Below are 57,671 nucleotides of genomic sequence, written 5' to 3'. Positions count from 1 at the left end.
GACACCGGAGTGTGCGGCGGGCCGACGCGCATCAATGGGCCGCCGAGGACCGGGCGGAAGAAGTAGGGGACGTCCATCACGTCGAGTTGAGCGCCCTCGTCCGGGCCGAAGACTGCGTCGTGCTCGGCATCGGGTCGCGCGGCGATGCCCGGTCCCGTCCCGGTGAGCCGGTCGGCGAGCACCTCGGTGTACTGCGCTGTCGGTCTGAGCAGGACGCGGACGTGACGGTCCTGTCCGGCGCGTGCCAGGAAGCCACGGATCGCGTCGTGGTGGCGGCACATGAGGGTCCAGGCGTCGAACATGCCCCGGAGGAAGACGGAGAGGTAGGGCCCGTATCCGGTGCGGCCCTGAGTGTCGGCGACCACCGCGCGGGTCTGCGGGCGCACGCAGGGCCGCGTCCGCCTGACCAGTCGCAGGCCACCGCCGGCGGTCTCGGTGAAGTGAGCGACGGGACCGTCCACGGCGCACCAGCGGGCCTGGTCCTCCAGCCCCGGGTGATGATGGTCCCCGGCTTCGGCATCGGCGATCAGCCCGGTGTCGTAGAGACGTTGCAGCGGCGCGAGGAAGATTTCAAGGTCGACGGGGTAGTACAGGGGGTCCTGCTGCCCGGGCCTGGTCCCGGAAAGGACATTGCTCTCACCCAGGTCGACGATGCCGAACCGGAAGGCCGCGGCCGCGAGAGACCCTGCTCGATGCCAGAAGCGCTCCGCCTGTCGGCGGTCCAGCCTGGTCCCGGTGAGCCGCCTTCCGGAGGCAGAGCGGATCGTCCCCCACTGCGACGGCGGCTCGATCCACTCCTGCCAGGTGTACTCCAGCCGATCGGGACCCGTGCCCGCCGTACCGCGCACGACGGGGAGGACGACCGGTCCTGTCACAGGCGGCAGAGAGTTGAGGAAGGCGAAGACAGATTCGTCGGGCGCGAGGAAGAGTAGTTCGCCACCTGGCGGGCGGGGTTTGTAGGCGACCGTGCCACCGCCGCGCATACTCACGCGCAGGATCCTGCGGCGCCCGTTGTGTGTCTCCCCGTCCTGGGCCTCGATGGCCGTCACGGGTGTTCGCAGGGAGGGCCGGCCGAACCAGGGGTCGGTGACATCCCGGGCGAGACGTTGCAGGAACTGGTCGAGGAAAGCCGTCCAGCGGACGTGCTGCTCGTCGGCCGCATAGGGGACGCCCGCGGCACAGGCGGTGAAGGCCTCGGTCACGAGCGGACCGAAGAGGCCGCCGTCGGTCACGTCGAGCAGACCGGGGGCGAGCAGGTCGCCGTACCGCTCCGTGGCCCGGTGACACCAGGTGTCGAGGGCGTCGAGAAGGCCGGTGAGCGGGGCGAACCGGGGCGAGGAGAAGGCCGCCGCCAGGACGGCCGCATCGCTGTCCCCCGTCAAGAAGCGCTCGTGCGCGAGTAGACCGTCGTCGGTGGGTCGCATCACTACGGGGAACAACCGGCCGGCGTTGCCTGCCCGTACGGCCTCCACCACCCTTGCGGCGGCGACCGAGTCATGCGGACGCCTGTGCTCCGAACCGGATGGCGGTGTCGTGTCCCACAGCACCTCATTCATGGCGGTGTGCCTCCCGTGCGCGGTGCCGCCCGGCATGTCGCCGAGCGGCACCGCGTGTTCTTCAGTGGGGCGTGGCGGCTGTGGTCAGGGTCAGACGCAGTACCAGCCGATACACGTGTTGGCCGCGGCGCCGGTGCGGTCCGGGATCTGCTGCTCCAGTTCGCCGATGACGAGGTCGAGGTCGTCCTCGGCGGACGACCGGCTCTCGGGGCGAACCTGAGTGTCGTGAGCAGGTGCGTGAGTCACGGTGATTCCTCCTGGGTTGACGAGTTCCACATGAGTCGTGCATCGGATGCACGTTTGAGTTCGGCCCGTTGAGGCCGAGGAGAGAACGAGCTCGTTTTTTGGGGGCAGCGCTCTCACAGGAAGACGGCGCTGGTATCGGCGGCACACAGTGTTGTGGTCGCGAGTGTGCCGCGTTCCACCGCAACGGCCGTGATCGCACAGGCTGCTGCCCCGTTTCGCATGGCCATCACGCCATTACCTCCGTCGCGTGCCACAGCGGTTGGTCGATCCGCTGTCCACGACATGTTTCGCGTGCAGGAGACCCGCCGCCATCGTTTCGATCCTCGTCGAATTCACGAGTCGCCTTTCGGCCGCCCGTCCACCGCCTCTGCGGCATGGAAGGCACCTCTGTGACCTGGTCCGATTGGCCGGAGGGAACTGCGACAGCGGAATATTTCCTGCGCGGTCGTCGACTCGAAAGCGCTTCCTCCGTGGAGCGAGGAAACGGCCACGTCACCGGGTCACTGTCGGTGCCGGGTCCACGACCTCGCGACCGGGGTCCTGCGGTCAGCCGGCGTCAAGGATCCGCAGGCCGAGCGGGGTAACCGAATGGACAACGCTCTTTCCCGTGCGACAGCTGCTGACCAGACCGCTCTCGCGCAGGACCGCGATCTGGTACGAGATGCTGGACTGTGCGACACCCACGGCGTGAGCGAGGTCCGAGGATGTGCGACCGTCCCGGCGGGCGACGGCGGACAGGATGGCCGCACGCGTGCGGCCGAGCAAACGAGCGGCCCCTGTCCCCCATGCCTGGGCCAGGTCCCAGGGCTGTTTGGCCACCGGATAGACGAGAGTGGGCGGGAGTTCCGGGTCGGCCGGGGCCGTCGGGCGCCGCCAGCAGAAGAAGGAGGGGACGAGGAGAAGCCCCCGACCGTTCAGTGACACGTCACGGTCGACCGGGTAGTCCACTTCGAGGACCGGGTCCCGCCACCGTGCGAGGGGAGCCAGACCGTCGAGGAGTTTCTGGACTCCGCCGTCGACCAACGCCCTGGTGCGTGCCTCGACATCGGCTCCCACCACAGCTCGCATGCGTGGCCAGTGTGGCCGTAACGTCGTCTCGAAGTAGGTTCCCAGTGCCCCGGCGACCGCGGAAGGGTCTGTGTCGTCCGGGCGTGGTGTCGTGCCCGGTCTGCCGATCGTGCGCTGAGCCGCGTCCAGTCTGGTCAGCTGCTGTATTACCTCGCGGCGTGAAGTCATGCTGATGGCGTCCAGCGCCGCCGGGAGTCCGTCGGTGGCGGTGGGGGTCAGGAAGTCGGGGATGTAGCCGACGCTGGGCACCAACCCCCGTAGCGGGGACAGAGCCGCGCGCAGTCTCTCGTCACTGTGCAACAGATGGCGCGTCGAACTGCGCCACGCGCCGAATGCCGTCTGCCCCTCGTCGGTCTTCAGTCGGCACAAGCTGCAGATCACTTCCCATGTGGGGTCAGGATCGCGCAGGAGCCGGACCTTCTTCAGGTCCTCGGCGGTGAAATGCAACCGGAGCAAGGGTGCCTCTTTCCCGATGGGTCGGCGGGTTGCCAGCCTCCGGCTCGACGGGTGTCGTCGAGCGCTTGGTCGTGTGCCGATGGCGTGGCTGTGGGCTCCTGATCGCGCACGGCGCTATGCGCGGTGCAGGCCATCGGGCGTACGGCTGGCGGGACGCTCCGGGCTCATGCCCGTGCCGCATCGGAAGCGGACTTCTCCACCACATCGGACATGTGGGGTACGACGCATGGAACATCCCCCTGATTTATCGCAGTTGGTCGGACTGCGAAGCGGTGCCGATCTCGCCCTGCCATGGTGTCCCGCGACAGGCCGACCACGCCAGAGAAGCAGCTTGGAGGATAAATCGATGATTCGATAACCTCATCTCTATGGTTGCCGGGGACAGCCGCCGAGGACGCCTGCGTGAGCCGAGTGTTCATCAACTGCGCCTGCTGCTGGTGACAGCGGAGGAACTGCACTTCGGACGGGCTGCCGCCCGCATGTTCATCTCACAGCCCGCGCTCAGTCAGCAGATCCGGGCGCTGGAGGAGCGGCTGGGGGTCTCGTTGATCGAACGCGGAGGCGGGGGTGTACGACTGACGCCCGCGGGGAGTGCGGTTGCCGAGGAGTCCAGGGCCGTCGTCGAGGGGCTGGATCGGCTGCTGCAGGTGGCCGACTCGCATGCCGGGGCGATGACCGGACGGCTGCGGGTCGGGTCGCTCGGCGCCGAGGCCGCCATGCCGCACGCCAGCATGGTCCTCGCCGATCTGCGTGAGCACCACCCCCAGCTTGAGGTCGAGGTCCGCACCCTCGGCTTCATCCAGCAGTTCGACTCTCTGACCGGCGGAGAGGTCGACGCGGCCTTCCTGCGCGGTCCGCTGCCCTCGGGCTTCCAGAGCCTTCAACTGGCCACGGAATCCCGCGTGGTGTGCCTGGCGGGCGACGACCCCCTGGCCGGCGAGGAGACGCTGACGCTGGCACAGCTCGAGGACCGCATGGTCGTCGACATGCCACGGGAAGTGCCCCGTACTTGGTGGGACCACCTCACCGTCAACCCCCGGCCCGACGGAACCGCGGTCCGCTTCGGACCCGTGGTCCGGGACACCGAGGCCATGGTCCTGGCGGTCCTGCAGAAACGGGCCATCACTTTCCTTCCGGCTTCGGCACGCCGCCTCTATCCGCGCCCGGGCCTCGTCTACGTGGATGTCCCCGAACTCGGTGAGTCGGTCTCCTTCCTCGTGTGGCTCCCGGCCAACCGTGACCTGCCCGCCGTGCGTGCCCTGCGGGCAGCGGCTCTCTCTACGCGGCAACAGCGTGAGCAACCCCGGGCTGAGCACTGACCCACGCTGCGCCGATGCCCCGCCAGGTGGCGAGCCCGCCCACCGGCGGGTGGGGGCTCCCGGTCAGCCGAACAGGCGCCGCTGGATCTCCCGCCGGTAGTCCTCCAGCGTCCGGTCGAGATGTACGGCCGTCGCCTCGGCGGCCTCGTCGGGTCGGCCGTCGCGAATGGCGCGGTAGTCGCCTCGTGCTCCTCCACTGCGGCCGCGGTGCCCTCACCGAAGGCGTCGTGTATGCCGATCGCGCCTGCAGCGGCTGCGTCACCGGACCGTCTCCGTCGACCAGGGCCCGGAACCGGCGCGGAGCAGCAGACCCTGCGCGCAGGAATCCGCTCCATGGGCCTCGACGACTTCCTGAGCTGTCGCATCCCCGGAACAGAGGTCCACCTCGGCATGTCCCGGAAGCTGTTCGCCGCCTGCGAGCGCCTCTACGAGGAAGACCTCGCCATCGCCCTGCGCACCCCGGGACTACGCGCCGAGGACCAGCCCCCAGCTGACCAGGAACTCAGCGACGAAGCCCAGGAAGAACAGCGCCTCGCACAGCGGCGCATCTTCCGCGAACAGCAGGAGGAAGCCCGCCCACGGCTACGGCCCCTGCTCCGCGACGCCTACGAGCGGGGTGAGGCGAGCAACTGGAGTGACCTGCTGCGCCGTTCCCAGGAACCGGAACTCGACCGGGAGGGCGACGAGGATCTCCTCGAATCGGCGACGCCCGAAACGTACCTGGCCGTCAGCCGCTACGACCTGCCCCCCCCCCCCGCGACCCTGGTCCCGCACCCGGGGCCGCGCAGGCGAGCGCCTTCAGCGCGGCCCGCAGCGTCTCCCCAGCCAGCTCCAGCCTGTTCAGATGGCGTACCGCCGCCAGCACGATGCCTTGCGGAGGATCAGGTTGCCGTGAGGGCGAAGTCGGTGGTGATGGCCCGCTCCAGGACGTGCGGCCGGCCGCGGAAGTCGCGGGTCTCCTTGGGCGCCGATGCCTGCACCGCCGGCCCGCGACCGTTCGGCCGGCGTGCTCTGCGGCACCAGTTCCACCTCAGTTCGCCGGAGAGGTGCTCACGGGCGAACTCCTTGTTGTCGCCGACGTAGCTGCCCGTCACGTGGGCGATGTGGCCGGCGGCAAGCAGGACGCCCAGGCCGCGGTCGTCCATGCCGCAGTTGTTCGACACGACCTTGAGGCCGGTGGTGCCCTGCTCGTGAGGGGCGCCAATCACGGTTTCGGGGATGCCGCTGAGGCCGAAGCCGCCGACGGCCAGTGACGCGCCGTCGGAAATGTCGGCGACCGGCTCTTCAGCGGACGCGTCACCTTGTTGTTCATGAGAACGGGTCCCTTTCAGCCCTCGCTTTTCCCCGGCGCCGCGGCCGAACTCATGGTGTCCGCGATGGACTTGACACCGCCGTGTGCAGTGAGGCCGCCGTCGACCGGGATCTCGGCGCCCGTGATGAACGAGGACTCGTCGGACAGAAGGAAGACGACGAGCGGGGCGACCTCATCGACCGTTCCGGTGCGGCCGAGCGGGGTCTCTCGGATGTTCGCCTCTCGGAAGACGGGCGCCGCGGAGGCGGTCATCTCGGTCTCGATGAAACCGGGGTGGATCGTGTTGACGCGGATGCCGCGCGGGCCGAGCTCCATGGCGGCCGTCTTCGACAGTCCACGCAGCGCCCATTTGCTGGTCGTGTAGGCGACCGGGTAGTGACTGGTGAGGGCGGCGGTGGAGCCCACGTTGACGATGGACGCCCCGGGCGGCATCAGTGGTGCGAGATGCTGGATGCCCAGCAGCGGGCCGGTGACGTTGACGGCGTGGACGCGGGCGAAGTCGTCGGGGGTGACGTCGCCGAGGCGAGCCCGCCAGGTGATGCCCGCGTTGTTGACCAGGCCGTGCACCCTCCCGTACGTCGCGCGCAGTTCGGCGGCGAGCTCCGCCCACTGCTTGTCGTCGGTGACGTCGAGGAGGCGGCAGCTGGGGGCCTCCGACACGTCGGTGGCGATGACGTGGGCGCCCTCGCGCGTCAGGGCCTCGGCCTCGGCGGCGCCCTGGCCGCGCGCGGCGCCGGTGACGACGACGACCTTGCCGAGCAGTCGCTCGGGGCGCGGGCCGGTCACGGCCGCTCCCGGGTGCGGCGACGGGCCGTCGGCAGCGGCACCGGGTCACTGCCGGCGATCACGGTGTTGGAGACGGTGCCGATGCCGTCCACCGTGAGCGTGACCGTGTCGCCGGGCTTCAGCGGAGGCGGTGACTGCTCGCCCCGCACGCCCCACAGTTCGGCGAGGCAACCGCCGTTGCCGCAGGTGCCCGAGCCGAGTACGTCGCCGGGGCGGACGACGGTGCCACGGGAGGCGTAGGCCGCCATCTCCTCGAAGGTCCAGCTCATGTTGGACAGCAGGTCCTTGCCGACGACCTCGCCGTTGACGGCAGCGGTGAGCCCGAGGCGCAGGAACCCGTCGGCGTCCCGGTACGGCTCCAGTTCGTCGGCGGTCACCAGGTACGGGCCGAGGGTCGTGGCGGTGTCCTTGCCCTTGCACGGGCCGAGGCGGACCTGCATCTCCCGGGACTGGAGGTCGCGCGCGGACCAGTCGTTGAAGATCGTGTAACCGATGATGTGGTCGCGCGCCTGCTGGGCGGTGAGATCCCGGCCTTCCCGGCCGATGACGGCGGCGACTTCCAGTTCGAAGTCGAGCACGCTGCTGCCGGGCGGCACGGGGACGTCGTCGTGGGCGCCGATCAGCGCGTAGGGGTTGGTGAAGTAGAAGGTCGGCGCGTCGTACCAGGCGTCGGGCATGCCGCCCGTCCCGTCCACGGACCGCCGTACGCCCTCGACATGCTCCTCGAAGGTGACGAAGTCCCGAATGGTGGGCGGCTCGAGCGGCGGCAGCAGCCGCACCTCCGAGACATGGGGGCCCGGCGGGGCGTCGAGCGTGGTGGCGCCGGTGTTCAGCAGCGCGCCGAGTCCGTCACTGGAGCGGATGAGTTCCGTGAGTGAAGGGGCCGCGGGGACGGGGTGGAGGGTGCCGTTCTCCTCCACGACGGCGACCTGACGGTGGTCTCGGTGTTCATAGGTGGCGAAACGCATGGACGGCTCCGGGCTCCGGCTGTCGGGGAGGAGGGTGGACCGGGGACGCGGCTGGCGGTCAGGGGTTGACAGGGCCGCCGTGTCCCCGGGTTCGGGGTTTGGGCCGGCCGGGGTCAGACCGGCGGGGCGACGAATACGCCGCGGTCGACGTCGTTGAAGGACTCCTTCGCGACCAGCTCGTTCATGGGGTTGGCGGTGCCCCACTGGTCGGTGACCTCGGGCTGGGAGAAGTCGTAGACGTGCGGGTGCCAGGTGTCCTCGTCCAACAGCTCCAACTCCGTCGTGTACTCGACGGTGTTGCCGTGCGGGTCGAGGAAGTAGGTGAAGGTGTTGTCACCCGCCACATGCCGGCCGGGGCCCCAGACCTTCTGGACACCGGCCCGCATCACCCGGCCGGAACCGCGCATGTACTCGTCCAGGCCGCGCATCTCGAAGGAGACGTGGTGCAGGGAGGTGTGCGGGCCCTTGGCGATGGCCATGGAGTGGTGCTGGTTGCTGATCCGCATGAAGTGCATGACGTCGCCGACGTACGGCGAGCTGAGCGTGTCGGAGTGGCGGAAGCCGAGGTGACGTTCGTACCACTCACGGGTCCGGTCGAGGTCCGGCGAGTTCAGCACGACGTGCGACAGCTTGACCGGGATGGACTCCTTCTCCTCGATCCTGCGGTGCTGCCGTACGTCCACGTCGGCCAGGACCTCGATGGTGCGGCCGTCGATGTCGAAGAAGCGGAAGCCGTAACCGCCGCCGGGGGTGTCGGCCTTGCCCGGCTGGGAGATCAACTGAACGCCGCCCGCAAGCAGTTGCTCGGCGAGGGTGTCCACGTCCGCGGCGGAGCCGGCGCCGTAGGAGACCAGGTCGAGGCGCTTCTCCTCGGCCTTGCGCAGCCGTACGACGTACTGTTCGGGGCTGCCCTCGGCGGCGAGGAAGGAGATGCCGGAGTCCTCGGCGACCTTGGTCAGGCCCCAGACGCCGGAGTAGAAGTCGAGTTGCTTGTCGTAGTCGGGCACGGCGAGGTCGACATGCCGCAGATGCGTCAGCGGATATGCGCTCATGGTGGGGGTCCTTCTCTGTGGGTTCAGGTCAGGCCGAGCAGGGCCGCCGCGTTCCCGCCGCGGACGGCGTGGAAGTCGGCGTCGGGAAGGCGTGCGGCGCGCAGTGCGCCGACGGGGTCCTCGGTGCCCATGTCGAAGGGGAAGTCGGAGCCGAGCAGTACGCGGTCCGCGCCGGTCGCGCCGATCAGTGCCCGCAGGACGTGCGGGTCGTGGACCAGGGAGTCGAAGTACAGGCGCTTGAGGTAGCTGCTGGGCAGGTGGGCGCAGTCCGCGCCCGCATCGGAGCGGGCGGACCAGGCGTGGTCGGAGCGGCCGATGTGGGTGGGCAGATAGCCGCCGCCGTGCGCGGCGATCAGCTTCAACTCCGGGTGCCGGTCCAGGACCCCCGAGAAGATCAGGTGCGAGAGCGCGACGGAGTTCTCGGCGGGCTGACCGACCGTGTTGGACAGGTACCACCGGTCCAGACGCTCGTCGAGCGTGCAGCCGAAGGGGTGCAGGAAGAGGATCGCGCCGGTCGCCGCGGCCCGGGCCCAGAAGGGCTCGTACGCCGGGTCGGACAGCTCCCGTCCCGGGGCGTGGCTGGAGATCTCGACGCCCAGCAGCCCCTGTTCCAGGGCCTGGTCGAGGGCGCGCACCGCCTGCTGCGGGTGCTGGAGAGGGACCAGGCCGAGCCCGCGCAGCCGGTCGGGTGCCTCGGCGCAGTGTGCGGCCGTGGCCTCGGCGGCGAGCCGGCAGACTTTCTCGGCCGTCTCCTCGTCCGTCCAGTAGTGGTAGTGCGACGGCGAGGGGCTGATCAGCTGCACGTCCACACCCTGCGCGTCCATCGCGGCCAGCCGCAGGCGCACGTCGGTGGCCCTGGGCAGAACGGCGCGCACCATGGGGCCGCTGACCGCGAGGGACGCGGGGCCGTTACGGCGGGCATCCAGGTCCCTGGCCTCGACCAGTCCGGAGAGGCCGGCCACGAGGGCCTCGACCTCGGGGATCAGGATGTGTGCGTGTACGTCGACGGTCGGGGTCGGGCGCGTGTCGGCGTTCGAGGAGGAGCGGCGGCCGGGTTGGGGACCTGCCCCGGCGGCGCGCATCGGAGGACGGCCCGTCACGGCAGCTCCTTGAGCGTGGTCATCGTGGCGTCGATCAGGCCGGGAACGTCACCCTGGACCCCGTCGAGCTGCCACTGCCCGATCAGCACGGAGGCTTCGACGACCGTCCGGACCCGGTCGATCCGCCGCTCGTAGTAGCGCGTGAACAGCTCCGTGTCCCAGGTGGACCCGCCGGCCAACAGCCGGCTCAGCACCGAGGCGTCCTCCAAGGCCATCGCCGCGCCCTGGGCGATCGTGGGCGGGCAGCAGTGGGCGGCGTCGCCGACGAGTACGACCCTGCCTCGGTGCCAGGCCCCCTCCACCAGCATCCGGTCGAAGCAGGTGTAGTTCACCTGGGCCGGATCGGTGATCGAGTCACGGATCTCGTCCCAGGGACCGCCGTATCCTTCGGCGAGGCGGCGCATCTCCTGCGCGTACGACTCGGGCGGGATGGCGGCGCGGTCGCGGCTGGCCTCGACCAGATAGGCGTAGACCGTGTCCTGGCTGGTGGGCGTGTAGCCGGCGATGTAGCAGGGTCCGCCGTGGGAGAGGGCGCTGCGTTCCACGCCGGCCGGGCGGGGCGCCGGGACCCGCCAGATCGACATGCCGGTCGGTTCGGGCTTGGCGTCGATGCCGATGGCGGCGCGGGTCGCGGAGTTCAGGCCGTCGGCGGCCACGACGAGGTCGTAGCGGTCCTCGGTGCCGTCGCTGAGGCGGACGGTCACCGCTGTGTCGTCCTGGGTGAGGATCTCGGCGGTGGTGCCGAGGCGGACGGTGGCCCCGGATGCCCGGACGGCGTCGGCGAGGATGCTCTGGAGCACCGGGCGCTGCATGCCCAGGGTGGCGGGGAGGTCGTCTCCGCCGGTGCGCAGGACGTCGCCGACGTGGAGCACGGTGCCGTCCGGGGTCGTCAGGCCCAGGGAGTCGAAGGCGAAGCCCTGCTCGCGGACCTCGTCCCAGACGCCGAGCTCGCGCAGCACGCGCAGGGCGTTGCCCTGGAGGGTGATGCCGGAGCCGCGTACGTTCCAGTCCGGCCTGGCCTCGACGAGGTCGACGTCGATGCCCGCCCGGCGCAGCAGCACGGTCATGGCGTTGCCGGAGGTGCCCCCTCCGACGACCAGGACTCTCCTTCTTCGACTCGTTGCTTCCATGGCCAACTCCTTTGTTGGGCGGGTCACTTGACGGCGACCGGGTTGACGGGGGAGCCGACGGCTCCGGTGATGGGCAGGGGTGCGGCGGTGAGCCAGAACTCGTACACGCCGTCGGCCGCGCAGTCGTCGGCGAGGGGGTCGGGGTCCCACATCTCGCCGATCAGCAGGCCGATGTTGGGGATGGCGACCTGGTGCAGCGGCTGGAAGGCGGCGTCGAACTCGTTCGGCCGCACTTCGAAGCCCCAGGTGTCGGTGGCGATCGCGGCGATCTCGCTCGCGTGCAGCCAACCGGCTGTGGTGAAGGACAGCCCGGGTGAGTCGCCGCCGGCGTAGTCGCCCCAGCTTTCGCGGCGGGCGCGGGCCAGCCGCCCGGTCCGGACGACGACGATGTCACCGCGTCCCACGGCCACGCCGTGCGCCCGGGCCGTCGCGGTCAGGTGCTCCTCGGTGATCGCGAATCCGTCCGGCAGTTCTCCGCGTTCGTCGCCGATGACCCGGCCGACGTCGAGGAGGACACCGCGTCCGGCGACGTACGGGGCCATGTGTTCGATGCCGGTGACGAGGTCGCCTTCGGAGGTGACCGTGGTCGCGGCGTCGCGGCCGTTCCACGCCTTGCCGTGGTCGAAGATGTGCCCGAGCCCGTCCCACTGGGTGGAGCACTGGAGCGGCATGGCGATCACGTCGTCGGCGCCGCCGATGCCGTGCGGGAAGCCCTGGTTCCCCAGGGCGGCGTCGGTGCCGGTGTCGAGCATGGTGTGCACCGGGTTGGTGCGGCGCCGCCAGCCCTTCTGGGGGCCGTTCATGTCGAACCGCTGCGACAGCGAGAAGCTGACGCCCTTCCGGACCAGTGCCGCGCCTTCGCGGCGCTTGGCCTCGTCGAGGAAGTTCAGCGTGCCGAGCACGTCGTCCGCACCCCAACGTCCCCAGTTGGAGTACGTCTTGGCGGCCTCGGCGATCGCGCCCTCGGGGTCGTGGCGGTTCACAGCGCCTCCGCCACGCAGCGGGTGCGCTGCGCGCCTAGCCCGGTGACGGAGGCCTCCATGACGTCGCCGTCGCGCAGCAACCGGCCCCAGTGCATGCCGTTCCCTGCCGGGCTGCCCGTCAACACCAGGTCGCCGGGCAGGAGTTGGGCGGTCTGCGAGATGTACGACACCAGCCGCGCGACCCCGAACAGCATGTCCTTGGTGGACTCGTCCTGCATGGTGTTGCCGTTGAGCTTGAGGGTGACCCGCAGATCGCCCGGGTCGGTGATGGACTCGGCCGGCACGATCCACGGCCCGAGCGGGGTGAAACCGGGCGCGTTCTTGCTGCGCAGCCAGTCGGTGCCGATGGCCTTCATGTCCCGGCGGAAGACCGTCGCCCGGTCCGTGAGGTCGTTGGCGATCGTGTACCCGGCGACGTGATCCAGCGCATCCTCGACGGACACCCGCTGGGCGGGCCTGCCGATGACGATGGCCAACTCCAGCTCCCAGTCAGGCTGTTCGGCCCAGGAGGGGAGCACGACCTCGTCGTAGGGGCCGGTGATCGCGCTCGGCAGCCCGATGAACACGTACGGCAGGTCCTCGGCGGCCCGGCGGTCCATGATCGCGGCGATCTCCGCACGCGCCTCCTCGTCCGTGCGCGGGTCGTCGGGCGAGCGGTGGGCGACCTCCAGGTCGATCACGTGCTGCCGGTAGTTGGCGCCGGACTGGAAGACCTGGCGGGGCTCGACCGGGGCATGCACGCGCAGGCCCTCCAACGGTCGCCAATCGGCCGTCGCGTCGGCCGCGAGCTCGTGCAGCCGAGGGAGCACGTCGTCCCAGCGTTCGAGGATCTCCCGGTTGGTCAGGGCGGGCTCCGCGAAGGCCGCTCGCAGATCCAGCACGCGTCCCCCGGGGGTAACGAGAGCGGGGAATGGCGCCTGGTCCGGGGCGGAGAGCCAGCCGAGGGCGAAGGGGCCGGCGAAGGACGCGGAAGCGGCTGCGGGTTTCACGGGAATGTCCTCCAGATTTCGGTGGGACCAATCTGGGGCCTCACCCAGTAATCTGGGAAATAGATTCTTAGGATGTTGATCATCCGCCTGGTAAATATCCCTACGGGCGGCCCAGCTCTGGAGGCGTCGTGTCCCTCTCCGGCCTCGACCTCAACCTCGTCCTGTCCCTGCGGGCGCTATTGGAGGAACGCAATGTCACCCGAGCCGGGCGGCGCGTCGGGCTCAGCCAACCGGCCATGAGTGCCGCACTGGCCCGCCTGCGCCGTCACTTCGACGACGACCTGATCTCACGCGTCGGCAGACAGTACGAACTGACCGCCCTCGGCCGCGCCCTGCTGGACCGCACCGCGACCGCATGCGACCTGCTGGAACGTGTCTTCACGAGCAGGGCCGACTTCGCCCCCGGCAGCGAGGAACACGAGTTCACTCTGCTCACCTCCGACTACGCACTCAGCGTCTTCGGCGCCGAACTCGCCCAGCGGGTGCACGCCGAGGCCCCGGGCGTACGGCTGCGCTTCCAGCGGACGCCCGGCGACGTCACGGAGGACACCGAAACGCTGCTCAGCACGGCCGACGGACTGCTGATGCCGCACGGTGTCATCAGCGGCTTCCCCGCCGTGGAACTGTTCGCCGACCGCTGGGTGTTCCTCGTCGCCGAGACCAACGACGAGGTCGGCGACCGGTTGACCATGGACGACCTGGCACGCCTGCCCTGGGTCGTCTACCAGCGGGCCTACGACGCTCCGGCAGCCCGGCAGTTGAGCATGCTCGGCGTCGAACCCCGCGTCGAGGTCTTCGTCGACAGCTTCCAGGCGCTGCCCCTCCTGGTGGCCGGCACCCGGCGGATCGCCCTGATGCAACAGCGTCTGGCCGAGTTGCTGAGCGGGGTGGCCGCCGTACGGCATATGGAAGCGCCTTACGAGGCGGTCCCTCTCCATGAAGCGCTGTGGTGGCATCCGGTGCACACCCACGACGCGGCCCACATCTGGCTGCGCGAGACCGCGGCCCGGGTGGGAGCGGCGCTGGCCGTGTCCGAACCCGGCCGTGGCTCCGCCGTCCCAACGAGCTGACGGGCTGTTCCCCCAAGCCGACTGACAGGGCTGGCTCGCCGTGCTGTCGGTGGTTGTTTCGCCGAGCCAGCGGGCCCCGCACGGGCCTTGTATCCAGGCCCTGGATGATCCGCATCTTCGATATCGATCGGATGAGGGCTAGGCGCGATCGGTGCCTTGGCCCATAGTCGTCTCAACCCGGCGCCGGAGCCGCACCGCCACAAGCTGCCGGGACCGTGCGGACGCCCGGCGAGCCGACCCGCCGCGACGCCCGGCGGCGCGCCGGCGGCCGATTCCAAGGCCGCCACGGATACCGGGCGGCCCGGCCACAACGGCCGCGTGCCAATCCGTCCCCCTCCCGACACGCCAGGTGGAGTTCCCGCATGCCAGCACCCATGTCCCCGCTCCCGCTCCCACCGTCCGACGCGGCCACGGACGCCCCGTCCGAGCAGACGGTGTCCGGTCCCGGACACCGTCTTAGGCTGACGCTCCTGATGGCCGGCGTCTGTCTGCCGATCCTGGGCGCCGTGCTCATCGCCCCCGTCCTGCCGCAGATGCAGGACCACTTCGCCGAGGTGCCGGGCGTCGACGCGCTCGTCCCCATGGCGCTGACGATCCCCGCCCTGTCGCTGGCGCTGCTGGCCCCCTTCGCCGGCGTCCTCGTGGACCGGCTCGGCCGTAAACGCCTGCTCGTCATGGCAACCGTGGTGTACGCGATCCTCGGCACGGCTCCCCTGTGGCTGGACTCTCTCGGCGCCATCGTCGCCAGCCGCGCCCTCGTCGGCGTCGCCGAAGCCGCCATCATGACCTGCTGCACCACGCTGCTCGGCGACTACTACTCCGGCCGGCAACGCGACCGTTATCTCGCGATGCAGACGATGTTCGCCTCGATCTCCGCGACGGCCTTTTTCGTCCTGGGCGGTGCGGCCGGATCAGCCGGCTGGCGCGCGCCGTTCTGGGCTTACGCCGTGAGCCTGCTGCTCGCCCCCGCCATGGCCGCGTACCTGCCCCGTCCCCGACCGGACGGACTCGCGGACAGCCCCTCCCCCACCACCACCCCGGAGCCGATCGCCGCACGGCCCTTCCCCTGGCGTCCGCTGGCAGGCACCTGCACGCTGACCGTCTTCGGTGCCGTCCTCTTCTACACCGTCCAGGTGGAGATGGCGTACCTCCTGGACGACATGGGCGTGAGCAACACCGCGGTGATCGGGCTGGCCGGCGCGGGTTCCAGCGCCGCAGTCGTGATCGGCGCCGTCGTCTTCACCAGGTCCGGCCGCAGACCTCAGGACTGGCTGCCCACCGCCTTCGGCCTGTGCACCCTCGGCTTCGCGGTGATCTGGCTCGCTCCCGATCCTGTCGTACTGACCCTCGGCGCCGTGATCAACTGCCTGGGCGGCGGCATCATGCTGCCGAGCCTGCTCACCCTCGCCATGTCCCGGCTCGACTTCGCCGACCGCGGCCGGGGCACCGGCCTGTGGACGGGCTCCTTCTTCCTCGGCCAGTTCATCTGCCCGCTCGTGGTCCTCGCTCTCACCTCCGCCCTCGGCACCCGGGCCAACGCCTTGGGCGTACTCGCCCTCGCCGGGGCCGCCGCGACCGTCGCACTCGGCCTCGCCGCCCGCCGACGTCGTACGCAAACTGCCCCGGAACCGATACCGCAGGTGGTGGGCTGACCCGGGGGGGCGGCGCCGGACCACCACGGAGACCACCCGCCCGTCGAGATCGGCGTCGCAGACATCCCCGTGGCGCCGATCGCCCCCCTCCCCATGGGCCCCACGCCGGAGTGCACCTCTGTGCGGCTGATGCGCGCCCGGCCCATCATCGATCGACTGTCCGAGGCCCGCACGAGGCCCGTTTTCAGTGGATACAAGTCAGCTTGGGTCCCACTCCGGGTGATCCCTTTGCATTACATGTGAAGACCCTTTGCTTGTCGTGCTCGGTTCAGGCTCTAGCGTGAAGCGTCACGGGGGGCTTGATCGGCTGTGCCTCCCTTCGGCGTGCGCTCAACCGCCTGTGTTCCAGGGCGACTTCGGGCGCACCGTACGGGGAGGGGGACGCACACCATGGCGCGGAGAACGGGGTGGGGACGCGCGCGGCGGGCGGCACGTCGGTGGGGTCTGCGCCGTACGGCATACGTCGCGATCGGCGCCCTGCTGGTGGCCGGTCCGTTGCCGGCGAGTACCGCCACGGCCGCCTCACCGACGAGCCGTCATGTGTCCCCTCCGGCCGCGCCCCACGACAAGCGCATCCCCTTCGCCCTCGCCACTCCCCGTCACGATTCCGGGCACAAGGGCTTCCGGCACTTCGATCCCACCGCGCACGCCCGGCTTCCACAGCAGGGCAGCGCCGACGTCACACTGCCCGACGCGGTCACCACGACACACCTGGCCGGCAAGGCGTCCGAAGTACGGGCGGGCCGTACACCCCTTCTGCTCGCTCCCGTTGCCGCTGAGCGTACGCAGGCGGGTTCCGCCGCCACCGGGTCCCAGCGTGTACGGGTCACCGTGCTGGACCAGAAAACCGCACGCGATGCCGGCGTCCACGGTGTGCTCTTCACCCTGCGGCGCACCAGCCCCGGCAACGGGAAGATCGCACTGCGGGTGGACGACTCGTCGTTCCGCTACGCCTTCGGCGGGGACTTCGCCTCCCGCCTGCACCTGGTCCAACTGCCCCAATGCGCGCTGACCACGCCGAAGCTGGCCAAGTGCCAGACCCAGACCAGTGTGCGCACCGCCCCCGGCCCGGCGCTGTCCTCGCGGGTCGCCGTACCCGCGCCGACAGCCGCCCCTGCGGAATCCGGCTTCGCCGCCCGCTCGGCGACGGCATCGGCCACCGGCACGGTGGTCATGGCGGCGACCTCCGCCACGTCGGGCTCCGCCGGCGACTACTCGGCGACCAGCCTGTCGCCCGGGGGTTCCTGGTCGACTTCGGGGAACACCGGCGCCTTCACCTACAGCTATCCCATCGCGGTTCCTCCGGCGGTCGGCGGCGCGGCACCGAACATCGGCCTGTCCTACAGCTCCGCCACCCAGGACGCGCGCACCGAAGGCACCAACAACCAGTCCTCCTGGCTGGGAGACGGCTGGAGCTCCACCGAGAACTACATCGAGCGCACCTACAAGTCCTGCAAGGACGACTCCTCTTCCGGAGCTCCCGACAACGACGGCGACCAGTGCTGGGCGGGACAGATCCTCACCCTCTCGCTCAACGGAAAGTCCACTGACATCGTCTACGACGACACCACGAAGACCTTCCGCCCCGCCGACGACGACTCCTCCACCAGGATCGAGGACCTGACCGGTGCCACGAACGGCACGGACAACAAGGAGTACTTCAAGGTCACCGAGGGCGGGTCGCAGTACTTCTTCGGCCTGAACCGGCTGCCGGGCTGGTCCAGCGGCAAGGACGAGACCAGGTCCGTGTGGAACCAGCCCGTCTACCACGCGCACAGCGGGGTGTCGGTGTGCCCCGACAGCACGACCTTCGCCGCCACGGCCTGCGCGCTCGGCTACCGGTTCAACCTGGACTACGTGGTCGACGCGCACGGCAACGCCACCGCCTGGTACTACAGCCCGGAGACCGGCTACTACGGCGCGGCCACGAAGGACACCGCCGTCGCCTACACGCGCGGCGGCACCCTCTCGCGCATCGACTACGGCATGACGTCCTCGACGATCTACTCCGGCACCGCCCCCGAGCAGGTCATCTTCGACACCTCGCAGCAACGCTGCATCCCCGGCACCCCGTCCGGGAACACCTGCGCGGACACCCAGTTCACCCCCGCCAACGCCGCCTACTGGCCCGACGTACCCGTGGATCTGAACTGCACTTCGGGCTCCAGCTGCACCAACCACGGCCCGAGCTTCTGGTCCCGCAGGCGCCTGACCGCGATCACCACGCAGATCCAGACCGGCGGGGCCACCAAGCAGGTCGACAAGTACAGCTTCACCCAGTCCTTCCCCGACGGCGGTGACCACGCCCCCACACTCTGGCTGGATTCGGTCCAGCACACCGGCGTTGACACCTTGGGCGGCGCGTCGGGCAGCGCTTCGACACCGGCGGTGAGTTTCGACCCGCCGCTGCAGCTGCCCAACCGGGTCGGCACGATCCCGCAGATGCCGCTGATGTACCACGACCGGATCCAGACGGTCACCACCGAGACGGGCGCCGAGACGACGGTCGGCTACGACCGCCCGAACTGCTCCAGTGCCCCGGCCGGCGACCCCGACGACCCGACCGACGCGGCAGCGAAGGCCTTCGCCTCCACCAACACCCTGTCCTGCTTCCCGGTGTACTGGACCCCGGACGGGCAGCCCGCGCCGTGGCTGGACTGGTTCTACAAGTACAAGGTGACCTCTGTCGTCACGATCGATCCGCACAACTCCTACCAGGACGGCACCCAGCCGGAGCTGGAGACGGACTACGCCTACAAGGGCAACCCGGGCTGGCACTACGACGACAACGAGGTCGTCAAGGCCAAGAACCGTACCTGGGGCCAGTTCCGCGGCTACCCGGAGGTGGATGTCACCACCGGCGACCCGAACGTCTTCCACTACACCAACGGCGTCAAGGTCCACGACCAGAAGACGCTCGCGAAGACGTACTACTTCCTGGGCATGAACGGCGACACGCTACCCGGCGGCAAGACCCGTTCGGTACCGGACCTGACCAGCCAGGACGGTGTCACCTCGGTCGCCGACGACGATGCCCTGGCAGGTCAGACGTTCGAGACCGACACCTACACCGGTGTCACCGGCAGTCTGGACAGGGCCGTGGTGAGCGTGCCCACGATCATCGGGCCCACTGCCAGTCGCAGCCGCGGCTCCCTGCCGGACCTGACGGCCCGGATGGTGCGCCCCGCCAGGACACTGACCCGTCAGGCCGTGTCGTACGGCTGGCGCAAGACCGAGTCCGACACCTTCTACAACCGGACACTGGGCAAGTCGACCACCGGGATGCCGGTGCAGGCCGACGACCGGGGTGAGACCACCGACAGCGCCAACGTCTCCAAGTGCACCTACACCCGCTACGTCACTGGTACCCCGAGCACCCTGGTGCTGCCCGCCGAGGTCATCTCCACGTCCCAGGACTGCTCCAGCGCGGGCGCCACCCCCAGCGGTGCCCTGCTCTCCGATGTCCGTACCTCTTACGACCACAACGCCTTCACCTACGACGGCGACGGCCGGCAGAACCCGGCGCTCCCCCCAGTCGGCGACGCCACGCTGGACCAGCAGGCTTCAGCCGCCGGCGGTGCCACAGCCACCGCGTTCGTGGACCAGACCGCCACCACCTACGACTCGTACGGCCGCACGATCAAGGCCATCCGTACTCCCCACTCGGTCTCCCCCGACGGCAAGAGCCTCGACCAGTCCGTCTTCACCTCCTACACCCCCGCCACCGGCGCGCTCCCCACGAGCAACACGACCGTCACCCAGGTCACGCCCGGTGTGGACTGCTCCGCGGTGACCGCGTCGTCCAAGGACTGCCGGCTCATGAGCAGCACCCTGGACCCGGCACGGGGCCTGCCCACGGCCAAGACGGACGCGGCCGGTCTGCTCACCTCGCTCTCCTACGACGCACTCGGCCGCCTGACCGCCGTGTGGCTGCCCAACGAGAGCAAGGCGGGCGGCGCCCCGGCGAACTCGACCTACACCTACGCCCTGTCACAGTCGGCTCCCTCGGTCGTCTCCGCCAACACACTGCTGGACAGCGGCAGTTACAGCACCACCGAGACGCTGTACGACGCGATGCTGCGTCCGCTCCAGTTGCAGGCGACCGCGGAGAACTCCACCACCACGGTCTCCGACACCGCCTACGACTCGCACGGCTGGACGGTCGTCAACAACAACGCCTACAACGTGGGCGGCAGCCCCGGCCAGAGCCTGATATCGGTCTCTCAGGTCTCCATCCCCGACACCACCGTCACGGACTACGACGGACAGGGCAGGGCCGACCTGGTCACCGAAGAACGCGACGGGGCCAAGTCCTGGGCGACGACCACCGCCTACGCCGGCGACAGGACCGTCGTGCTGCCGCCCAAGGGCGCGGTCGCCACCTCCACGGTCGTGAACGCGCGCGGTCAGACCACCGAACTCGACCAGTACACCACCGCACCCACACTGAGCGGGTCCGCGGCGGCGGGCTTCACCGCCGGCGGCGGCACCCCGTCCCCGACCACCTACGGCTACAGCGACGCAGGACAGCGAACCCGGGTCACCGGTGCCGACAAGGCGGTGTGGACCTTCGGCTACGACCTGCTGGGCCACAAGAAGTCCCAGACCGACCCGGACGCGGGCAGCAGCAGCTACGGCTACGACGACGCGGGCGACCTGACGTCCACCACGGATGCCAAGAAAGTCGAACTCGACTACACCTACGACCTGTTGGGCCGCAAGCTCACGGCCACCGACAAGTCCGGGTCGGACTTCGAGTTCGCCTCCTGGACCTACGACACCCTCCGGATCGGCCTGCCCACCTCGTCGACCCGCTACGTCCAGGGCACGACCGGCGGGTACACGGTGGCAACCACCGGCTACACCAGCCTGGGCAAGCCGACCGGCACCAAGATCACGCTGCCGGCGTCGGAAGCGCCGCTGCCGTCGACGTACACCACGACCTACACCTACACAACCCGCGACCAGTTGCCGGCGACCCAGACGGATCCGCGCACCCAGGGCCTGAACAGCGAGACCATCACGTACGGCCGCGACGCGCTGGGACACCCGGCCACGACGAAGAGCAGCCTCAGCGACTACGTCGACGCGTCGGTCTACACCAACTACGGTGAGCCGTCCAGGCTGACGTTCGGTGCGTCAACCAACCCGGCATGGGCCACCTACTCCTACGACGACCAGACCCGGAGGGTGACCGACCGCCTCGTCGAGCGGACCCAGGCCCCCGGCCCGGCGGTCGACGACACCTCCTACGCCTACGACGTCGCCGGCAACCCCACCTCCACCACGGACCATCAGTCGGAGACCGGCAACACCGTCACCGACCAGCAGTGCTACAGCTACGACACGCTCGACCGGCTGACCGACGCCTGGACCGCCAAGGACAACTGTGTGGCCAACCCGCCCACGAGCAGCAGCCTGTCCACCACGGCCGGCTCGTACTGGCAGTCCTTCGGCTACGACGCGGTCGGCGACCGCACGCAGAGCGTCGAACACGCCGTCGGCCAATCGGGCACCACGAGCACCACGACCTACGCCGACGGCTGCACCACCGGCTGCAATGCCACCGGCCTCCAGCCGCACACCCTGACCGCCACCACCGGTGGCACCAACCCGACCAGGTTCGGCTACGACGAAGTCGGCAACCTGCACACCCGTACCCCCACCACCGGACCGGCCCAGACCCTGAACTGGGACGACGAGGGCCATCTGACCGAGGTCGGCACCGGCGGCGCCAGCCCCACCAGCACCAAGTACCTCTATGACGCCGACGGCAGCCAGCTCATCCGCCGGGACCCCGGTCAGACCACCCTCTTCGCCGGCGACACCGAGATCGTCGTCAATACCGGTGTCACTCCCAACGTCCTGCTCGGCTCCGTGCGCACCTACACCCACGGCGGCTCGGGCGCCCCCGTAGCGGTCCGCTCCAGCCTCTCGGGCGGGGGCGTGAAGTACCTGTTCAACGATCCGCAGGGCACCGCTGCCCTGGCGATGGACACCACCACCCAACAGGTCGCCCGTCAGCAGTACACCCCGTACGGCCAGCCCCGCTCCAGCACCAACACCACCGCCTGGCCGGACCCCACCCATTCCTTCCTGGGCAAGCCCCAGGACACCTCGACGGGTTACACGGACGTCGGCGCCCGCAAGTACGACCCGGGCCTCGGCAGCTTCATCAGCCTCGACCCGGTATTCGAAGCCGCCAGCCCCCAGGAACTCGGCGGATACGCCTACGCCGCCGACAACCCCATCGCCGGCAGCGACCCCACCGGACTCGAATCGTGCTATCCGTCCGCCTACTGTTCCGGCAGCAACGGTACGTACGGCGACTACCACTCCGAGAACGACCCGGACTCCGGCAACTACAAGGGCTCCAGCCACTACTGCGACACACACTCCTGCTCCGGCGGCAGCGGTGGCGGTGGCGGTCACTATTGCGACGGGTGCCAGGGGACCGGTGCCGCCCCTGTTCCGATCCCGCCCCTGAAAACCGTCCAGATGTTCCAGCGGAAATATCCGAGCGTGGCGCAGATGGCGAACCAGGGGGACTACAACCCGCTGTACACCTATGCGGTCAACGTCGAGCTCTACTTCCGCGGGAGGTGCAGTCAGGACATGACCCAGGGCGGGTGCCTGGAACTGTCGCACTTCTACCACACCTGGGCGGATGTCGATGACATCCCCGAGAACCCCTGCGCCGCGGGCTCGCTCTGCGACATGCTGCCGCTCGTCCTGCTCGGGGCCGGTGCCGCGGAGGAGGAAGCGCCTCCGGCGAGGACCGCGCCGGAGCCGGGCCTGCTGTCGGGGAACGGCGGACTGGGCATGCTGGTCGATTCGACCAAACAGTTCGATCCGAACGCGCAATTGCTGGCGAACAAACTCGGCGGTCGGGCCCAGGTCGAGTTCCTGCAACTCAAGGATTATGAATTCGATGCGGTCAGTGACGAGTATGTCGCCTCCGCGAAACCCGGTAACTTCAAGGTCGGAAAGGCTTTCCGGGATCAGGCGAAACGAATGTACGAGGTATCCGCGGCGTCGGGCAGAACGCCGTACTTCCAGTTCGACAGCGCGCCATCCAGGGATGTGATGAACGCGATCAGGCGGTACGATTCGCGATACGGAATGCAGGCGGTCATTGATATCGGTCCGCTGGGAAATTAGTGAGCGAATGCGCTCGGAAAACATGGGAGAGCGATCGGCGTGGGTGTTTTCGTTGGGATCAGAGGTTGGCTGGAGTGTGACGATCAGCAGCTGGCCCAGGTCAAAGAGATCGTCCAGGCAGACGATGCCGACGATACCTACAGCGGTGGCTGGGCCTTTCCCCCCAGGCAGTACAACTTCACCAACTGGGTCTTCTACGGGGCCCAGATTCGCGCCCAGTCCGTCGACTGGTTTCTCGACCGACTGCGGAGCGTGGCCCGGATTCCGGCCTCGGACGATGACAACGACCTGATCACCGGCTTGTTCTTCGTCAGCCACGAAGTCGACGGCATGAGCGAGTGGCAGGTCCGCGATGGCACGGTGACGATCCGGGCCGCGAGCCAGGAATATCAATTCCTCGACGAATGACGAACAGGGCGTCAGCGCGTGTGCGGAACTGTCACGGCAGCTGTAGTTCTGAGGTTGCTGCTGGTCAGGGGCCGGTTTCGGGCATGGGAACGGCCACCGTGATCATGAACGTTTGTGACGACGTATCAAGAGATGGTGGCCGTGGAGGTCACGATAGCCGGGCGGGCGTGGGCGGCGTGGTTCGGGGCGGCGATGGAGGCGATCGCGGGCTGTTTCGCACGGCGTGAGGCGCGGGCGACGGCGGCGGAGATGATCGGCGGGCTGCTGGGCGAGGTGGACACGCGGAACTGCTGGACGCTGGCCGAGGCGCTGGGACACCCTGGCCCGCACCGCCTGCAGCACCTTCTGTCACGCGCGGTCTTCGACCATGACAGGGCCAGACAGGAGATCGCCCGACTGGTCATTGGTGAACTCTCGGGTCAGGATGTGGTGTTGGTCGCTGACGAGACCGGGGACGCGAAGTCTTCGACGGACTGCGTCGGGGCCGGCCGCCAGTACTCGGGCGCGATCAAGGGCATCGGACTGTGCCAGGTCGCGGTGCATCTCGCGGCCGTCACCCCCTCGATGCGCATCGTGATCGACCGGGCCCTGTATCTCCCGAAGGACTGGGCCGCGGACGAGGAACGACGCGCGGTGGCCGGGGTGCCGGAGGAGGTCGTGTTCGCCACCAAGCTGCAGCAGACCGCGACCATGGTGAAGGACGCCCTCGCGCTGGGCATCGAGGCCGCCTGGTTCGCCGGCGACGAGGTGTACTCCGGGCGCGAACTCCGCGCCGAGATACGTGACGCCGGGCTCGGCTACACGGTCGGCGTCTCCCGCACGCACACCGTCACCGATGGCACGGGCCGGACATGGAAGGCCCACCAGATGATCAACAAGGTCCGGCCGGGTGACTGGATGCGGATGCAGACCGGGCACGGCACCAAGGGCACCCGTGAGTACGACTGGGCCTGGCTCGCCGTTCAGGTCGACGACGCCCCCGAGGCCCATGCGGCAGGTGGCGTCAGCGTCCTGGTCGCCCGCCGGCACCGCTACACCGGCGAGATCTCCTTCTACCGCTGCTGGTCACCGGGTGACGTCACGCTCGCCCGGCTGGTCGAGGTGATCTGCCGCCGCTGGCGGATCGAGGAGACCTTCCAACTCGGAAAATCTTTCACCGGCCTCGACCAGGGCCAGGTGACCTGCTGGAACTCCTGGATGCGCTGGTCGCTGTTCTCCCTGATCGCATCCGCAGTCCTCGCCCTCACCGTCGCCGCGATGACCACCGCCTGCCCGGCCGGGCAGGCCCGGCTCATCCCGCTGACCTGCCCCGAACTGGTCCGGATCCTACGGGCCTTCATCCTTCAGCCACTGATCCGGGACCCCGATCACGTTCTGCGCTGGATGGTCTGGCGCCGCCACCATCAAGCCGTCGCACAAGCCTGCCACCAGCACCGACACGTGTTCCAGGACCAGCCATGACCGGAACTAGAGGCAATGCCGTTGCGTTAGCTTGCGGGCGTAGGTTGTGGTGCAGTGTCCCGGGGGTGGTTCGGGTGGCTGCAAGTGTCTCTGAGTTATCGGGTTTAGGCCTGCTGACTTGGGTGTATCCGCCAGGTCTGGTGGATCGGGTGGTGGCTGCGTGCGGTCGTGCGGAGCAACGCAAGCGCCTGTTGCCGGCCCGGCTGGTGGTGTATTTCGTGCTGGGGCTGGCCCTGTTCTCGCCGGCTCCGTATCTGGACGTGATGCGGCATCTGGTCGAGGGGCTGCGGGGCCTGGGACTGCTGGGAACCTGGCATGTCCCGGCGAAGTCGTCGCTGTTCAGGGCCCGGCAGCGGCTGGGCCCGGAGCCGCTGCGGGTGCTGTTCACCACGACCGCGAAACCGATGGGCACCGAAGCCACCCCGGGCTCCTTCTGGCGCGGACTGCGGCTGCTGGCGGTGGACGGGACCTGCTGGGACGTCGCCGACAGCCCGGCCAATGAGGCTGCCTTCGCACGCCCCGGAAACAGCCGCGGCAGCGACAAGAGTTCGTTTCCCCAGGTGCGGATGGCCTGCCTGGTAGAGGTCGGCACGCACCTCGTACCGGACGCCGAACTCGCCGGCTGCCGCACCGGGGAAGTGACCCTGGTGGGCCGTCTGCCCCGTTCGTGCGGCCCCGGCCAACTGGTCCTGGCCGACCGCGAGTTCCTCGGGGTGCCGTTGTGGCGGTCCTTCACCTCCACCGGCGCCCAGCTGCTGTGGCGGGTGCCCGCCAACCGGATCCTGCCCGTCGACCGGCAGTTACGGGACGGATCCTGGCTCTCCCGCATCCACGCCCACACCGATCCGGCTCATACCGACCCGGTCACCGTGCGGGTGATGGCCTACCAACTCGACGGCACCGGTCATGCCGTCGAGGGCTACCGGCTGGTGACCAGCCTGCTCGATGCCCGCCGCTATCCCGCCCGCCAGCTGGCCGCGCTCTACCAGGAACGCTGGGAAGCGGAGACCGTCTTCGCGGAGATCAAGACCCATCAACGCGGAGCCCACGTCGTCCTCAGCAGCAAGACCCCCGACGGCGTCCTGCAGCAGATCTGGGCCCACCTGCTGGTCCACCGCGCCCTGCGCGAGCTGATGGTGAGAACGGCCGCGACCCGGTGCCTGGACCCCGACGGATCTCCTTCACCGAGACCCTGCGCTCCGCCCGACGCAGTGTGACTGTCACGCCGGGCAGTTTTTCCCCCCTGACCTCCTGGTCAGAACCCTCGTCCTGCTCCAGCAGGACCTCCTGGAACGACTCCTGCCGCCCAGACGCCTGCGCAGCCAGCCCCGCGTCGTCAAACGCAAGATGTCCAACTACCGGCTCAAACGGGCCGAACACCACACGTGGCCCCAACCCACCCGAACCGGCACCCGGGCAATCACCATTCAACGACCCCAGCCCGCAAACCCGTAACGCAACGGCATTGGAACTAGAGGGCGTCTGAAAAGCCTGTCAGCGGGCAAGTTGCCTGGTAGCGGGGTGGTGGCGCACTTTCGGGGGCTGGGGTGTGCGGGCTGCGTACCCGTTACTCGACGGATCTGTCCGATGCGGAGTGGGAGATCCTCTGTCCGCTCGTTCCGGCGGTCAAGCCCGGCGGGCGACCGGCGAAACACGCACGGCGGGAGATCCTGAACGCGTTGGTGTACTGGCTGCGGGCCGGCTGTGCCTGGAGACTGTTGCCGCATGACCTGCCGCCGTGGCAGACCGTCTACCACTACTGGCGGCGGTGGCAGCAAGAAGGTGTGTGGGAGCGGATGTTGGCGGTGCTGCGTGAACGCGAGCGGGTGCAGCTCGGACGCGATCCCACTCCCAGCGCGGCCATTGTGGACAGTCAGAGCGTTAGGGCCAGTGAGCGCGGTGGCCTGCACGGGTACGACGGTGGTAAGAAGGTCAGCGGTATCAAGCGCCATCTGCTCGTCGATACCCGTGGCACCGTCCTGGTGGCCTGCGTGAGCCCGGCGAGCGTCGGCGATCGCGACGGCGCCGCGGTGCTGTTCTCCCGGGCTGCCGATGCCTTCCCGCGCCTTCGGCACGTGTGGGCGGACCAGGGGTACCGTGGCGCCGACTTCCATGCCTGGGCCCGGGAAACCACCGGCATCACCGTGCAGGTCGTGCAACGCCGCGACGGAGGGTTCCGCTCGACCTGGGTCCGGGAGGGGCAACTGCCTTCGGCAGTGCCTCTCTTCGCGGTGGTCCCGCGGCGTTGGGTGGTAGAACGGACGATCGCCTGGCTGGGACGATGCCGCCGCCTGTCGAAGGACTACGAGTACCTGCGAGTCTGCTCGGAGAACGCCATCTATCTCACCATGGCCATGCTCCTCGTCCGGCGTCTCGCGAGATCAGCCCGCTGACAGGCTTTTCAGACGCCCTCTACAGCTGCCGTGACCGAGGTCCGCGGCTCCGGGCCTGGGAAAGTACTGAATCCATACCATTGGCATACCGTTTTCGAAGCGGGCCTGCCCAGTATCGAGGATGTCAGCGAATCCCGTTCAATCGCCGGGCGGAGTTTCCGAACCCGCCAGGGCGTTTATCGGGCGTCGTCGTGGCGAAGAATATTCACCTTCGATCGGAAGTGGAGATACCATGACTGAGCAAACCGGATTCACCGACGCGGATTTCGTGCTGTCGCTGCAGAGCCTCGACCTTGAGGACGACAGCCAGACCAGCGTCATCGTCGACAGTTGCAGCTCCTGCTACCTCTTGAGCTGCTGACAGCGACTTAGCGCTTGCGGTCCCGGACTGTATCGGACAGAGCTCCCTGGTCCCGTCCGGGACCTCTTGCAGAGTCAGATCCTCGGGCCAACAGGTTCCGGACCACAACCACTAGCGCGAAAAGGGGCGGGCTGATATGCAGCGGCCGTGGGAAACAATGCTGTCCTACATGAGTCACCATCCGCGGTGGTTCGAGAACTTCAGCCGGCGCATGCCGAGCAGCGAGCACATGCGCGAATACCGGGCGGCGCTGCCGGACGACTGGCACACCTGGCGTCGTGGCTACTGGATCATCGCCGAACCGCCGGGCGCGCCCGTAGTCGGCCAGGGCTGGAAGCTGCACGTCTCGTCGACCTCACGCAACAGCACCGAGACCTTACGGCGGGCATTGCCGGTTATGCGTAATGCAGGGGTGCGCTTTAAGTTCCTGATGGACCCCCCGGCGGTGGGTGAGGCCAACGGAAAGTCGTTCCCCCGCGCATCGAGTGGGAAGTTCATCACCGTCTACCCGGACGACGACACGCAGTTCCGCGCCATCGCGGCAGCGCTGACCCAGGCCTTGGCGGGGCTGGACGGACCCTATGTCCTGACCGACCGGCGCTGTCCGGGATCGCGGGTGGTGTCCTACCGCTACGGCGGGTTCGTCAGCCGCTTCGAGCTCAAGCCGCTGGGCTTGCGGGATCTGATGATCCAGGCCCCCGACGGCTCGCTGGTCCCAGATGTGCGCACCCCCTACTGGCTCGTCCCGGACTGGGCGCAGGATCCGTACGCGGGTGCGGACCGGGGAACAGAAACGGACAAGGACGGAGCCGCGGGCGCGGGTGGGAGCGCGGGCAAGGGGTTGCTGGGCGGCCGGTTCAAGGTCGGGAGTGCGCTGGCGTTCAGCAACCGCGGCGGCATCTACCGTGGCGTGGACACCGAGACCGGCGCGGACGTGGTGCTGCGCGAGGCCCGGCCGCATGTCGAGGTGGGTCCCAGAGGCATCGACGCGGTGGACCTGCTGCGCCACGAGTACCAGCTACTGACCGAACTGGCCGACACCGGTCTGTTCGTGCGCCCCATCGCGTTCTTCGAGCAGTGGGAGCACGCGTTCATCGCCGAGGACTACATCGACGGCAGCCATCTGGGCCACCTGAGCATCGCCCACAACCCCCTGTACGGCTTGGACCTGACCCCGGCCCGGCTGGCCGACTACTACGACCGGTTCCGTCTGCTGTGGGTGCAGATGGCGGACGCGATCGCGGCCTGCCATGAGCGCGGCATCGTACTGGGCGACCTGTCGATGACCAACATCATGGTCACCGCGGACGACCGGATCCGCATAATCGATCTGGAATCCGCCTTCCACGAGGGGACCGACGGCGGCGCGGGGCTCAGCACCCCGGGTGCGGTCACCCGGCGGGCGATGGCCGCCGGGCGCGGCGACCGGCGCACCGACTACTACGCACTGGGCGGGCTGATGCTGTGCTGCGTCCTGGCCTGCCACTCGAACGACCTGGTCGACCACGACATCCCGCTGCGGCTCCTCGACGAGGTAGCAGCCGATCTGGCTCTGCCGGGAGAACTGGTCGCACTGATCCGGGACCTGTACGACGAGAACGCGCCGCTGCCCGACCCGGTTGCGCTGCGCCGGCGTCTCACCGACCTGCCCTTCACCACCGCCTGGCAGCAGCCCCCGCCGCTGGCCCACCCGGTGACACCCGAACCGGAGTCCGCGGCCGACCTGAGACGGCGGATCGAGACCACGCTGGACGGCGTGGTGAAGTTTCTGCACGGTACTGCCGATCTGCAGCGGGAGGACCGGCTCTTCCCAGCGGACCCTCTGGTCTTCGAGACCAACCCGCTGTCCGTCGCGCACGGTGCCTACGGCTGCCTCTACGCACTCCACACCGTCGGTGACGAGGTGCCGGACACCTTTCTCACCTGGGCGCTGCGCAAGCCGACAGGTCATGAGGCGCTGCCACCGGGCCTTTACTACGGTTCAGCAGGTGTCGCCTGGGTTCTGTCGGCGATGGGCCATCGCGAGGTGGCGGCCCGGGTGCTGCGCGGCGCCGCGGGGCATCGGCTGCTGTACGCCGAGCCGGGCGTGCTGACCGGGGCGGCCGGGCATGGCATGGCCTGCCTTCGGCTGTGGCGCGACACCGGCCGCACGGAGTTCCTGGACCGCGCCCGCGAGATCGGCGAGCACTTCGCGCGGAGCGCGCGGCATGAGGGCGTGCGGGCCCACTGGACCGGCTCCGGCAGGCACGTCCCCGTCGGCTACGGAGAGGGCGCGTCCGGCGTGGCCATGTTCCTGCTGGCCCTGCACGCGGCCACCGGTGACGTGTATGTGCTGGAACTGGGCCGCGCGGGGCTGGAGTTCGATCTGGCCTGCGGCGAGTACTCACCCACAGGACGGCTGTCCTTCCCGGCCGTCGCACGCTCCGACGACAAACCGTCCCCCGTACTGCGCCAGTACTGGGACGAGGGCACCGCGGGCATCTTGACCACCCTGCTGCGTTACCACTACGTGACCGGGGACGGAAGCCTGCGTAAGCACATCGATGAACTACTGCCGGACGTGCGGCGCAAGTACACGACGTTTCCCCAGCTGTTCCACGGGATCAGCGGTATCGGCAACACCCTGTTGGACGCCTACGAGTTCCTGGGCGACCCGGAGCTCCTGGGCGACGCGCAGCGGGCAGCCGAGGCAGTGCTGTGCAGTGCGGTGCGGCGGCCGGAGGGTGTGGTGTTCCCCGGCGAGCAGTCAGTACGGGAGTGCTGCGACCTGGCGAGCGGCTCGGCCGGTGTCGCGCTCTTCCTGGACCGGTTCCGCAGGGCGCGCCCCGGGGCGCGCACCAACACGAACTTCCTGCTGGACGACCTGCTGAAGGAGCCACCGACGGCTTCCGGGAGCCGTGGATGACCGCCACCGTCCCCCCGATCACAGCCGCCGCGCCACGGCTCAGCCGTAACCGCGACTTCCAACTGCTTTGGATCGGCCAGGCGTTGTCGGACTTCGGCTCCTCGATGACGTACATCGTGCTGCCGCTGGTGCTGCTAGCGGCGGGCAACTCCACCACGGTCGCCGCGACCGTCGGCACGGTCTCCCTGGCCGTCGGGCTGGTGGCACGGCTGCCGGCCGGCTACCTGAGCGACCGCTGCGACCAGCGTGCGCTGATGCTCGGGTCCGACCTGGTCCGGCTGGTCGCCGTCGGGGCGCTGGCGGTGTACGTGCTCCTACGGCCTGTGCCGATCGCGCTGGCTCTGGTGACGGTGGTCGTGTCGGTTGCGGCACTGGAAGTGTTCCGCCCGGCCCAGAGCAAGGTGATCCGACGGATCGTGCCGACCGAGCAGTTGGGTGCGGCGCTGTCGTTGAACCAGGCGCGGGCGTACGGCGCAGACATCGCCGCACCGGCGGCGGCCGGGCTGCTGCTGGCGCTCGAACCCTCCGTACCGCTCGCGGTGGACGCGCTGACCTTCGGCGTCTCCGCGCTGTGCGTGGCCGTGGCAGTCCGCGCGCCGCGCCGTGGCCGGGGCCCCGACGGGGCGCCCGGCGGCAGGGACGCGGAAGCAGCGGGTGCGCAGCCGGTCGCTGAGCGGTTCCTGACGAGGTTCACCGCAGGGTGGCGGTACCTGGCGGGAGACCGGTTCATGCGCTGGTGCGTGCTGTACGGCGCCGGGCTGAACGTGGCTTTCTCCGCCCTCACGTTCGCCCTGATCCTCGGCGTGGGCAGCAGACCCGACGGCGCGGTCGCGGTGGGAACGGCCATGAGCGCGGCAGCAGTGGCCGGACTGGCTGGCTCCCTGCTCACCCCGTACGTCCAGCGACACGTTTCCCTGAAAGTGACCCTTGTCGTGGGTCCCGCCACCGGAGCCGTGCTGCTGGCCGTCGCCTGGACCAGCGGGAGCACCATCGCATTCGTCGCCGGGTTCTGCGCCCTGTGCCTGCTCATCCCGGTGATTTCGGCGACGTTCGGCACGATCATGGCGGTCGCCGTGCCGGAGGAAATTTACGGCCGGGTCATCACCACTAGCGGCTTGGTCGCTCAGATCGTCCAGCCCTGCGGGCCGCTGGCTGCCGGGCTGCTGCTGGCCCGGCTGTCACTGCCGACGACCGCCGCCGCCTTCGCGATGGCGTTCGCCCTGCTGGCAGCCGTCCCCGTCGCCCTGCCCAAGCCGCCGCAGACAAGCACACCAGCACCGGCCAGGAGCCCCTCGTGATCACGCCACAGATGCCCGTTGGCGCCGGCAGCGCCCGTCCCGCCGTCTTGCAGTCCGTGCTCGAACTGGGCGCAACGGACAGGCAGATGCCTGCCGAACAGGCAGTCCGGGAGGTGGTTGGCGTCGCCCAGACCGCTGAGGAATGCGGGTTCCACCGCTTCTGGGTCGCCGAACACCACGCCTCGCTCGACGCCGTCAGCAGTGCACCAGCGGTACTCATCGCGCACGTCGCCGCCTGCACCGAGCGCATCCGGGTGGGTGCGGGCGGGGTAATGCTGCCCAACTATGCTCCCTATGCTGTGGCCGAGCAGTTCGCCACGCTGGGCGCACTGCACCCCGGCCGAATCGACCTGGGCGTAGGCCGCTCCTCGGGCGGCACCGGGGCCCACAGCAAGTTACTCGAGGCGGCGCTCAGGCGTGACGCCAGGGCAGCCCTCGAGTTCCCCGCCCTGATCGACGAGTTGATGGGCTTCCTGGACCCGCCCACCCGGGCGCAGACGCCGATCGAGCCGGAGCGCCCGACCCTGCACCTGTCTCCACGGGTTGCCTCGCCGGCCCAGGTGTATGTTCTGGGGACCAGCGAGAACGGCGCCCGAACGGCGGCCGAGCGGTCGCTGCCGTTCGTCTACGGGCTCCACCTGGGCCAGTCCAAGTGCCGGCCGGCGGCGGTGGAGCGCTACCGTGCGACCTTCGCCCCCGGCCCGCGAGGTGCCCGGCCCTACGTCATCGCCTCGCTGAACGTACTGTGCGCGGGGAGTGACGACGAGGCCGAGCAACTGGCTCTGCACACCGCGTGCAACGCCGTGCGGCGCCGCACGTGGACCGCCCTGGGAGAGTCTCCGGACAAGGCCCGGGAGGAGTTCCTCACCCGCAAGGTCCTGGAGGACCAGCAGGTGGTCCACGGCGGCCGGTCCACGGTGATGGAGGGCATCGAGCGGGTCGCGAGAACTCTGGACGTCGACGAGATCATGCTCGTCCCCTTCGACCTCACCGGCACCGGGCGCGGTCGGACACTGCGCATGCTCACGGGGCGTCAAGCGCCGACCCTGGCCGTAGCGGCGGCGACCTGATCCGCCCGGTCCGGACCGGACTCAGGCCAGCATCGAGCGATACTGAGCTTCGAGTACCGGGCTGGGGCCCAGACCGAACTCAGCTGCCAGGAATTGCCGGTAGTCCTCGTATACGGCGAACGCCTCGGTCTGCCGCCCCAGTTGGAACAGGGCATTCATATGAGCGGCCCGTAGGCGTTCGCGCTGTGGATGCAGTTCCATCAGATCATCGATGGTCTCGGCGACCTCCCTGGCGTTGCCTAGCCGCAGCTCAACCTCCGCCCATTCCTCGTACACCTGTAGAAAACGGGTGCCGAGACGTTCCGCCTCGGCTGATATCGTCCGCGAGTTGCGCAGCTCCGGCAGCGACGGCCCGCTCCACAGTTTCAGCGCCTCCTTCAGCAGCCTGGCCGCAGAAGCGAGCGCGCCGTGGCCTGACGCCTCCCTTCCGGCACGGGCGAGGCTGCGGAACCGCAGCGCATCCAACTCCCCGTCGCCGACCAGTAGCAGATAGCCGCTTCCCCGGCGGACCAGCCGCCCGCCCGCTCCAACGTCTTCCAGGAGCTTGCGCAGCGCCGAAATGTACACATGGACGTTCTTCCGTGCGGTCTTCGGCGGTCCGCCGTCCCACAGCGCATCCATCATCAGCTCGACGGGCACCAAGCCATTGGGACGGCACAGCAGGACGGCAAGAAGCATGCGCTGTTTGGGGGGTCCGAGTGAGACCGGTCCATGCCCGCCCCCGCCGGTAACGGAAAGCGGGCCCAGAATTGTGAACCGGACGCCGCGCGGCTGCAGATCGGCCGTCCCTTGCTCCACTTGTCCCCCAATACCTGGTTCATCAACGGAACTCGTTCGCGCGGACATGACCGGGGTCCACGTCGGACTGCTGGTTGAAGAGTGATCCTGGGGACTCCTCCTGTCGAGCACTGTTCCGCTCAGCGGACCAGCGGAAAGAGAGCACGAGCCGGCTGAGCGATCCCTCGGCACGCCGGCTACACCGACTGGACCTCCGATATCTCCACAACCGGGCCCTGTTCCAGACGAGCACCCACAGCACCCCAAAGCCCAAGGCCGTGAAGTTACGGGTTCGAGGGTGTCGGCAAGTACGTCCTGATCTGCGGTCACCCCGCATGCAGGAAGCGGAGCCCCGGTAGAACTGGCAGTCGACCAAGACAGCCGTTCACAGCACCGGAGGCTCCGTTGTCCGATCAGTGTGTCATCACGCGTGAAATCACGGTAGCCAAGGGCCTGTTCGCCCCCGGGGCACCTGGCGGAACTCACCCGGATCGTCCCGTTCGAGATGGTCGATGCGGCCCTTGCCGAGACCGGTGGCGTCCAGCAGCGACTGCGGAAGATCCCCGCCCGGGTGGTGGTCTACCTGCTTCCGGCCGCCGCCCTGTTCGAGGACTGCGGCCGCCTGGCCGTCTGGCGCAAGCTCACCGCCGCGCTGGAGGCTATACCGGTCGCGAAGATCACCGGCACAACGCTCTGGGACGCCCGGGCCCGTCTCGGTGTGCGCCCCATGCGGGCCCTGTTCGACAGATCGCTGACCAGCGACGCTCCGGCCACCTACCGGGAACTACAGCCGCCGTGACTGTTGAGCGGTCAGCCGGCGGGGCTGTTTGCCAGCGTTGGGCCGGGGTTTCCGGCCCAACGCTCAACAACGGGCTGTTGGGACGAGGTCAATGTCCCGCAACTGATTTTCGAAGGTTGTTGCATGCGTGGCGGAGCTGCCAGGAGCGCGTTCAGGCCGGCGGCGTTGGCTCGACAGCGGCGGATACTTCGGCGAGGAGGGATTCGACCTCTGCTCCCCAGCGCGAGCTCACCACCAGGTTCCGTGCTGGGTCGACCCACAGTAGGTGGCCGCCACCGTTTCCCCGGGCACAGCGCCCGGTGGAAGGCGCCTTGGGCCAGACCGTCCGGTGGTCGTTCAGCCACCATGACAACCCGTAGTCGGGCCTGACCGGGCAGGGCCGCCACATCTCCTCGATCCACCCGGCGGACAGCAGCCGACACCCGTCCCACTGCCCGTTCCGCAGGCACAGTTGCCCGATCCGGGCCAGGTCCAGAGCGTTGATCCACAGACCGCCGCCCCAGTGTGCGCCGCCGGACACCACGGGGACACGGCGGCCCTCGATCTCGACCGCAGCATCGGCGTAGCCGCGCCAGGACCAGCCGGACGAGGCCCTGAGCGGCTCCATGATGCGTTCGCGCAGTACCTCGGGCAGGGGCCGGCGGAGCAGGACGGTCAGCGCGAGAGCGGTCAGGTTCACCCGGACGTCGTTGTACGCCCAGCCCGCTCCGGGCGGTCCTCCGGCTGACTCCGTTCCCTCACGGGTGCTCTGGGCGTCGGCCCAGGTGGGCTTGGACCACAGCTCGCCCTCCCACTGGCTGGACTGGTCCAGCAGGTGCCGCCAGGTGATCCTCCGCGCGTGTGCGCCGGCGAACTGCGGCAGGTCGACCGAGCGCCACACGGGCTCGTCCAACCGGAGCAGCCCATCGTCGAAAGCCAGCCCGGCCACCAGGGACAGGACGCTTTTGGTCGCGCTGAAGGCCATCTCCGTCCGCTCCGGGTCTCCCCAGGAGGCGAGCACCACGCCGCTCCGCACGACGACACCGCTCGCCCCCTGCCCGTCGAGCAGGGGGCCCAGCACCTCCCGATGCGAGACGTCACTGACCTGGGAGGCCAGGTAGGACCTCATGTCCTGGATACCCGGTACCGTGCGTTCAGCCTGTTCCTTCGCGGCGCGTGCCAGCCGGGCGGCATCCACCCCCGCCCACGGATCGCCGACGTCCCCGCCTTCGTCCAGACACTGCCCTACGTTGTTCATCAGCCCTGCCCTCTAGGTGTCTGCGGACCGTCTGGAGGCTCCTACCCCACGAGCCACCCCGCGAGATACGCCGGATCAAGGCCGGCTGGGCGCCAACGCGGTCCGCGCCAGATCACGTAGCCAGATGTGTGCGGGGTCGGTGTCATAGCGCTGATGCCATGACAGGTACACCGGGGCCGACGGCAGTTCGAACGGCAGTGGGAGCAGGGTCAGACCGAGAACCGCGGCCGCTGAACGCGCCGTCGATTCGGGGACTGTGACGAGGAGGTCGGAGCCCCGCACGAACGCGAACGCGGCTCCCTCGGTGGGCACGGTCGCCACCACCCGTCGGGTGAGGCCGAGCCGTGCGAGAGCGTCGTCGAGGGCGTTGCTGAGCTTTCCGCGCCGCGAGACCGTGAGGTGCTCGGCCGCGGCGTATTGCTCGGCGGTGACAGCCTTGGCCGGAGTGAGCGGGTGCCCACGCCGCACGACGATGACGTGGTGGATCTCAGCCACCCGATCGGCGCGAACGTCGGGTGCGGTCGGGCGGTTCGCGTTCGCCTCCAGGTCGACCTCGCCGCGACGCAACTCGGGGGTGTCGATGCTCGATTCCGCGATGAAGCGCAGACGCACGCCCGGCGCCTGCTGGCGTACGGACTCCAGAAGGGCGGGGCCGCTGAGGGCGACGAGGGAATCGTGCCAGCGGAGTGTGAAGGTGCGTTCGAGTGTCGTGAGGTCGAGTTCGCGGCTGGGTGCCAGCACGCCCTGAACCTGCTGGAGCAGTTCGTGCACCTGTTCCCGGACGGCGATCGCGTACGGCGTCGGGGTCATCGTGCGCCCGGTACGCACCAGGATCTGATCCCCCGTCGTGCGCCGGATCCGGCCGAGGCTTCGGCTCATCGCGGGGGCGGTGACGTGCAGGCGCTCAGCAGCTCCGGTGACGCTGCCTTCCTCCAGGAGCGCATCGAGCGCGGCGAGCAGGTTCAAATCCAATTGCATGAGAGTCATCCTAGCCGTGCTTTACATGCACTTGCAGTTAATGATGGCCCCTCCTACCTTCGAGATGCGGGCACGGAAGAACACGGTTTTCGCCCGCTCCGCCTCACCACCCCTTACTCAGATGGGAGCATCACCATGCCCGAGTCGATTCAGACCACCGGGATTGCCGCAACCGCCGGCCACGCGTCCGACGCCGACCTGCTCGCGCAGACCGCGATCGCCGTGCGCGCGGCGGGTTCGGCGCTGCGGGAGCGGTTCGGGGAGGTGGTCCGCTACGAGACCCGCGAAGAACTGATGCGCGCGCTCGCCGCCAACGACGACGCGGCCCTCGACATCCTGCGCCCCCGCCTCGCCGTCCTGCGCCCGGACGCCCGCTTGGTGGAGGACGAGCTCGCGGGCGGGGCCCTGCCTCCCGGCGAATGGTGGGTCCTGGATCCGGCCGAAGGCAACGTCAACCACCTGCACGCCCTGCCGGAGTGGGCGGTGACCGCCACTCTCGTGCGTAACAACCAGCCGGTACTGACCGTCGTTCACCTGCCGTTGACCGGTGAGACCTACACCGCACTCGCCGGCGCCGGCGCCCACCTCGACGGCCGCCCGCTGCACGTGTCCCGGACCACGGACCTCGGCCTGAGCCTCGTGGCCACGAGCCAGGCCAGGCCGGACGAGGACGAGAAGGTCGTACGACAAATAGGCTCCTCGATCACCGCGATGCTCTTCGATGCGCTCGTGGTGCGCACATCCGTGCCCGCCACCCTGCACCTGCTGAACGTGGCCGCCGGCCGCGTCGACGCCTTCTGGCAGTTCGCCGGGGCCCGAGCGGACCTGCTTCCCGGGGCGCTGCTCGTCGCCGAGGCCGGCGGACAGATATCCGACGCCGAGGGCCGTCCCTGGACCCCGGAGAGCGAGAGCTTCCTGGCTGCCGCACCCGGCGTGCACACCAAAGCCGTCATCACGCTCTCCCGCTGACTCCCACGAGAACCACGAACACCGGAAGGACCACATCAGCATGACCATGATCGCCGTTCTCGGAAACGGCCGCGTCGGCGGCAACCTGGCCCTGGCCCTCACCCGGGCCGGGCACGAGGTGACCGTTGCGGACCGCTCACCAGGCTCTGCCGCCGACGCCGCCCGGACAGCGCAGATCGTCATCAACGCCACCCCGGGCGCCGGCTCGCTGGAGCGGCTCACCGAAATGCGCGAGGAACTGCAGGGCAGGATTCTCGTAGACGTCTCCAACGCCACCGTCGACGGACCGGACGGCCTGCCGACCGACCTGCTCTACCCCGGCTCGAGCCTCGCGGAGCAACTTCAAGAAGCTCTCCCCGGCACACGCGTCGTGAAGACGCTCAACACGATGCTCTACACGGTGATGACCGCGCCAGCCGCGCTCACCCAGACACCGACCGTCTTCCTCTCCGGCAAGGACCCGGAGGCCAAACAGGTCGTACGCGGGCTTCTCGCCGACCTCGGCTGGCAGCAGGAGTGGATCACGGACCTCGGCGGGATCGAGACCGCGCGAGCTGCCGAGGCCGCGATCCTGTTCGTGCCACACGTGATTCGATCCAGTGGATTCGCGCCCTTCGCAATCTCGATCACCCGCTGAAAGCCCGACGCAACCCTTCGTGCGGATGACCGTAAGAGACGTGGCGAGCCGGAGTGCCCCCGTCCCGATCGCCGAATCCTGGACTACGTCTGCCCCTCAGCTGCCGAGTGCCAATAGGACCGCGTGGCGCTGACCGCGGCAAAGACGAAGCCCGTTCCATGGTCGTTTCTCCCTGGTGAGGGCGGTCGGCGCACATCTGCAGGTTGCCGCCCCGGTGAAGACGCGAGACGTCCGGGGTCGGCACAGGCAGACTCCTCAGCCGGTCCGCGAAGTCCACGGCCGCGGCGCGGTCGACTTGCTGAGCTAAAGGTCACCAGGTGAACTCGGGCGGCGGCGGAGACAATTGATCATTCTTGCGCAGTGCAGGAACAATATGGACCACAGATCGCTGATTTGCCGAGGCCCTGGTGCGCGAGGTGACGGCTGGGCAGGCTAGCTTGCTTCGATGAGTCTCCTTGATGATGTGGCCGAGCGTGATGCCTGGCGGTGCTGGGTGTGCGACGAACCGGTCGACCCCGACAAATCGGTGAACGACCCGCAGGGGCCCAGCGTTGACAGCCGGACCGCCGACCGGAAGGCCAAGGTCGCCGAGCGGCTCGCGCACCGCGCGTGCAACACCCGCAAGGGCGCGGTCAAGGTGGTCATCGCCTGGCCGGACCGCCTGTACGTGGTCGAACCCGCGCCGCTGATCACCGTTGCCGCGCGGCTGGAGCGCAAGGGGGGACGCGAGATCGTGGGCCGTTGTCCGACCAGGCAGGACGCCCAAGAAGCGGCGGATTGGTTGGAGGACCGGTTCTCCCGGCTGACACCTGGGCTGCCGGTGACCGCCGACATCGAAGCGGGCGGCGGCCAGTTCCTCGTCATCCTGGCCACCGGCCGCCGCTGACCAGGGGTCACCAGCCGCGCGCTCGCGTCGACATGAACCTACGGCCCACATGCACCTGTCCTGGCACGAGCTGACCCATGGGTGCGTGGTGGGCTGGAGTTGGGTGACCGGGACGCCCCTCGGAGCGGCCGGGCCGGGTCACCAGGGGCGGGGGCTGGGCCGCTCGCCGGGGACCAATGTGGTTCTGCGACAGCCCGGTACCTCCCTTCCGGCAGGTCAGCCGGACAACCGACCGGGTCGGCCTGGCGCACCACGCGAGGGATGATGGGGGTGGAATGACGGAACGCGAGGTCAGGAGCTTCCATGGCGAAACGGGTTCACCAACCCCGTGAGGACGCGGAGTTCAATTTCATCCTCGGGATGAGCGAAGTACCGGTCCTCGCATACTTCACCGGGACATGGCCCAAGGCAATCGAGCCCTGCCGGGCGATGGACCTCGTCGTGGGTGTCATCGCCGGCGAATACACGGGCCGCCTGACGGCCGTCCGCACCGACATCACGCGTTGTCCGGCCGCAACCGAGCGATACGGGATCACCGCAGCCCCGTCCTACGTCCTGCTGAAGGAGGGAGAGGCAGTGGCGCACGGCACGGGGCCCATGACCATCGGCGAGGTACGGGAGTCCCTGGACGGCCGCCTCTGAGCGACCGCGACGCCCTTCACGCAAGCCGCAGGCGCGACCTTCGTTGTCGAATTCCGGTTCGCCCGGTTCCGGAATAAGGTGTCACGCCTCCATGTCGGCGGGAGGGACCCCCATCCCTTCGGTCAAAGCAACCAGGGCTGCGAGAGGCCCGGGCGGCGAGCAGCTCCGTGATGGGTGCCGTCGCGGAGCATGTTCCGGTTCAGCTTCCGAGGCGGTGTGCGAGGTGGAGCAGATCCGCCAGGCGCAGCACGCGTCCCTCGAAGCCCGGGAGGGGGACATGGAGCGGCTGGGTCCAGTGAGCGGGGATGGCATCCAGCCCGTAGTACGCCCCGGCGAGGCCTCCGGTCACCGCGGCGACGGTGTCCGTGTCACCGCCGAGGTCGATCGCCGCGCGTATCGCGTCCTCGAAGCCGGCGGTGGTGCGCAGGGCCCAGACAGCGGAGCCCAGGCAGGGCCAGACGGCACCGTTGAACTCGGTCGCCTGATCGGGGTGCCAGTCAGGTGCGAGGACTGTGGCGTAGCGCCTGCGGTGGTCGGGATGGACGAGGGTCAGGATGTGCGGGAGCGCGGTGAGCGGGTCGGTGTCGGCGAGCGCGACACGGATGAGTTCATGGAAGATCGCGGTGCCTTCCCAGGCCGCTCGGTCACCGTGAGTGAGGGCGGCGATGCGGCGGGCCGCGTCCATGGTGGCTTGCTGGCCGGCTGTGGCGAAGTGGACGGCTGAGGTCGATGCCCGCATCAAGGAGCCGTTTCCCGCCGCTCGTTGGTTGACCTGGAAATGGATCGCGGCGGCGAGGTCCCAGGGCATGTCGTTGGTGAGGACGTCTTCGGTCTGCAGGCCGATGTCCTTCGGTGCTGATGCTGCCCACCGTTGGAAGCGGGCGAAGATGTCCGGCAGATCCAGTCCGCCCCGCTCCAGCAGCGACTCCGCGATCAGAACGGCCATCTGCGTGTCGTCAGTGGCCTCGCCAGGGTCCCAGCCACCGCCTCCGCACATCTCGCCACCGGCACCTGGCGCCGGAAACCGCGCGGAGAACGCTCCCTCGGGACCGAACTCGAAGGGTCCGCCCAGGGCGTCACCCACCGCCGAGCCGACAATCACGCCGGCGGCCCGCTGCATCCGCTTCATTCGCGCAGGGTATCCGCGACGTGCCGACGGCCGAGCGGCCCAACGTGGGGTGCCGGTACCTCGTATGACACCAGCAAAAGCAGATGCACCAGTACGAGCTCCCGGCACACGTCCAGGCGACAGCACAGCCCGACAGCGGACCCCGCCCCGGATCCGATGTCGTACGGTCTGCCGTTGTGGGCAGCGGTCGCCCGCTGTCCACAACGGATCTCACCAGAACCGGCGTTGCCGCCGGTACGGCCGGTGCGACCGAAAGATCTGAACCGGAACCGGGAGTCAGGCCGCGACGAGCTCCTGCTCGCGGTCCGGCGTCTTGGCCTTGGGCTTCTTGTTCGGCAGTGAGAGGCGGAAGACCTTGTGCCACGCGGAGAACACCTGCTTGGGCAGCGGCCCGGTGACGTACTCCAGCTCGTACTTCTCGAACAGTGCGCGTACCTTCACCGCGACCTCGGCGTACCGGTTGCTCGGCAGGTCCGGGAACAGGTGGTGCTCGATCTGGTGGGACAGGTTGCCGGACATGAAGTGCATGGCCTTGCTGCCGCTGATGTTCGCTGAGCCCATCATCTGGCGCAGGTACCACTGGCCGCGCGTCTCGCCCTTGATCGACCGGCGCTCGAAGACCTGCACGCCCTCGGGGAAGTGCCCGCACATGATCACCGAGTGGGTCCAGACGTTCCGGACCAGGTTCGCGGTGAACGTGGCGGCGAGCGTGGTGAGGAACGACGGGCCCGACAGCAGCGGATGGACCACGTAGTCCTTGAGCACCTGCTTGCGGATCTTGCGGCCCACGGCCTTGGCCCGCTCACGGAACTCCGGGTTCTTGCGGCGGCGCTTGTTCAGGTTCTTGCCGAGCTCCAGGTCGTACGCCGCGATGCCGTACTCGAAGAAGCAGGCGTTGAGGAAGTTCCACAGCGGCTGGCCGAGGTGGAACGGGTGCCACCGCTGGTCCTCGTCGACGCGCATGATGCCGTAGCCGAGGTCGTTGTCCTTGCCGATCACGTTGGTGTACGTGTGGTGCAGTTCGTTGTGCGAGTGCTTCCACTGCTCGGACGGCGAGACGTGATCCCACTCCCAGGTGGTGGAATGGATCTTCGGGTCCCGCATCCAGTCCCACTGGCCGTGCAGGATGTTGTGGCCGATCTCCATGTTGTCCATGATCTTCGCCACGGACAGACCGGCGGTGCCGATCAGCCACGCGGGCGGGAAGAACGAGAACAGCAGCACACCTCTGCTCACCAGCTCAAGCCTGCGCTGCGCCGAGATGACCTTCCGGATGTAGGCGGCGTCCTTCTCGCCCCGGTCGGCGATCACCTCGTCGCGGATCGCGTCCAGCTCGCGGCCGAGCTCCTCGATCTGCTCCGCGGTCAGGTGGGCGGTGGGGTCGATGGCGGTCAAGGTGCTCCTACCGTTCGATGTCGCAAGGGCCCGCCGCGGCGGACACGCAGGTCTGGATGAGGACGCCCGGCTCGGCCTCGGTGATCTCGCCGGTGCGCAGGTCGCGGACGGCGCCCGCCTTGAGCGGTGTGACGCAGCCGAAGCAGATGCCCATGCGGCACCCGGACGGCATGAGCACGCCGGCCTCCTCGCCGACGTCCAGCAACGGTGTGGCGCCGTCCGCGTCGACGCTCTTGCCGGTGGCGCTGAAGGTGACCTCGCCACCGTCGCCGGCGGCGACGATGGTGGGACGGAAGCGTTCGGTGTGCAGGCGCTCCTGGACGCCGTGCTCGGCCCAGTGCTTTTCGGCGGCGTCGAGCATGCCCGCGGGCCCGCAGGCCCAGGTCTCGCGCTCGGCCCAGTCGGGCACGAGTTCGTCGAGACGGGCGATGTCGAGCGTGCCGTCGGTGTCGGTGTGCAGCTCGGTGAGACGCAGCTTCTTGTCCGCGACCAGGTCGTGCAGATCGTTGCGGAAGATCACGTCTCGCGGCCGCGGCGCGGAGTGGACCATGACGACGTCGTCGAACTCGATGTCGCGCAGCATGCCCATCACCGGCGTGATGCCGCTGCCGGCCGTCAGGAAGAGCACCTTGGCGGGCTTGGCCTCCGGCAGCACGAAGTCGCCGGTCGCCTGGTCGAGCTGGATCAGTGTGCCCGGTTTCGCCCTGCGGACCAGGTGGTTGCTGACCTTGCCGTCCGGGATCGCCTTCACGGTGATTGTGACGCGGCCGTCCTGGCGGTCTGTCGGCGAGGTGACCGAGTAGGCACGCCACAGGCGCACCCCGTCGACGTCGACCCCGATCCGCACGTACTGACCGGCTGTGTGGCCGCGCCAGCCCCGTCCCGGTCTGATCACGACGGTCGCGGCGTCGTCCGTCTCGGGGTGCACGGCCTCGATGCGCCCACGCAGGTCGGCGCCCGCACGCAGCGGGCTGACCAGGTCAAGGTAGTCCGACGGCAGCAGCGGCGTCGTGACCATCTCCAGCAGTTTCCACGCCCTACTGCGGAGGGCTGCACTCGTCATGACTCCAGCTTGATGCGCCTCAGGGCGTAAAGTCCTGACCGTAGGACGTAAATCTGGTCGGCCAAATTGTTCGTAGGGAACAAAAGCGTGAGCCATGCAACCCGGAGGGCCAGTGAACTGGCCCTGGATGAGACGACGGTCACGGCGGTTCGGGCCGCGCTGACGACCACCGCCGACGAGGTCGTGCAGGCGATCATCGACGAGGTCCCTCCCTACGCGAACGCCCTTTCGGGCAGCATGGGCAGCACCATCCGCCGAGCCGTCCGCACCGCCCTGGGCCACTACCTGGACCTCGCGAGCGGGAACGCCACGGGCGGCGACGCCGGTGACGCGGCCTACGAGCTGGGCCGAGGCGAGGTGCGTGACGGCCGTTCGATGGACGCCCTGCTCAGCGCCTACCGCGTCGGCGCCCGCGTGGCCTGGCGATGCCTGGCCGCGGGTGCCGTACCCGCGGGTCTGCCCGCCGCCGAGGTCGCCAAGTTCGCCGAGCTGACCTTCGCCTACATCGACGAGCTCTCCGCCGCGAGCGCCGCGGGCCACGCCGACGAACTGGCCGCCCGGGGCCGGGCTCATGAACGTCACCTCGAACAACTGGTCCGCGACCTCCTCACCGACGCGAGCCCGGACGTGCTGTTGGCCTCCGCTCAACGGGCCGGGTGGCAGCCTCCGGTCTCTCTGACCGCTGTCCTGCTGCCCGCCGACCAGGCCCGGCCCGCCTACCGCGCGCTCGACCCGAGCACCCTCGTCCTCGACGATCTGCCGGACGCCACCGGCGTACTGCTCGTCCCCGATGCCGACCGATCACATCTCCTGAGGCAGCTGACCGACCGCGCCGCCGTGGTCGGCCCGGCCCGGCCATGGACTCGGGCGTCCGCCTCGTACGCCCGAGCCGGACGCGCACGGTCCCTCTCCCCCGATATTCGCGACACCGAGGACCACCTGCCCGAGCTGGTGCTGAGCGCCGACGCCGACGCGTTCGCAGACCTGCGTGCCCGAGCCCTCGCACCGTTGCGGGCCCTGCCTCCCGCGACCGCGCGGCGGCTGGAGGAGACGCTGCGGGCATGGCTCCTGCACCACGGCAGGCGGGACGAGGTCGCGGCGGCGCTGTTCGTCCACCCGCAGACCGTCCGATACCGGATGTCGCAGCTGCGGGAACTGTTTCCGGATCTCGCATCACCTCACCGGGTCCTCGAACTGACCTTGGCGGTCGGTCTTCGGGCCGGCTGACCCGCACCGACGTGTTGTTCATGTCACGTGCGTCATCCCACATCCCCCGGGGGAACCTCGACGACAGCCAAGCGCAGGGGTGGGATTGACGTCCGACTGATGCCGGTCACCGCCGACCCTCGTCACCATCGCTCCCGCCAACCCGTCAGCGTCCAGCCACGTGGTCGTTCTGGCGCAAGCCGCCGCGCGGGGGGCCATCCAGCGCGGCGGACTGTTACAGGGACCCTTGCCCTCGGTCGGCAGCGCCTCCGTCGCAGACGGGCCGCGGCCGCCATCTCCGATCGCCGCCCAGTACTTCTTCGCCATCGGTCCGGAAACACAACTGGGCGGGCCAGCGGGGGCCCGGTGGCAACAGACTGATCTCAAGCCGACTGAACACCCAGGCACCCTACGGAAGTACTGGCCGCCACAGGTTCCGTTCCCACGAACCTCGATGACACGCCCGCCAGTGCGTGCCCTTCGCCACAATTTATCCATTTATGGATGGATGCGTGCCTATGGTCTCAAGGCTGGTTGCACGACTTCGGCGATCGGCTCAGGGATGCAAATCCAGGGTCATGGGAGAAGCGTTTCATCATGCTGAGCAAACGACGCACCGGGCTGGTGGCCACCACCGGCGCACTGGGCGGCATACTCGCGGTCACGGCCCTCGGCGGCGTGAGCAACGCCGCCGACGACGGCAAGGCCAACGACGCCCCGACATCGCAGGCGCAGGTCCAGCAGACGGGCGCCCCGGTGACGTCCGACGCCCGAATCGAGATTACGCCCGGGCAAGGCGCGTACGGCGTCGGGATCAACGACCCGGTCGGCGTCACCGTCAGCGGCGGGAAGCTCACCCAGGTGACCATGACCGCCATCGCGACCGGCACCGAGATACCAGGCACTCTGTCTGCGGACGGCACCTCCTGGAAGCCGAACGGCCGGCTGGAGCGTGCCACCAAGTACCAGATCGCCGCAGATGCCGTGGACCCCCAGGGCCGTTCCGCCACCGACAGCGGCACGATCGCCACGGTCTCCCCGGCCAACGACTTCATCGGGCACCTCTCCCCCGAGGACGGCTCGACCGTCGGCGTGGGCATGCCGGTGACGGTCGGCTTTGACCGGGCGATCAGCGACAAGGCCGCAGTACGGTCGGAGATCCAGGTCAGCTCCAGCAGCGGCCAGCAGGTCGTCGGTCACTGGCTCAACGACCACCGCCTGGACTTCCGCCCCGAGCATTACTGGAAGCCCGGCTCCACCGTCACCGTCACACTCAGTCACGAGGGCGTCCAGAAGACCGTCACGTTCACGATCGGCCGGAGCCAGATCAGCACCGTGGACGCGAAGACGAAGCAGCTGACCGTCGTACGGGACGGCCGGACGATCAAGACCATCCCGATCTCGTCAGGCGGCCCCGAGCACCCGACGCACAACGGCCAGATGGTGATCTCCGAGAAGTTCAGGCACACCCATATGAACGGTGCGAGCGTCGGCCTCACGGAGAAGAACGGCAAGCCCTCGTACGACATCAGGGCCGTACCGCATGCCATGCGCCTGACCGATTCGGGCACGTTCATTCACGGCAACTACTGGGCCGCCGACTCGGTCTTCGGCAAGGTCAACACCAGCCACGGCTGCGTGGGCCTGAAGGATGTCAGGGGCGGCGGCGCCAGCAGGCAACCCGCCGCGTGGTTCTTCGACCACTCGATGATCGGCGACGTCGTGATCGTCAAGAACTCCAAGGACAAAACCGCGTTGGCCCCGGACAACGGTCTCAGCGACTGGAACATGCCGTGGAGCGAGTGGGTCTCCGGCGACGCGGCGGGCCTTTCCCAGGGTTAAGCCTGGCCCCGCCCGCCGGCAGGGCCGACGTCGATGACGACGACTCTTCGAGGTCGCCGTCACTCCTTCGACTGTCATCACTCAGTACCCGTTGCCCGGAGACGTGGTGGTGTTGCTGCCGCCGGACGGTGCCGGGGCTCCGCCGACAGTGATCTTCGTGTTCATGCCGAGGTCCCTGTGTCCGCCGATCGGGCAGAAGACCTGGTACGTGCCGGACTTCAGCGTCAGCGTGAGGGCCGTGGACTGCCCGGGATCCAGTGTCTTGCTGCGGTTCTCGCCACCGGGGCCCACGAGTTCCAGGGCGTGTTGGTGGTGGCCCATGTTCTCCGCGGTGAAGGTGTACTGGCCCGGTCGATAGTTCTGCGTCGAGAGCCGGATGTGGAAGTCGGTGAGCACCGCCGTGACCTGGGTCGTCGAGGTACCGGCCTTCGCCGGGGTCGTGGTGGTGTCGGTGCTGCCGCTGTCGCCGCTGCTTCCACAGGCGGCGAGCAGGGCGGTCAGACCGCCGGCGGCCACGCCGAGGAATACGCGGTTGCGGGTGCGCGGAATGGTCATGATTCGGTCCTCCGGAACGTCCCCCTGCAAGGGGTACGGCGCTGCCGGGCGAAGGGATTGCCGTCGACCGGATCACGGACGGGCCGGGGAGAGGGGCGGAGGGGCGGAGGGGCGGAGGGGCGAAGGGGGCGGATAATTTATTGCAAGGCAATACATTTCGGCCGATGAACCGTATCCCTGGTATGTGGCGCATGAGCTTGTCCCTCGGGCGGGTGCCTGACGAGGCACTGCTCACAGGTCTGGCGACGGGCGATCCCGAGCTCGTCGTGGCGTTCGTGCGCCGCTTCCAGGGCGTGGTCTTCGGCGTGGCCGTCGCCGTGCTCGGCGACCCCCAGCTCGCCGAGGACGTCGCCCAGCAGACCTTCGAGCGGGCCTGGCGACACGCACAGATGTACGACCCCCGGCGCGGCTCGGTAAGGACGTGGCTGACGGCCATCGCGCACAACCTGGCCATCGACACGGCACGGGCCCGGCGAGCGAGCCCGGTCGCCCCGGAGGACCTGGACGCGCTGCTCGGCATCGTCACCGAGACGCCCGAGCGGCGGGCCCTCGCCGAGGACAGCGCGCAGCAGGTCCGGCGAGCGGTCGCGGAGCTGCCCCGGGAGCAGGCGCGGGCCCTGGTGATGGCCGGGATCTACGGCATGACGGCGCGGGAGGTCGCGGAGGCGGAGCACGTTCCGCTGGGCACGGCGAAGACACGTATCCGCACCGGGACCCTCAAGGTACGGGCCCTGCTGGAGCCGGAGGAGAAGCGGTGAACGGCATGGAGTGCGAGCGGTTGCGGGAGCTGGACGCCGAACTGGCGCTCGGGGTCCTGCCGGCCCGTGAGCGGGCCGAGGCAGTCGCCCATCTGGACGGCTGCCCGGAGTGCCGGGAGCGTGTCGAGCGACTGACGGCGGTCGGCGACGGCCTGCTCGCCCTGCTGCCGGACGCCGAGCCGCCGGTCGGCTTCGAGAGCAGGGTCGTACGGGTCCTGGGCGCGGAACCCGCGCCGAAGCGCCGTCGGGCGTGGCAGCGGAACGGGCTGGGCCAGTGGCGGTGGCGCCGCCTGCGGCTGGCGGCGGCCGCGGTCACCGCGACTCTGGCCTGCGGTTTCGGTGGATGGGCGATCGGCACGGTAGTCGTGGGCGCACCTACGGCAGTCTCGCAGCGGTCGGACAGCGGCCTGCGCCAGGCGGCCCTGGTCGCGGACGGCCGCGAGGTGGGTCACATCTTCGCCCACACCGGCGACCAGAGCTGGGTGTACATGTCCGTCGACCTCGACAGGTCCGGCCAGGGCCCCGTGCGCTGTCTGCTCGTGCACGCCGACGGATCGGCGGTCCCGGCAGGCTCGTTCCCGCTCAAGGACGGCTACGGGTACTGGGGCACACCGGTCGAGGTCGATCCCGCAACGGTGACCGGCGCCCGCCTGACATCCCCGGACGGAACTGTCGTAGCCACGGCGCACTGGGAGTAGGGGGCCGCCGAGCCCCACTTCCTTGCCCCCCTCAGGTCACTCGCGTACGCCCGTGGCAATTTGCGCGTGAGGCTTGGCGACCGGCCTTGTCCCACCGAGAGCAGGCGGGGATGATCACCGGGTGCAGCACCGAGGGGAACTCCACGAACTACTCGAACGCGCCGGACTCACGGTCGTCGAGGACCTGCGCCCGGGCAGCCTGTTTCCGCCGGAGGCCTGCTGGCGGATCGCGCGGGGGATCTCGGCGCCGGACGGCGTGGCCCGGGAAGCGCTCGATGCCTCGTGGTGGCGCCGCCTTCGGGATGCCGACGGACAGTTCCTGGTGGCCGTCCTCAGGCATCGGATCGGCGGCAACGACTCCTGGTGGACCCGGGTCCGGCATTCGGGGAACGGCGTGCCGGAGTTGACCGGCGCCCCCGGGTTCGTGGCCCTCTCCCTCGACGGGCAGGTGCTGCTGGCGGAGGTACCCGGCGCGGACGGGCCGCGGGTGACGGCCCTCGACCGACTGCGGGAGCGGCTGGAGGAGGCTGCCACGTCCGCCGGGCGCGAGACGGAGGCCGAACGTGCCGAGGTGTGGGCGGCGGTGCCCGGCCGACGTGCGTGGCCTCTGCACTGGGCGGAGGGGATCGGATCCAACCCGGCAGCGACGGACGAACTGCTGATCCGGCTGCTGGATGTGGAGCCTGGCTTCCTGCACGGATGTGACCGGCCCGTCGTCCTCGACGCCGCCATGGCGCACCCCGATCCGCAGGTGCGGTCAAGGCCCGCCGACACCTTCCGGCCCAAGCTCACGTCCGGTCAGTGGGTCCACCTGGTCCGCGCCGAGCCGTCGCCGGATCGACGCGTGCTCTGGGCGGAGCGCGCCTGCAACTGGGGCGCGCAACTCCCCGAGGACCTGTACGACGATCTCCTCGATGGCCCGTCCCGCGTGCCAGCCGCCGAACTCCCGGGGCTCCCCGCACAGCATCTCCCTGGCCTTGCGGCCGACGCCGACCCCCGGGTACGGACGGCGGCCTGTGCCCGGTGGGAGGACCTCGCTGCGCCGCTGCGGGAGCGGCTGCTGGCCGACACCGACGACGCGGTGCGAACGGCCGCGCTGCTCGCCCACCACACCGGCGTACCCATGCCTCGCGAGGTGTTCGCCGCCCTGCCCGACCCGCGGCAGGCGCTCGAACGGTGCCGCCTCGCACCCGAGTTGGAGGCGGAGCTGGTCCGGGACGAGGACGTCGAGGTACGTCGGGCGCTGGCTGCCAACCCGGGCCTGGGCGCGCACGGCGTCGCCGTGTTGGCCCAGGACCCGCAGGACGACATCCGCTCCTCGGTGGCGCTGCGCCCCGACCTCACCGAGGAACAACGCGCCGCGGTGCGCCACGACTTCGACTCGACCTCGATGTCGCGCACCCTGCCCTGGGTCGAGGACCTGCACGGCGACGCCGACGCGATGCGCCGACTCGCCGCGTCGTCCCACCCGCAGGTCCGCCGCAGTGTGGCCCGAGCCCGCCACCTCCCGCCGGATGTCGTGGATTGCCTGGCACGGGACGAGGACCGGGTGGTCCGCCTGTTCCTCGCCGAATCGTGCGAGGAGGCGCCGGCGGACATGTTGCTGGAGGTCTGGCGCTGGTGGGACGGCAGCTTCAGCCACCCCGGCCGGCCGCGCAGCCACCCCAACTTTCCCCGTGCGGGCCTGCTGCGCTACACCGCCGACCCCAGCGGGCGGATGCGTCGTCTGGCCCTGGACGATCCGGAGTCGACACCGGACGACGTGGCCCGCCTGGCCCGGGATCCCGAAGCCGAGGTGCGCCGCCGCGCAGCTGAGGACCCCCGGCTGTCACCGGCCGACGCAGCGCGGCTGCTGAACGACCCAGTGGGCTACGTCCGCGGCACCGTGGTGCGCAATCCGCGGCTGCCGGCCCGCGTCCTGGCCGGGCTGTTGCACGACCGCGACACCGCAATGTCGGCGGTCACCAACCCGGCGATCCCGGTCCCCGTCCTACACCGCATCCTCGCCGCAGCCGCAGCAGCCGTGGCAGCCCCGCGCTGAACACCGACACCCCGCACGGAGACCGTGGCGGTCCGACGCTGAACTCCGGCACGCCCTTCGAACTCGGGGCAACTTCTTGTTCGCCGTCCGGGAGACGGTCGGGCAGCCGACAAGGCCGGGGATCGTCGCTGTCCAGGACAGGGTGACCGGTCGTAGGCCCGTGTCCAGTCCGCCCCGGCTGTGGCCGACGGCCGTCCGGTCGGCGATCGAGGCGCAATTGAGCGTATGGACAGGTGATCGCCCAGAGGATGGCCCTCGCGATGCGCCAGAACGCGTTCACAGCAGTACCGGGGGCACGCAGCCTCACAGCCGGGATCTCAGTACGTCGACCTCGCAGCCCGGTGCGAACGGGTCGAAACCGTGCTCGGCCAGCCAGCGAATCACCAGCAGGCTTCGCAGCGACCACCACGCGCGGATCACGTCGAGGTCGACGTCGGTGCCGTAGCCGGCGATGACGTCGCCGAGGTGCTCCTCGTGGCCGAGAGTGAAGGTGGCGAGGTCGTACAAGGCGTCACCCGGGCCTGCCTCGGACCAGTCGATGATGCCGGTGACCTCGTCGCCGTCGACGAACACGTGCGCGATCTGCAGGTCGCCGTGCGTGAACACCGGAGTCCACGGGCGGAGTGCGGCCTCGGCGACCTGGAGGTTGCGGGTGACGAGGCCGGCGGGCAGGACACCGTTCGTCACGAGCCGCTCGCACTCGCCGTCGAGATCCGCCGCCAACTCGGTGAGGCTCCTTCCCCGGCCGGGCCAGGGCGGCAACGGCGCGTCGTGCAACTTCCGGATGGCGGCGCCCGCGGCGGCCCACGCCTCCGGAGACCCGGTCGACGGCCCGCCCAGGCGTCCAAGCGTCGTCCCCGGGAGTGCGGCGATCGCGAGCACGAACGGCTTGCGCCACAGGACCTTCGGGGTCGGGACCGGCGCCAGGGCCATCGCCTCGACCTCGGCGTCGATGCGCGCCTGATCGGCGTCCACCTTCACGAACACGTCGCCGACGCGCAGGGTCGCGCGCTCGGAGTGGGCGACGACGACTTTGACCTCTTCCATGGGCGACCAGTATCCCGGGGACGCCCGTCGACGTCGCCGGATTTATGGCGTGCGACTACGCGGCTGACCAGGTCCAGCCACCATGTCGACAGCGCTGGCAGTGGGCGAGGCGGGCCGAGGGCTTGCGGTGAGGAGCCGGGACGGGGGGGCGGACCAGGGGTGCAGGCGAGACGGACCTGCGGCTGGTGCGATCGGGCGGAGTCGACAGCAGCGCGCGCCGACGAGCGTGCCAGAGTCTGTGCATGCTCGAGATCGTGGTGGAGACGGAGAACGGGGAGCGGCACGTTCGCGTGTCCGCGGAGGAGTTGGCTGGGCTGGTCCGGCGAATCGGCGGGGAGGGTGACAGGTTTCTGGTGTGTCACCGGATACCCGACCTGCCCGACGTCTTCGCCCAGGTCTGGCACGAGGCGGGCGGGGACTACACGCTGGAGTACCGCGACGGTTCTGCCGCCCGGCATTTCCAGGTAGTGGTCGACGGTGTAGTGGTCGACGGTGCCGAAGCCGTGATCGAGGCGATGACCAGCTGGGCCCGGCAAGGTTCTGCAGGGAGCTCCGGTCTGTCCTGGTCGCTGCTGGACATGGGTCTCGGCCGCGAGGTGCCGCCGCTCGACCTGTCCGAAGGCGAGCGCGAGCAGTTGGAGCAGCGCGTCCGACAGATGCTGGTCGGTGGCTACGCCGGTCGTGCCGAACTGGCGGAGCTCACCGAGGAGTACCTGGTCACCGCGGACCGCCGGCCCGTGTCGCGCGAGCAGGCGCAGGCGCTGGCCGACCGGATGTGGCTGGAGCGCGTCGCGGAGCAGGCCGAGTGGAAGGGCGAGACCGATCCTGAACGCCTCACCCGCGCGTTCGCCGCTCTACAGAAGTCGGGTATCACCGCCCGCGAGAATTTCACCTGCTGCCGCAGTTGCGGCCACACCGAGATCGGCGGCGAAGGCGGGGCCGGCGCCCGCAGCTTCGTCTACTTCCACTCCCAGTGCACGGACTCTGCCGCAGCCGGCCACGGGCTGATGCTCCTCTACGGAGGATTCGACGGCTCGCCCGAGACCACCACGGCCGTCGGTCACGAGGTCATGGCCGCCCTGGAAGCGGCCGGTCTCCAGGCCGACTGGGACCGCGACCCCGACCGGGCGATCACCGTCGCCCCTCTGGAGTGGCGCCGCCGTCTGGTCGGCTAGACATCGCCCCCAGAGCGTCCGCTCGTCCGCTCCTCGGTCCGGCACTCGCCGGGCCGGCCGCCGGTGGGCCAGTCGCTCGGCGGCATCGGTGCGCCCTGGTCGCGAGCCCTGTTGGGCGTCGGGTCCGGTGTGCCCGGGGAAAATTCATGGACGGCAGGATTCCCCAATTGTCCCGCCTGGCGTACAACCTTCCGGTATGGCGGGCAGTCTCACCAGACGTCAGAGTCGCGGCACCAAGGGGGACATCATGCGAGGTATCAGAGCAGCAGGGACGGCGCTCGCGCTGGCGGGCGCGATGCTGGGGACGGCGGCGAGCACCGCGGACGCGGCCCCGGCGGAGTACGCGCGCACGGCGGCGGCCTGCCCGACGGGCTGGGGCAGCGGCGTCAAGAGCGGTGGCGCCGTCATGGGCGCCGATCACCTGACGGACGTCAGGACCGGACAGCACGAGTGCTACGACCGCATCGTGTTCGACATACCCGGTGGTGGCCAGATCGGCTACAACGTCCAGTACGTGGACGGGTTCTACGCCGACCCCTCCGGCCAGTACATCCCGGTCGCCGGCGGGGCGATCCTCGACATCCGCATCGGCGCGTGGAGCTACGACCTGGAGGCCGGCGTGCCGACCTACCCGGGCAAGGTGGGCAAGCCCCTGCCCGGCGTGAACATCAGCGGGTACAGCACCTTCCGGGACACCCGGTTCGGCGGCACCTCCGAAGGCCAGACGCAGGTCGGTCTCGGCGTCCGCGCCCGACTGCCGTTCCGTGTGATCCAGTTGGCCGACCGGGTCGTCGTCGACGTGGCCCACAGCTGGACGAGCTAGGCCGTTTCGTTCGGCCGTCCGACAGTTGCGCCGGACCGGCTGGGCCGTAGCCACACCCCGGCCTCCCCCCAGCCCCCGGCCCCAGCCCCCTGTCGGGATCAGGTCGTCGTCGACGGCTTCCTGGTCGACGGCCTTTCGCGGAGGGCGCCCACGACCCCTCGCTCCAGGACTGCCGACCGGTTGATCAGGGTGCCCTTCTTGCCCATGGAGGTGTCCCTGATGAGGTAGCTCCGTTCGCCCAGGTACTCCAGGGTGGTCCGGTCGAAGATCCAGGCGGTGCGCCAACCGGTCCGGGTGTTGTCGCGGGCCACGCCGATCCCGTGCCGGCCGGCCGCGTCCACCGCGTCGGAGTCCTCGGTCACGCCGGGGATCTTCGCCGCGGCCTTGTAGAGGGCGGCCGCCGTCTTCGGTGGCATCACCGTCTCCCGGAGCAGCTCACCGATGGCGTCGAAGGCGTCCTGATCCGGGTCCCGGTCCTCGGCCGGGGTGTCACGCGCGTCCTGGTCCGTGGTGATCTCGCTGGTGAGCCGCTGGAGCAGGGTGTCGGGGTCGGTGGGCAGGGAGGCCAGCCAGGTGTACGTCGGCCGGTTGAGGCCCGCCGGGTAGCCGACAGCCGTATCGCCGTCCGGGCCCCCGACGGTGATCGGGAAGTACGAGCCGTCCTGGTGGATCAGGCCTTCGTCGATCACCGGCCCCGGCTTCTGCGTGATCCAGACCTCGCGCTCGCGGGGCTCGGTCAGCTTCACCGGGCCGTCGAACTTGCCCTCGTTCTCGGTCTGCAGCGTCCTGACGTACACGAACTGGTCGCCGATGACCGTCTGTTCGTCGCTCTTCGAGGCCACCGAGGCGATTCGGTCGAGCAGCACGGCCGCGCCGCCACGCGGGGCCGTGACCTCGGAGCCGGTGCCCGAGGCGGAGGGCGCCGGAGCGTGATCGCGGCCGGTCACGGCGAGCATGGTGAGCAGTACCCCGCCCAGGGCCAGTCCGGCGGCGGGCAGCAGGACGGCGGGGCGCAGGAGGCGGGGTCGGGGGCGGGCGGTGGTGCTGGCGGTGGTGCCGGCGCCGTCCTGGTCGATCAGACGCATCAGGGTGTCCTTGTGGTGGAGATGACGGCCCGGGGGCAGGTCCCGTTCGGCCGGGGCCGGCAGCAGCCGGGCCAGTTCCTCGCGTTCGGCCCGTGCGGGGCCGGAGGTACGGTCGTTCATCGGGCTTCCTCCTGGATGGGCGGGGCCACGAACGCGGCCCTGTTCTCTACCTCTCCGCGGCGTTGGCGGGGTTCCCTTCCGGGTCGGACCTCTTCTCCGGGTCGTGCTTCCCGCACGGACCCGTCCGGTGTCCGGCGGAGCTGCTCGTCGGTGAGCCGTCGCAGCCGGGTACGGGCGCGGGACAGCCGCGACCGTACGGTGCCGACCGGGACACCCAGGGCCTCGGCGGCCTCGGCATAGTCCAGGCCGGACCAGACACAGAGGGCCAGCACCTCGCGTTCCTGGCGGTGGAGTCGGCCCAGTACCTGCCGGACCGCGGCGAGCCGCCGGGTGTCGTCGACGCGTCCGGCCGTGGCGTCCGCGATGTCCGCCACCGGTTCCGGGGCGGGTCGGCGGGCCAGGAAGGCCAGGCGCCGCCCGATTCCACGGTTGGCGTTGCGTGCCTTGTTCGTGGCGATCCCCAGCAGCCACGGCCGCAGGGAGCCGCCCTCCGGCTCGACGGCGTGCCGGGTACGCCAGGCGGCCAGAAAGGTCTCGGACATGGCCTCCTCGGCCGCCGACCAGTCGCCCGTCAGCCGGTAGGCATGGTTGTAGACCGACCGCGCGTGCTCCTCGTAGAGCGTGGCGAACGCCTCGCGATCGCCCGCCCTGATCCGTGCGCGCATGCGCTCCCGATCTTCCTGTTCATCACATCTCACACCCCCTACCTCTCCGGCCGGGCCGAGAAGTTCCCGTGACCCACGCCACACCACGAGGCCGGGGCTACCATCCCCGATATGGCGTTACTCGAGCGGGAGCACTGGCTTGACGCACTGCGACGCTGCCCGGCAGGGCGGGTGGTTCTGGTGTCCGGTGAAGCGGGTATCGGCAAGACCGCTCTCCTCAGGGCGTTCTGCGACAGCCTGCCCCGGCCGGTCCTGTGGGGTTCGTGCGACGCGCTGCGCACGCCGCAGCCACTCGGTCCGCTCCACGACATCGCACGACAGGTGACCGGTGAACTGGCCGCCACGATGGCCGCGGAGAGCCCGCGGCACGCCATGTTCAGCGCGTTTCTGGACGAGTTGACGGCACGGGAAGCCGTCGCCGTCGTGGAGGACGCGCACTGGGCCGACGAAGCGACGCTCGACCTGCTCATGTTCGCCGCCCGCCGGATCTCCGCCACTCGTGGCCTGCTCGTCATCACCTATCGGGACGACGAGGTCGGATCTGATCACCCGTTGCGCGCGGTGCTCGGAGCGCTCGCCACCGACAGGAGCGTGCTGCGCATTCGGCTGTCACCGCTCTCGGTCGCGGCCTTCGCGACGCTGGTCGGGCCGGACGGTCCGGATGCCGCGGAACTGCACGCGCGGGCCGGCGGCAACCCCTTCTTCGTGACCGAGGTCCTGGCCGATCCCGACCGCAGGGTTCCCGAGACGATACGCGACGCGGTGCTGGCCCGGGCGGCCGGTCTCGGCCCCGCGGAGCGCGACGCACTCGACTCGGTGGCCGTCTTCCCCGGTTATGCTCCCGCGCCTCTGGTCCAGGCGCCCAGGAGAGCCGTAGACGGCTGTGTGGATGCGGGAATGCTGAATCGCGACGGCACGCGGATCCTGTTCCGCCACGAGCTGGCCAGGCTGGCCATCGAGGAGAGCATCCCGTCGGCGCGCAGGACCGAGCTGCATGAGCATGCGCTGGCCGCGCTGACGCAGTGGGGCAGTGATCCGGCCAGGCTCGTCTACCACGCGGAGGAGGCGGGCGACGCGGCGGCCGTCCTTGTACACGCCGGTGCGGCGGCGAGGCGGGCAGCCGCCGTCGGTGCTCACCGGCAGGCGGCCGATCACTACGCCCAGGCGCTGCGTTTCGCCGACGGAATCAGCCCGCGCCACCACGCGGAACTGCTTGAACGCCACGGTGAGGCGTGTGCGCAAGCGGGACGGGCCGCGGCGGCCGTGGTCTCCTCCCGGCAGGCGATCGAGCGCTGGCGGGCTGAAGGCGACCAGGAGCGCGAGGCCGCTCTGATGGCACATTGCTCCTACTACTTGTGGAACCAGGGCCGGAGCGCCGAGGCGCATGCCATGGTGCAGGAGGCGCTCGCTCTCGCCGAGCGGCTGCCGGAGGGCCCCGGGCTGGTCGCCGCCTACACGTGGTCGGCGTACCTTCTGATGCTTGCCCGGGACATCCCCGGGGCGGTGCGGACCGGCAACCACGCCGCCGTGCTCGCCGAGCGGTTCGGTGAACAGACCCTGCTGGCCCGCGCGCTGAACGCGGTCGGCTCCGCCCTGTGGTCCACCGAGCCCGACCTGGCCGAGCAGACCATGCTCCGGAGTGTTCGGGCGGCCAGGGCGGCCTGTGACGACGGGGCCGTCGGGAGCGCGATGGTCAACCTCGGATCCGCGGCAGGCGAGGTCCGCCGCTACGACATCGCGGAACACTGGCTGAACGAGGCCATGAAGTGGTGCTCCGACCGCGACCTGGACGACGTACGGAGTTACGCCACGGCATGGCTCGCCCGGTGCCGGTGGGAGCAAGGGCACTGGTCCGCGGCAGAAGCGCTGGTCGAGCAGGTGGGAGCCACCGAGTGCACGCCGAGCCGGATCGTCGCGCTGACGGTGCTGGGGCGGTTGCGCACCCGGCGGGGCCAGCCGGGTGCGGCGGACACCCTCGACGAGGCCTGGTCGCTCGCCGAACGGACCGGAGACTTACAGCGCCTGTGGCCGGTCACGGCGGGACGCGCCGAACTCGCGTGGCTGAACGGACAACAGGCCGACAGCCACCTGTCCGAGGCCTACGAACAGGTGGTTCGGCTCGGCCTCGGCTGGGCGATCGGTGAACTCGGGCAGTGGCTCGAACCGGAGCCGGGGGAAGTCCACCCGGCCGCCGCCTCGCCGTATCGGATGAACCCCGCCGAGGCCGCCCGGACCTGGGACGAGCTGGGTTGCCCGTACGAGTCGGCCCTGGCGCTCGCGCAGAGCCCGGATCACCTGCGTGAGGCTCTGCGCGGGTTCGAGGCCCTCGGGGCGCGACCCGCCGCAGACCTGGTGGCCCGGCGGATGCGTGACCTGGGATTCCGGACCCCACGGCGTTCC

General features: G+C 69.6%; 46 protein-coding genes and 1 pseudogene (2 of these 47 running past the window's edge). 25 read left to right on the top strand and 22 right to left on the bottom strand.

From position 1 onward, the window contains the following. The 3 genes from OG241_RS50145 to OG241_RS50135 all read right to left on the bottom strand — a co-directional run. On the bottom strand, positions 1-1,556 hold the 5' portion of the coding sequence (locus tag OG241_RS50145) for a DUF4135 domain-containing protein (RefSeq protein ID WP_405825947.1). 799 nt of this gene lie to the left of the window's left edge; 1,556 of the gene's 2,355 nt are visible here — the first part of the coding sequence; it begins with the start codon at positions 1,554-1,556; the stop codon falls past the left edge of the window. 90 nt (positions 1,557-1,646) lie between these two features. Continuing rightward, positions 1,647-1,802 (bottom strand): hypothetical protein, encoded by a 156-nt coding sequence (locus tag OG241_RS50140; protein ID WP_405825945.1) that lies wholly within the window; start codon positions 1,800-1,802, stop codon positions 1,647-1,649. A gap of 546 nt (positions 1,803-2,348) precedes the next feature. Next, positions 2,349-3,326 (bottom strand): ArsR/SmtB family transcription factor, encoded by a 978-nt coding sequence (locus tag OG241_RS50135; RefSeq protein ID WP_405825944.1) that lies wholly within the window; start codon positions 3,324-3,326, stop codon positions 2,349-2,351. A 368-nt stretch (positions 3,327-3,694) separates the two neighbouring features. Between OG241_RS50135 and OG241_RS50130 the strand changes: the two genes are divergently transcribed. Beyond that, a complete protein-coding gene (locus OG241_RS50130) occupies positions 3,695-4,645 on the top strand; it encodes a LysR family transcriptional regulator (protein ID WP_405825942.1) in 951 nt (316 codons plus the stop codon). Positions 4,646-4,708: 63 nt separating this feature from the next. On the opposite strand, the pseudogene OG241_RS50125 reads toward OG241_RS50130, so the two are convergent. The 9 genes and pseudogenes from OG241_RS50125 to OG241_RS50085 all read right to left on the bottom strand — a co-directional run. Continuing rightward, positions 4,709-4,893 (bottom strand): annotated as a pseudogene (locus OG241_RS50125) (FCD domain-containing protein); the annotation flags it as partial. A 633-nt stretch (positions 4,894-5,526) separates the two neighbouring features. Then, positions 5,527-5,976 (bottom strand): CoA-transferase, encoded by a 450-nt coding sequence (locus tag OG241_RS50120; RefSeq protein ID WP_405826877.1) that lies wholly within the window; start codon positions 5,974-5,976, stop codon positions 5,527-5,529. Beyond that, positions 5,973-6,743: an SDR family NAD(P)-dependent oxidoreductase gene (locus OG241_RS50115; RefSeq protein WP_405825940.1), complete on the bottom strand. Its 771-nt coding sequence runs from the start codon at positions 6,741-6,743 to the stop codon at positions 5,973-5,975. The genes OG241_RS50120 and OG241_RS50115 overlap by 4 nt, the downstream gene beginning before the upstream one ends. Beyond that, positions 6,740-7,711 carry a fumarylacetoacetate hydrolase family protein gene (locus OG241_RS50110; protein WP_405825938.1) on the bottom strand — a complete coding sequence of 324 codons (972 nt, stop codon included), beginning with the start codon at positions 7,709-7,711 and terminating at the stop codon, positions 6,740-6,742. The genes OG241_RS50115 and OG241_RS50110 overlap by 4 nt, the downstream gene beginning before the upstream one ends. A gap of 113 nt (positions 7,712-7,824) precedes the next feature. Then, on the bottom strand, positions 7,825-8,763 hold the full coding sequence (locus tag OG241_RS50105; RefSeq protein WP_405825936.1) for a VOC family protein: 939 nt from the start codon (positions 8,761-8,763) through the stop codon (positions 7,825-7,827). 23 nt (positions 8,764-8,786) lie between these two features. Beyond that, positions 8,787-9,845 carry an amidohydrolase family protein gene (locus OG241_RS50100; RefSeq protein ID WP_405826875.1) on the bottom strand — a complete coding sequence of 353 codons (1,059 nt, stop codon included), beginning with the start codon at positions 9,843-9,845 and terminating at the stop codon, positions 8,787-8,789. A 14-nt stretch (positions 9,846-9,859) separates the two neighbouring features. Then, positions 9,860-10,993, bottom strand: a complete 1,134-nt coding sequence (locus OG241_RS50095) for an FAD-dependent oxidoreductase (protein ID WP_405825934.1) — start codon at positions 10,991-10,993, stop codon at positions 9,860-9,862. A 23-nt stretch (positions 10,994-11,016) separates the two neighbouring features. After that, complete coding sequence (locus OG241_RS50090; RefSeq protein WP_405825932.1) at positions 11,017-11,976, bottom strand: cyclase family protein; 960 nt, start codon at positions 11,974-11,976, stop codon at positions 11,017-11,019. Then, positions 11,973-12,965, bottom strand: coding sequence for a fumarylacetoacetate hydrolase family protein (locus OG241_RS50085; RefSeq protein ID WP_405825930.1), 993 nt, complete (start codon positions 12,963-12,965; stop codon positions 11,973-11,975). The genes OG241_RS50090 and OG241_RS50085 overlap by 4 nt, the downstream gene beginning before the upstream one ends. A gap of 128 nt (positions 12,966-13,093) precedes the next feature. Between OG241_RS50085 and OG241_RS50080 the strand changes: the two genes are divergently transcribed. From OG241_RS50080 to OG241_RS50030, 11 genes are all read left to right on the top strand, one after another. Continuing rightward, positions 13,094-14,035 carry a LysR family transcriptional regulator gene (locus tag OG241_RS50080; protein WP_405825928.1) on the top strand — a complete coding sequence of 314 codons (942 nt, stop codon included), beginning with the start codon at positions 13,094-13,096 and terminating at the stop codon, positions 14,033-14,035. 362 nt (positions 14,036-14,397) lie between these two features. Continuing rightward, a complete protein-coding gene (locus OG241_RS50075; protein WP_405825926.1) occupies positions 14,398-15,687 on the top strand; it encodes an MFS transporter in 1,290 nt (429 codons plus the stop codon). A gap of 390 nt (positions 15,688-16,077) precedes the next feature. After that, positions 16,078-22,848, top strand: coding sequence for an RHS repeat-associated core domain-containing protein (locus OG241_RS50070; RefSeq protein WP_405825925.1), 6,771 nt, complete (start codon positions 16,078-16,080; stop codon positions 22,846-22,848). Between the two features lie 39 nt (positions 22,849-22,887). Beyond that, positions 22,888-23,256: a hypothetical protein gene (locus OG241_RS50065; RefSeq protein WP_405825923.1), complete on the top strand. Its 369-nt coding sequence runs from the start codon at positions 22,888-22,890 to the stop codon at positions 23,254-23,256. A gap of 114 nt (positions 23,257-23,370) precedes the next feature. Next, complete coding sequence (locus OG241_RS50060) at positions 23,371-24,717, top strand: IS701 family transposase (RefSeq protein ID WP_405825921.1); 1,347 nt, start codon at positions 23,371-23,373, stop codon at positions 24,715-24,717. Between the two features lie 152 nt (positions 24,718-24,869). Next, positions 24,870-25,934, top strand: coding sequence for an IS4 family transposase (locus OG241_RS50055; RefSeq protein ID WP_405825919.1), 1,065 nt, complete (start codon positions 24,870-24,872; stop codon positions 25,932-25,934). A gap of 330 nt (positions 25,935-26,264) precedes the next feature. Continuing rightward, a complete protein-coding gene (locus OG241_RS50050; protein WP_405825917.1) occupies positions 26,265-27,110 on the top strand; it encodes an IS5 family transposase in 846 nt (281 codons plus the stop codon). 232 nt (positions 27,111-27,342) lie between these two features. Further along, positions 27,343-27,471, top strand: coding sequence for a hypothetical protein (locus tag OG241_RS50045; RefSeq protein WP_329347548.1), 129 nt, complete (start codon positions 27,343-27,345; stop codon positions 27,469-27,471). Between the two features lie 169 nt (positions 27,472-27,640). After that, positions 27,641-30,376 (top strand): class III lanthionine synthetase LanKC, encoded by a 2,736-nt coding sequence (lanKC, locus tag OG241_RS50040; protein WP_405825915.1) that lies wholly within the window; start codon positions 27,641-27,643, stop codon positions 30,374-30,376. Further along, the gene (locus OG241_RS50035) at positions 30,373-31,674 is read left to right on the top strand and encodes an MFS transporter (protein WP_405825913.1); all 1,302 of its coding nucleotides are present in this window, start codon (positions 30,373-30,375) and stop codon (positions 31,672-31,674) included. Before lanKC ends, OG241_RS50035 begins: the two co-directional genes overlap by 4 nt. After that, positions 31,671-32,744: an MsnO8 family LLM class oxidoreductase gene (locus OG241_RS50030; RefSeq protein WP_405825911.1), complete on the top strand. Its 1,074-nt coding sequence runs from the start codon at positions 31,671-31,673 to the stop codon at positions 32,742-32,744. Before OG241_RS50035 ends, OG241_RS50030 begins: the two co-directional genes overlap by 4 nt. A gap of 21 nt (positions 32,745-32,765) precedes the next feature. On the opposite strand, the gene OG241_RS50025 is transcribed toward OG241_RS50030, so the two are convergent. Then, positions 32,766-33,590, bottom strand: a complete 825-nt coding sequence (locus OG241_RS50025; protein ID WP_405825909.1) for a BTAD domain-containing putative transcriptional regulator — start codon at positions 33,588-33,590, stop codon at positions 32,766-32,768. 436 nt (positions 33,591-34,026) lie between these two features. On the opposite strand from OG241_RS50025, the gene OG241_RS50020 reads away from it, so the two are divergent. Next, a complete protein-coding gene (locus OG241_RS50020) occupies positions 34,027-34,320 on the top strand; it encodes a transposase domain-containing protein (RefSeq protein ID WP_405825907.1) in 294 nt (97 codons plus the stop codon). A 151-nt stretch (positions 34,321-34,471) separates the two neighbouring features. On the opposite strand, the gene OG241_RS50015 is transcribed toward OG241_RS50020, so the two are convergent. Beyond that, positions 34,472-35,557: a serine hydrolase domain-containing protein gene (locus OG241_RS50015; RefSeq protein ID WP_405825905.1), complete on the bottom strand. Its 1,086-nt coding sequence runs from the start codon at positions 35,555-35,557 to the stop codon at positions 34,472-34,474. A gap of 75 nt (positions 35,558-35,632) precedes the next feature. Beyond that, positions 35,633-36,535: a LysR family transcriptional regulator gene (locus tag OG241_RS50010; protein WP_405825903.1), complete on the bottom strand. Its 903-nt coding sequence runs from the start codon at positions 36,533-36,535 to the stop codon at positions 35,633-35,635. A gap of 135 nt (positions 36,536-36,670) precedes the next feature. Here OG241_RS50010 and OG241_RS50005 point away from each other — a divergent pair, with 135 nt between their 5' ends. The 4 genes from OG241_RS50005 (at position 36,671) to OG241_RS49990 (ending at position 39,669) form a co-directional block, all read left to right on the top strand. After that, on the top strand, positions 36,671-37,504 hold the full coding sequence (locus tag OG241_RS50005; protein ID WP_405825901.1) for an inositol monophosphatase family protein: 834 nt from the start codon (positions 36,671-36,673) through the stop codon (positions 37,502-37,504). A gap of 40 nt (positions 37,505-37,544) precedes the next feature. Then, the gene (locus tag OG241_RS50000; protein WP_405825899.1) at positions 37,545-38,141 is read left to right on the top strand and encodes an NADPH-dependent F420 reductase; all 597 of its coding nucleotides are present in this window, start codon (positions 37,545-37,547) and stop codon (positions 38,139-38,141) included. A 445-nt stretch (positions 38,142-38,586) separates the two neighbouring features. After that, positions 38,587-39,027, top strand: coding sequence for a hypothetical protein (locus OG241_RS49995; RefSeq protein ID WP_405825897.1), 441 nt, complete (start codon positions 38,587-38,589; stop codon positions 39,025-39,027). A 303-nt stretch (positions 39,028-39,330) separates the two neighbouring features. Further along, positions 39,331-39,669, top strand: coding sequence for a thioredoxin family protein (locus OG241_RS49990; RefSeq protein ID WP_405825895.1), 339 nt, complete (start codon positions 39,331-39,333; stop codon positions 39,667-39,669). A gap of 199 nt (positions 39,670-39,868) precedes the next feature. Here the strand turns inward: OG241_RS49990 and OG241_RS49985 are convergent, their stop codons facing one another. The 3 genes from OG241_RS49985 to OG241_RS49975 form a co-directional block, all read right to left on the bottom strand. Next, positions 39,869-40,798, bottom strand: a complete 930-nt coding sequence (locus tag OG241_RS49985) for an ADP-ribosylglycohydrolase family protein (RefSeq protein WP_405825893.1) — start codon at positions 40,796-40,798, stop codon at positions 39,869-39,871. Positions 40,799-41,074: 276 nt separating this feature from the next. After that, positions 41,075-42,193: a fatty acid desaturase family protein gene (locus OG241_RS49980; protein WP_405825891.1), complete on the bottom strand. Its 1,119-nt coding sequence runs from the start codon at positions 42,191-42,193 to the stop codon at positions 41,075-41,077. Between the two features lie 7 nt (positions 42,194-42,200). Beyond that, the gene (locus OG241_RS49975; RefSeq protein WP_405825889.1) at positions 42,201-43,256 is read right to left on the bottom strand and encodes a ferredoxin reductase; all 1,056 of its coding nucleotides are present in this window, start codon (positions 43,254-43,256) and stop codon (positions 42,201-42,203) included. A gap of 87 nt (positions 43,257-43,343) precedes the next feature. Between OG241_RS49975 and OG241_RS49970 the strand changes: the two genes are divergently transcribed. Together OG241_RS49970 and OG241_RS49965 are read left to right on the top strand one after the other, a co-directional pair. Further along, positions 43,344-44,483: a PucR family transcriptional regulator gene (locus tag OG241_RS49970; protein ID WP_405825887.1), complete on the top strand. Its 1,140-nt coding sequence runs from the start codon at positions 43,344-43,346 to the stop codon at positions 44,481-44,483. Positions 44,484-45,059: 576 nt separating this feature from the next. Next, entirely contained in the window at positions 45,060-46,304 is a 1,245-nt protein-coding gene (locus OG241_RS49965; protein WP_405825885.1) for an Ig-like domain-containing protein, read from the top strand. 81 nt (positions 46,305-46,385) lie between these two features. Here OG241_RS49965 and OG241_RS49960 read toward each other — a convergent pair whose 3' ends face one another. Next, positions 46,386-46,859 (bottom strand): plastocyanin/azurin family copper-binding protein, encoded by a 474-nt coding sequence (locus tag OG241_RS49960; RefSeq protein ID WP_405825883.1) that lies wholly within the window; start codon positions 46,857-46,859, stop codon positions 46,386-46,388. Positions 46,860-47,041: 182 nt separating this feature from the next. Here OG241_RS49960 and OG241_RS49955 point away from each other — a divergent pair, with 182 nt between their 5' ends. The 3 genes from OG241_RS49955 to OG241_RS49945 all read left to right on the top strand — a co-directional run bounded on the left by OG241_RS49955 (position 47,042) and on the right by OG241_RS49945 (position 50,356). Next, positions 47,042-47,617, top strand: a complete 576-nt coding sequence (locus OG241_RS49955) for an RNA polymerase sigma factor (protein WP_405826873.1) — start codon at positions 47,042-47,044, stop codon at positions 47,615-47,617. 5 nt (positions 47,618-47,622) lie between these two features. Beyond that, on the top strand, positions 47,623-48,315 hold the full coding sequence (locus tag OG241_RS49950) for a hypothetical protein (RefSeq protein WP_405826871.1): 693 nt from the start codon (positions 47,623-47,625) through the stop codon (positions 48,313-48,315). 121 nt (positions 48,316-48,436) lie between these two features. Next, a complete protein-coding gene (locus OG241_RS49945) occupies positions 48,437-50,356 on the top strand; it encodes a hypothetical protein (protein WP_405825881.1) in 1,920 nt (639 codons plus the stop codon). 303 nt (positions 50,357-50,659) lie between these two features. On the opposite strand, the gene OG241_RS49940 is transcribed toward OG241_RS49945, so the two are convergent. Further along, entirely contained in the window at positions 50,660-51,403 is a 744-nt protein-coding gene (locus OG241_RS49940) for a phosphotransferase family protein (protein WP_405825880.1), read from the bottom strand. 242 nt (positions 51,404-51,645) lie between these two features. On the opposite strand from OG241_RS49940, the gene OG241_RS49935 reads away from it, so the two are divergent. Both OG241_RS49935 and OG241_RS49930 read left to right on the top strand, forming a co-directional pair. Next, entirely contained in the window at positions 51,646-52,578 is a 933-nt protein-coding gene (locus OG241_RS49935) for a DUF6891 domain-containing protein (RefSeq protein WP_405825878.1), read from the top strand. Positions 52,579-52,825: 247 nt separating this feature from the next. Then, a complete protein-coding gene (locus tag OG241_RS49930; RefSeq protein ID WP_405825876.1) occupies positions 52,826-53,401 on the top strand; it encodes a hypothetical protein in 576 nt (191 codons plus the stop codon). A gap of 98 nt (positions 53,402-53,499) precedes the next feature. On the opposite strand, the gene OG241_RS49925 is transcribed toward OG241_RS49930, so the two are convergent. Beyond that, a complete protein-coding gene (locus OG241_RS49925; protein ID WP_405825874.1) occupies positions 53,500-54,606 on the bottom strand; it encodes a CU044_5270 family protein in 1,107 nt (368 codons plus the stop codon). Next, entirely contained in the window at positions 54,603-55,271 is a 669-nt protein-coding gene (locus OG241_RS49920) for an RNA polymerase sigma factor (RefSeq protein WP_405825872.1), read from the bottom strand. The genes OG241_RS49925 and OG241_RS49920 overlap by 4 nt, the downstream gene beginning before the upstream one ends. A gap of 111 nt (positions 55,272-55,382) precedes the next feature. On the opposite strand from OG241_RS49920, the gene OG241_RS49915 reads away from it, so the two are divergent. Beyond that, positions 55,383-57,671, top strand: partial view of an ATP-binding protein gene (locus OG241_RS49915; protein ID WP_405825870.1) — the 5' portion only. The gene runs 207 nt beyond the window's last position; the window shows 2,289 of its 2,496 coding nt (coding positions 1-2,289); its start codon is at positions 55,383-55,385; the stop codon falls past the right edge of the window.

The organism is Streptomyces sp. NBC_01390, assembly GCF_045040105.1.
GTDB lineage: Bacteria > Actinomycetota > Actinomycetes > Streptomycetales > Streptomycetaceae > Streptomyces.
Note: the sequence above shows the minus strand (reverse complement) of the source record. Positions and strands in the feature narration are given on the sequence as shown.

Coding starts and splice junctions, on each gene's coding strand:
- OG241_RS50130 (WP_405825942.1), top strand. CDS start 3,695: ATGGTTGCCGGGGACAGCCGCCGAGGACGCCTGCGTGAGCCGAGTGTT.
- OG241_RS50110 (WP_405825938.1), bottom strand. CDS start 7,711: ATGCGTTTCGCCACCTATGAACACCGAGACCACCGTCAGGTCGCCGTC.
- OG241_RS50105 (WP_405825936.1), bottom strand. CDS start 8,763: ATGAGCGCATATCCGCTGACGCATCTGCGGCATGTCGACCTCGCCGTG.
- OG241_RS50100 (WP_405826875.1), bottom strand. CDS start 9,845: ATGCGCGCCGCCGGGGCAGGTCCCCAACCCGGCCGCCGCTCCTCCTCG.
- OG241_RS50095 (WP_405825934.1), bottom strand. CDS start 10,993: ATGGAAGCAACGAGTCGAAGAAGGAGAGTCCTGGTCGTCGGAGGGGGC.
- OG241_RS50075 (WP_405825926.1), top strand. CDS start 14,398: ATGCCAGCACCCATGTCCCCGCTCCCGCTCCCACCGTCCGACGCGGCC.
- OG241_RS50070 (WP_405825925.1), top strand. CDS start 16,078: ATGGCGCGGAGAACGGGGTGGGGACGCGCGCGGCGGGCGGCACGTCGG.
- OG241_RS50045 (WP_329347548.1), top strand. CDS start 27,343: ATGACTGAGCAAACCGGATTCACCGACGCGGATTTCGTGCTGTCGCTG.
- lanKC (WP_405825915.1), top strand. CDS start 27,641: ATGAGTCACCATCCGCGGTGGTTCGAGAACTTCAGCCGGCGCATGCCG.
- OG241_RS50035 (WP_405825913.1), top strand. CDS start 30,373: ATGACCGCCACCGTCCCCCCGATCACAGCCGCCGCGCCACGGCTCAGC.
- OG241_RS50025 (WP_405825909.1), bottom strand. CDS start 33,590: ATGTCCGCGCGAACGAGTTCCGTTGATGAACCAGGTATTGGGGGACAA.
- OG241_RS50020 (WP_405825907.1), top strand. CDS start 34,027: ATGGTCGATGCGGCCCTTGCCGAGACCGGTGGCGTCCAGCAGCGACTG.
- OG241_RS50015 (WP_405825905.1), bottom strand. CDS start 35,557: ATGAACAACGTAGGGCAGTGTCTGGACGAAGGCGGGGACGTCGGCGAT.
- OG241_RS50010 (WP_405825903.1), bottom strand. CDS start 36,535: ATGCAATTGGATTTGAACCTGCTCGCCGCGCTCGATGCGCTCCTGGAG.
- OG241_RS50005 (WP_405825901.1), top strand. CDS start 36,671: ATGCCCGAGTCGATTCAGACCACCGGGATTGCCGCAACCGCCGGCCAC.
- OG241_RS50000 (WP_405825899.1), top strand. CDS start 37,545: ATGACCATGATCGCCGTTCTCGGAAACGGCCGCGTCGGCGGCAACCTG.
- OG241_RS49995 (WP_405825897.1), top strand. CDS start 38,587: ATGAGTCTCCTTGATGATGTGGCCGAGCGTGATGCCTGGCGGTGCTGG.
- OG241_RS49990 (WP_405825895.1), top strand. CDS start 39,331: ATGGCGAAACGGGTTCACCAACCCCGTGAGGACGCGGAGTTCAATTTC.
- OG241_RS49985 (WP_405825893.1), bottom strand. CDS start 40,798: ATGAAGCGGATGCAGCGGGCCGCCGGCGTGATTGTCGGCTCGGCGGTG.
- OG241_RS49975 (WP_405825889.1), bottom strand. CDS start 43,256: ATGACGAGTGCAGCCCTCCGCAGTAGGGCGTGGAAACTGCTGGAGATG.
- OG241_RS49965 (WP_405825885.1), top strand. CDS start 45,060: ATGCTGAGCAAACGACGCACCGGGCTGGTGGCCACCACCGGCGCACTG.
- OG241_RS49960 (WP_405825883.1), bottom strand. CDS start 46,859: ATGACCATTCCGCGCACCCGCAACCGCGTATTCCTCGGCGTGGCCGCC.
- OG241_RS49955 (WP_405826873.1), top strand. CDS start 47,042: ATGTGGCGCATGAGCTTGTCCCTCGGGCGGGTGCCTGACGAGGCACTG.
- OG241_RS49950 (WP_405826871.1), top strand. CDS start 47,623: ATGGAGTGCGAGCGGTTGCGGGAGCTGGACGCCGAACTGGCGCTCGGG.
- OG241_RS49940 (WP_405825880.1), bottom strand. CDS start 51,403: ATGGAAGAGGTCAAAGTCGTCGTCGCCCACTCCGAGCGCGCGACCCTG.
- OG241_RS49935 (WP_405825878.1), top strand. CDS start 51,646: ATGCTCGAGATCGTGGTGGAGACGGAGAACGGGGAGCGGCACGTTCGC.
- OG241_RS49930 (WP_405825876.1), top strand. CDS start 52,826: ATGCGAGGTATCAGAGCAGCAGGGACGGCGCTCGCGCTGGCGGGCGCG.
- OG241_RS49925 (WP_405825874.1), bottom strand. CDS start 54,606: ATGAACGACCGTACCTCCGGCCCCGCACGGGCCGAACGCGAGGAACTG.
- OG241_RS49920 (WP_405825872.1), bottom strand. CDS start 55,271: ATGCGCGCACGGATCAGGGCGGGCGATCGCGAGGCGTTCGCCACGCTC.